This is a genomic window from Microbispora sp. H10830, assembly GCF_014161375.1.
Taxonomy (GTDB): Bacteria; Actinomycetota; Actinomycetes; order Streptosporangiales; family Streptosporangiaceae; genus Microbispora; species Microbispora catharanthi.
Genome location: NZ_JABBWX010000033.1, coordinates 1 through 44,647 on the forward strand (window position 1 = coordinate 1; position 44,647 = coordinate 44,647).

Below are 44,647 nucleotides of genomic sequence, written 5' to 3' on the forward strand. Positions count from 1 at the left end.
GACGTGAACGGCGGCAGCACGGCCGACGGCGCCAGCGTGATCATCTGGGACTGCAACGGGCAGAACAACCAGAAGTGGCGGCTCAACTCCGACGGGAGCATCACCGCCGTCGGCGCGAACAAGTGCCTCGACGTGTACAACAACGGCACCGCCAACGGCAGCAAGGTCATCATCTGGACCTGCAACGGCCAGAACAACCAGAAGTGGACCCGAGCCTGACACCATCCGGGCACGCGCCTTCGCCGGGGTGATCCATCGCGCCGGCGAAGGCCGCATGTGACGCTTCCGCCTCACCGGCCGTCGCGCCCGGCGCCGGCGCCCCTCGGACTCCACCGAGGGGCCGGCCTCGCCCCCCGCCACGAATCCCCACCCGGAGGAGCAGGCAGTGCACTCACAGGAAATCCGGTGGACGGCTCCACGCCGAGCCCTCCACGCGTACCTCATGAGACCGCGACGCCCGCGGACCGGATTCCTCACCGGAGTCGTGGCCGTCCTCCTGGTGATCGCCGGACTGGCGGCAGGACCGTCCGCCGCGTCCGCCGCGGACAACCCCTACGAGCGTGGGCCCGCCCCCACCGCGGCGAGCATCGCCGCGGACCGCGGTCCCTTCGCCACCGCCCAGGTGACGGTGCCCAGGGGCAACGGATTCGGCGGCGGGGTCATCTACTACCCGACCGACACCAGCCAGGGCACTTTCGGCGCCATCGCGATCGCCCCCGGCTTCGGCACCGCCTGGAGCTACTACGCCTGGCAGGGCCCGAGACTCGCCTCGTTCGGCTTCGTCGTCATCGGGATCGAGACCAACACCCTCAACGACTACGCCGACGCCCGGGCCACCCAGCTGCTCGCCGCCCTGGACTACCTGGTCAACAGCAGTCCGGTGCGTGACAGGGTCGACCGCAACCGGCTGGCGGTGGGCGGCCACTCCATGGGCGGCGGCGGGGCCATCCTCGCGGCCAACCAGCGGCCCTCGCTGCTGACCGCGGTCGGGCAGGCGCCTTACGTGCCCGACGGCAGCCTGGCGACCATCAAGAGCCCCACGATCATCTTCGCCGGCCAGGCCGACGGAACGGTGACCCCGCAGTACGCCCAGAACGCGTACAACACGATCCCCAGTAGCGTCGAGCGCGCGTACGTGGAGATCGCGAACGAGGGCCACGGCTTCCCCGCCGGTGGTGGCGGTGGCAACTCGGGCGCCTTCGCCCGCACCATGATGATCTGGATGAAGCTGTTCATCGACAAGGACACCCGTTACGCGCCGTTCCTGTGCCCGTCGCTGTCCAACGCGAACGGCATCTCCAAGTACATGGCCAGCTGCCCGCTCGACCCGCCGGGAGGCGGGCCGACGGCCAGCCCGACCGCCTCGCCGACCGTCTCACCGACCGTCTCACCGAGCGGCACTCCGCCGGCGACGAGTGCGATCCGGGGTGTGGGCTCGGGGCGGTGCCTGGACGTCAACGGCGCCTCGCAGGCCAACGGCGCGCAGGCGCAGATCTGGGACTGCAACGGCCAGAACAACCAGAAGTGGACCACCACCAGCGCCGGTGAGCTGCGCGTCTACGGCAACAAGTGCCTCGACGTCAACGGCGGCGGCACGGCCGACGGCACCAGCGTGATCATCTGGGACTGCAACGGCCAGAACAACCAGAAGTGGCGCCTCAACACCGACGGCACCATCACCGCCGTCGGGGCCAACAAGTGCCTGGACGTGTCCGGCGCAGGCACCGCCAACGGCACCAAGGTGCAGATCTGGACCTGCAACGGCCAGAACAACCAGAAGTGGACCCGCACCTGACCGCTCCCCTCGCCCCGCCGTGCCGGCGAGGACGGGAGACGTGCCTTCCCTGATGGGAAGCGCTTCGTCACCCTCCTCGTACGACGGCGATCGGCGACCAACGCCTCCCTCATCCGGCCGCCGGGATCGGCGGCCGGATGAGGGAACCAGAGGCGGCACCCCTCTGGGCACGAAGCAGAACTCCGGCAACAGCGCGGCGGCGCGTGCTTTGCCCTGGCCGATCTTGACCTGTCAGGAAGGAAACCGATGTCCCGACGTCCGTGGCTCACAACGCTGACCACGATGGCGCTGATCACTTCCGGAGCCTTGGCGCTCACCTCCGCTCCGGCGAACGCGCTGACCATCCCGGCGTCCGACTACCAGCAGGTGTCGCTCGCGTCGGGCGGCTCGGAGCTGGGTGAGGCGATGTCGCTGGCCGTGATGCCCAACCGGTCGGTCCTCCACACGGCCCGTGACGGCACGCTGCGCGTGACCGATGCCAACGGCACCACGAAGGTGGCCGGCAAACTCAGCGTCTACACCCACGACGAGGAGGGCCTTCAAGGTGTGGCGGTCGACCCGAACTTCGCGTCGAACCGCTACGTCTGGCTCTACTACTCGCCACGGCTCAGCACGCCGACCGGTGACGCGCCCAGCAACGGCACCCAGTCGCAGTTCGACCAGTGGAAGGGGCACCTGAACCTGTCCCGCTTCACGCTGAAGTCCGACGACACGCTCGACATGAGCAGTGAGAAGGTCGTGCTGGAGGTGCCGAACGACCGGGGGATGTGCTGCCATGTGGGCGGCGACATCGACTTCGACGCCGCCGGCAACCTGTATCTGACCACCGGCGACGACAGCAACCCGTTCGAGTCGGCCGGGTATTCGCCGCTGGACGAGCGCACCGACCGCAACCCCCAGTACGACGTGCAGCGCACGGCGGCCAACACCAACGACCTGCGCGGCAAGCTCCTGCGCATCCACCCCGAGTCCGACGGGACCTACACGATCCCCAGCGGCAACCTGTTCCCGCCGGGGACGGCGAAGACGCGGCCGGAGATCTACGCGATGGGCCTGCGTAACCCGTTCCGGATGAGCGTGGACAAGGCCACCGGCGTCGTCTACCTGGGCGACTACGGGCCGGACGCGGGGTCGACCAACTCCAACCGCGGGCCGCAAGGGCAGGTGGAGTTCAACCGGATCACCGCGGCGGGCAACTACGGCTGGCCGTACTGCACCGGGACGAACACCACCAGTGAGACCTACAACGAGTGGAACTTCGCCACCAACAGCACCGGCCCGAAGTACAACTGCTCGGGAGGGCCGACCAACAACTCCTTCCGCAACACCGGGCTGACCACGCTGCCGGCGGCCAAGCCTGCGTGGATCAGGTACGGAGGGGACGCCGGTTCGCCGCCGGAGTTCGGCTCCGGGTCGGAGTCGCCGATGGGCGGCCCGGTCTACCGCTACGACCCGAACCTGAACTCCGCCGTCAAGTTCCCCCAGGCGCTCGACGGGCGGTTCTTCGCGGGCGAGTACGGCCGCCGCTGGATCAAGGCCATCGAGGTCAAGAGCGACGGGAACTACGGGGAGATCTCCGCGTTCCCCTGGAGCGGCACCCAGGTCATGGACATGGCGTTCGGCCCCGACGGCGCCCTCTACGTGCTCGACTACGGCACCGGAAGCAACAACCAGGCGTTGTATCGGATCGAGTACATCGGCAAGGCCAACCGCAACCCGATCGCCAAGGCCTCCGCCGACAAGACCTCGGGACCGGCTCCGCTGACCGTGAGCTTCTCCTCCGCGGGCAGTTCCGACCCCGAGGGCGGTGCGCTGACGTACGCGTGGAACTTCGGCGACGGCACCACCTCCACGGCGGCCAACCCGAGCAAGACCTACACCACGAACGGCACCTACACCGCCACCCTCACCGTCCGTGACCCGCAGGGGCTGACCGGCACGGCGAGTGTGACCGTGAACGTGGGCAACACCGCGCCGTCGGTCACGCTCACCTCGCCGGTGGAGGGGCAGTTGTTCTCCTTCGGCGACACGGTGCCCTTCCAGGTCGCGGTGTCCGACCCCGAGGACGGGACGATCGACTGCTCGACGGTAACCGTCACCTACTTCCTCGGGCACGACAGCCACGCCCATCAGATCACCTCCAAGTCCGGGTGTTCCGGGTCGATCGCGGTGCCGGTCGACGGTGAGCACGACTCGGCGGCCAACATCTACGGGGTGCTGCAGGCGTCCTACACCGACAACGGCGGCCTCACCACCACCGTCGTCCGGACGCTGCAGCCGCGGCACCGCCAGGCCGAGCACTTCGGCGCCCAGCAGGGCGTGCAGACGGCCGATCACACCACCGCCGAGGGCGGCAAAACGGTCGGCTTCACCGACGACGGCGACTGGATCTCCTTCCAGCCCTACAACCTGAGCAACGCGACGAAGATCACCGCGCGGGTGTCGTCCGGTGGCGCGGGCGGCCGGCTGGAGGTGCGGGCGGGCTCCGCGACCGGCACGCTGCTGGGTACGGTGAACGTGGCGGCCACCGGCGGCTGGGAGACCTTCACCGACGTGTCGGCGACCCTCAGCGGCGCGCCGTCCGGCACGACGACGCTCTACCTGGTCTTCCGCGGAGCGACAGGACAGGGCTACCTGTTCGATCTGGACGCCTTCACCTTCGACACCGGCACGTCGTCCTCCCCGTCGCCCTCTCCCTCAGCCTCCCCGTCCCCTTCTCCGTCGCCCTCGGCGAGCACGAGTGCGCTGAAGGGTGTGGCGTCGGGGCGGTGCCTGGACGTCAACGGCGCCTCGCAGGCCAACGGCGCGCAGGTGCAGCTCTGGGACTGCAACGGCCAGGCCAACCAGCAGTGGACCTCCACCAGCGCCGGTGAGCTGCGCGTCTACGGCAACAAGTGCCTCGACGTGAACGGCGGCGCCACGGCCGACGGCACTTCCGTGATCATCTGGGACTGCAACGGCCAGAACAACCAGAAGTGGCGGCTCAACTCCGACGGCACCATCACCGCCGTCGGGGCCAACAAGTGCCTGGACGTGTCCGGCGCAGGCACCGCCAACGGCACCAAGGCGCTGATCTGGACCTGCAACGGCCAGAACAACCAGAAGTGGACCCGCGTCTGAGGCCACCCGACCCACCACCCGGCCTCAGGCCGATCACCCATTGATGTGACGCCCGGCGCGGCCCAGCTTTCATCGTCGAAAGGGGCCGCGCCGGGCGGCGACGGAAGGACACCCATGCTGCGACATCTGACCCCCGCCGCGCTCGGGCGCATCGCGGGGAGCGACCGGAAGACATCCGTGCTGCGACGCCTGTCGGTGACCGCGGTGGCGCTCACCGCCGCCGCCGCGACGGTGATCCCCACCATCCCCGCCCAGGCCGCCGCCTTCAAGGTGCTGGTGTTCTCCAAGACGGCCGCGTTCCGGCACGACTCCATTCCCGCCGGTATCCAGGCCATCCGCGAACTGGGCGCCGCCAACGACTTCGCGGTGGACACCACGGAGGACGCGAACGCGTTCACCTCGGGCAACCTCGCCCAGTACAAGGCCGTGGTGTTCCTCAGCACCACCGGCGACGTGCTGAACGCCTCCCAGCAGACCGCCTTCCAGTCGTACATCGACGGCGGAGGCGGCTACGTGGGGGTGCATTCGGCCGCCGACACCGAGTACGACTGGCCCTACTACGGGCAGCTGATGGGGGCCTGGTTCAACAACCACCCGGCCATCCAGCAGGCGACCGTACGGAACGAGGACCGGGCGCACGCGGCCACGGCCCATCTCGGCCAGACCTGGACGCGCACCGACGAGTGGTACAACTACCGCACCAACCCGCGCGCCAACGTGCACGTGCTGCAGAGCCTGAACGAGAGCAGCTACAGCGGCGGGAACATGGGCGACCACCCGATCACCTGGTGCCACCCGCAGGCGTCCGGCCGGTCGTTCTACACCGGTCTCGGGCACACCCAGGAGTCGTACGCCGATTCCAACTTCCGTACCCTGCTGCTCGGCGGCATCCGCTACGCGGCCAAGGCCACCAACGCCGACTGCCGTCCCGAGACCGGCTACACGACTCTGTACAACGGGTCGACCACCGGCTGGACGCAGGCCGGGCCCGGCTCGTTCGCCAACAGCGACGCCACGCTGACCTCCCAGGGCGGCATGGGCATGCTGTGGTACAACGCCAAGCAGTTCGGCTCCTACTCCCTCAAGCTCGACTGGAGGATGACCGGCGACTCCAACTCCGGCGTGGTCGTCGGGTTCCCGGCCACCAGCGACCCCCAGACGGCCCTCGACACCGGGTACGAGGTCCAGATCGACGCCACCGACACCGCGGACAAGACGACCGGGGCGATCTACGGGTTCAAGGGCGCGGACGTCGCCGCCCGTGATGCCGCGCTGAATCCGCCGGGTCAGTGGAACACCTATGAGCTGCTGGTGGAGGGTGAGCGACTGCAGGTGTTCCTGAACGGGACCAAGATCAACGATTTCACCAACACCGATCCGGTCCGCTCGCTCCAGCAGGGCTACATCGGCATCCAGAACCACGGGTCGGGCGATGTGGTGTCGTTCCGGAACATCCGGGTCAAGGAACTGAGCGGCCCATCGACCTCCCCGTCCCCCTCGCCGTCGCCGTCCCCCTCGCCGTCGCCGTCCCCCTCGCCGTCGCCGTCCCCCTCCGCGGGTGGCACGACCGCGCTGCGGGGTGTGGCGTCGGGCCGGTGCCTGGACGTCAACGGCGCGTCCCAGAACAACGGTGCGACGGTGCAGATCTGGGACTGCAACGGGCGGGCCAACCAGCAGTGGACGTCGACGAGCGCCGGTGAGCTGCGGGTCTACGGCGGCAAGTGCCTGGACGTCAACGGTGGCGGCACGGCGGACGGCTCCAGTGTGATCATCTGGGACTGCAACGGCCAGAACAACCAGAAGTGGCGCCTCAACACCGACGGCACCATCACCGCCGTCGGGGCCAACAAGTGCCTGGACGTGTCCGGCGCCGGCACCGCCAACGGCACCAGGGTGCAGATCTGGACCTGCAACGGCCAGAACAACCAGAAGTGGACCCGAGTCTGACGCCATCCGGGCACGCGCCTTCGCCGGGGTGATCCATCACCCCGGCGGAGGCCGTCACCGCCCCACCGGCCGGGCGGCGGGGCGTGAGGTTCACCGGCGGACCTCCCGCCCGGTGCCCCGGGCGATCTCCAGCACCTCCTCGGCGCTGAAGCGGCACTGGTCTCCCTGCACGCTCATGGCCAGGGAGGCCATCGCCGTCCCCCGGCGGAGCGCGTCCTCGGGGGAATCGTCGAGTGCGCCCCACAGCACGCCGGCCGCGAAGGCGTCCCCGGCGCCGATCCGATCGACTCCGACGGTGGGCAGTGCGGGGGCCGCGAAGGACTCGCCGTCCCACCGTGCGACAGCGCCGCCGGCCCCGGCCGTCACCACGACGCGATCGACTGCCAGCCTCCTCGCCAGATCGTCCGCCAGCGTCGCGGGATCGCCGGCCAGGCCGAAGAGATCGCGCGCGTCCTCGGCCCGGCAGATCAGCAGGTCGACGTCGGGTGCCAGTTCGGCGGCGAATAAGGCGGCCGTCTCCGGCGAGGACAGCGCCGATCGATAGTTGACGTCGTAGACCACCAGAGCGCCACGCTCGCGCCCCTCCCGCGCCGTTCGCAGCACGAGCGCGTCCGACCCCGGCGCCAGGGCGGCGGTGATGCCGGTCAGATGGATGATCCGCGCCTCGCACACGGCAGCCCAGTCGAGATCGTCGGCGCGGAGCGAGCCGAACGCGGTGCCGGCCCGGTCGTAGAGGACGCTCGTCGGGCGCGGCGGGGAGCCGATCTCGGCGAAGTAGAGTCCGAGGCGCTCGTCGGCCATCCACCGCACGGTGTCGAGGACGACGCCGGCGCTCGACAGTGAGTCCGCTACCCGGCGCCCGAGGACCGTGTCCGGCAGCGCCGATGTCCAGCGAGCGGACACGCCGACCGATGCCAGGGCGACGGCGACGTTCGCCTCGGCGCCGCCGACGTGCACACGCAACCGGCCGCAGTCGCGCAGCCGCTCGCCCGACGGGGGCGACAGCCGCAGCATGGCCTCACCCAGCGTCGACACCTCGACGCGCCGGCTGCTCACGGGGCCTTCGCTCCGTTGCTCACTCATGCCCGGCAATCACCCCTCTTGACGGACGCTCTTTCGACGGCTTTCATCATACCTATTATGTGTTACGTCACACGCACTCAGGGAGCCAGAGACAAGTGAAACAAGGCCATTTGGCATCCCTCGTGGGAAGCATCTCCCTCGCGGCCGCCGGCGTCGTCGTCGGCGCCACGCCGGCGCTCGCCGTGCCGCCGCATCCCGGCCGGACCACGATCGTCGTCTCCCCGAACGGCGACGATCACAATCAGGGCACGCCGGGCAAGCCGCTGCGCACCCTGCCCGCGGCACAGGCGATGGCGCGCGCGTCGGCGCGCGCGGGAAGCGCTGTGACGGTCGTGCTGAGGGACGGGACCTATCGGCTCGACAAGCCGCTGCGTTTCACCGCGGAGGACTCGGGAACCAGCGCCAAGCCGGTGACCTGGACCGCCGCGGAGGGGGCGCACCCGGTCATCTCCGGCGGCCGGGCCGTCACCGGCTGGACGTCGTACGACGCCGGCAAGAACATCTTCGTCGCCTCGGTGCCCAAGGGGCAGGACAGCCGTCAGCTCTACAAGAACGACATGGCGGTGCCGCGCGCGGCGATCAAGATCGCTCGCAGCGATGTGACGATCACCGAATCCGGGATGGAGATCAAGAATCCCGCGCTGAACTACCTCGCGACGCTGCCGGACCAGAGCCGCATCGAGGTCGAGAGCCAGGGCTCCTTCACCGATCGGTACGCCCCGGTGAAGAGCGTCAGCGGGACGACGATCACCATGCAGCAGCCCGCGTGGCAGAACAACAACTGGGGGTACGACACCCTGGCACGCCCGTTCGCGGGCGGGCAACTGCTGCTCGAGAACTCCTACGCGTTCCTGCAGGAGGGACAGTGGTACCTCGACCCGGCCGCCGGCAAGCTGTACTACCGTGCCGCCGCCGGTGAGGACCCGAACGGCGCGTCGTTCGTGCTTCCCTACCTCGAGTCGCTCGTGCAGATCGCGGGGAGCTACGCGAAGCCGGTGCACGACCTGACCTTCTCGGGCATCCGGTTCTCGCACTCGACCTGGCTGTCCCCCGGCTCGTCGATCGGCTACGCCGACCAGCAGAACGGCGCGTTCATCCCGAAGACCGTCCCGCAGCCGGCCGACTACCTGAGCAGCTGTCAGTCGGGCTGCCGGTTGTTCGAGGGCGCGCGCAACGGCTGGAACCAGATGCCGGCGGCGGTCCAGGTGGCCGCGGCCACCCGCGTGAAGTTCACGGAGAACACCTTCGCCCACCTCGGGCAGGTCGGCCTCGGCATCGGCCTGGACGCCAACGCGAACGGGGCCGGGATCGGACTCGGCGTCACCGAGACGACCGTCCACCACAACCTGTTCACCGACCTCGGTGGCGCGGGGGTCGTCGCGGGCGGCGTGCAGCCGGACGCCCACCACCCGAGCGACCCGGCGATGACCCTGCGCGACATCACGATCGACAACAATTTCGTGACCGACGTCGCGAAGGACTACAAGGAGATGTCGGGCATCCTGACCACGTACGTGGACCACGCCGTGATCGCGCACAACGAGGTCTCGAACCTCGCCTACGACGGGATCGACACCGGCTGGGGCTGGGGCGCGAACGACGCGGGCGGCAGCCAGGACTACAAGAAACGGGGCCTCTACGAGTTCCAGCCGATCTACACCACGCCGACGACGCTCAGGAACACCGAGGTGACCGGCAACCTGATCCACGGAGTGAAGAAGGTCTTCCACGACGGCGGGAGCCTGTACAACCTGTCCGCGAACCCCGGCGCCGTGTTCAGCGGCAACTACATCTACGACACCAAGCGCACGGTGGGTCTCTACCTCGATGAGGGATCCCGCTACGTGACGATGAAGAACAACGTGGTCCAGGACTGCGGAGTGTGGGTGTTCACGAACTCCTACGGGACGATCAACAACACCAGCGACAACGTGCTCCAGCACAACTGGTACAACTCGGGCGTCACGCAGACGCCGAACACCACCGAGCACAACAACCAGCTGATCGACAACGTCCAGGTGTCGGGCACCGCCTGGCCCGAGGACGCCCAGCAGGTGATCGAGCAGGCCGGCATCGAGCCGGGCCTGCGGACCTTCCCCGGGGTCTCGCAGTAGTCGCCGGAGCGCGGTAGCCGCCGGACGACGATGAGGCGGGGAAGCCGAACGGCTTCCCCGCCTCTCCTATGGGGCGAGCACGCTACCTCGCCAGCCACCCGCCGTCCACCGGGATGATCGCGCCGGAGACGTAGTCGGAGGCCGCCGAGCTGAGGAAGACCGCCGCACCCGCGATGTCGTCGCCGCGGCCCCAGCGTCCGGCCGGAATCCGCTCCAGGATCGACCGCGACCGTTCGGGGTCGTCGCGGAGCGCCGCCGTGTTGTCCGTCGCGATGTAGCCCGGCGCGATGGCGTTGACGTTCACGCCCCGCCCGGCCCACTCGTTGGCGAGAGCACGGGTGAGGCCGGCGATCCCCGACTTCGCGGCGGTGTAGCCGGGCACGTTGATCCCGCCCTGGAAACTCAGCATGCTCGCCGTGAACACGATCTTGCCACGGCCGCGCTCCAGCATCGGACGCGCGACCAGCTGCGTGAGGGCGAACTGGCTCGACAGGTCGATCTCGATCACCCGGTCCCACCAGGAGAGCGGGTGCTCCGCCGCGGGGGCCCGTTCGATCGTGCCCGCGTTGTTGACGAGGATGTCGGGAGCCCGTTCCGCGAGTTCGGCGCCCAGCGCCAGGACGGCGTCGCGATCCGCGAAGTCGACCGCCCGGCTCTCGAAGGACCGGCCGAGTCCGCGGATCGACTCGGCGACCTCGTCGTCGGCCCGCGCCTGAGTGCTCACACCGATGATGTCCGCGCCGGCGGCGGCGAGGGCCTCCGCCATGGCGCGGCCGATGCCCCGGCGGGCGCCGGTGACGACGGCGAGACGGCCGTGGAGGTCGAACAGCTCGCTCATGCCCGGGCCTCCCCCGCCACGTCCACGAGGATCTTCATGGCCCGGCCCGCGGAGAGGTCGTCGATCGCGGACGCGACCTCCTCGATCGGGACGACGCCGGAGATGACGGCCTCCGCGGGGATCCGGCCCCTGCCGAGCAGGTCGACGGCCCGCTCGAAGTCGGACCGCTGGTACACCCGGGCGCCCAGCAGCCGCAGCTCGCGCCAGAACACGCGCTGAAGGTCCAGCTCACGGGGGGCGGAGTGGATGGCCACCACGACGATCGTCCCGCGCACCTTCGCCAGCGCGGTGGCGGAGCGGACCGCGGCGGCCGCCCCCGACACCTCGAACACCACGTCGGCGCCGACGTCGTTCGTCCAGCGCCCGACCTCGGCGGCCATGTCGGCCGAGGCGGGGTCGATCACCTCGAACCCGAGCGCGGCGACGCGGCTGCGGCGCGAGGCGTCGACCTCGGCCACCATGACGTGGGCACCGGCGTCGCGCGCGACGGCGGCGATGAGCACGCCGATGGGGCCGCCGCCGAGCACGACCGCGTGGTCCCCGACCTGGAGGCCCGAGCGCCGCACGTCGTGCACCGCGACGGCGACGGGCTCGACGAGCGCCGCCGTACGCAGGTCGAGACCGGGGGGAAGCGGCACCGCGATCGACGCCGGCACATTCCACCGCTGTTGCAGCCCTCCGGGGGAGTCGATGCCGACGAACACGAGGTTCTGGCAGATGTGCTGGTGACCGGCGAGGCAGGCCGGGCAGGTGCCGTCCCAGACCAGCGGCATGACGGTCAGGGGGTCGCCGACCTTCCAGCCCTCCACGCCCGCGCCGACCGCCGCCACGGTGCCCGACGTCTCGTGGCCGAACACGAGGGGTGTGCGCACCCGGGCGTCCATGGCGCCGTGCACGATGTGGAGGTCGGTACCGCACAATCCGCAGTACGCGACGGCGATCTGGAGTTCCCCGGGACCCGGCGGCCCGACGTCAACGGAGACGGTCTCCAGACGGCCTCCGCCCACATACGCAGCACCCTTCATCGGCCTTTTCACTCTCCTTCGCACCGCACCGCACCCGCGGCGGCAACTCTTGCGCTCATCATACGTATGCCGTTACTTTTATCACCACCTCTCACCCCCCGATGTGGGAGACAGGACAAAAAGGACTCGAACATGTTCCGTTTCACACGAGCCGGACGCACGGGCCCATGGACGCGCGCGATCAGCGTCGCCGGAGCATCGGCCATCGCCCTCACCCTGGCCGGTTGCAGCGGCGATGGCGGCACCTCAGCCGGTTCCTACGGCTTTCCGCAGGTTACTCAGGACGACAAGGCCCCCATCACAGTATGGGTGGACTCCGATAGAGCGAGCGCGGCCGACGCCTTCAAGAAGGCCAACCCGGACGTCAAGATCAACGTCGTCACCTACGACGGCTCGGCGAACGGCTCCAACTCGTTCCGGACGAAGGTGCAGCTCTTCGACCGGGCCGGCAGCGGCTGGCCCGACGTCGTGTTCTCGACGCAGAACAACGACGCGGCGTGGGCGAGCCAGAAGAGCAACGGCAAGCAGGCGTTCGCGGCCGTGCTCAACGGCGGGCTCGTCCCGAAGACCACTCTCGACTCCTTCACCCAGGGTTCGCTGGACCCGTGCACCGTCGAGGGCAAGGTCTACTGCCTGCGCAACGACCTCGCCCAGGTCGCGCTCTGGTACAACAAGAGCCTGCTCGACAAGTTCGGCTATGCCCTCCCCACGACGTGGGAGGAGTATCAGGCGCTCGGCGAGAAGGTGGCCAAGGAGCACCCCGGCTACATCGTCGGCGCCGTCGGAGACTCGTTCGCCCCGGAGATCTACTTCTGGAGCGGCAAGTGCCAGGCGAACGGCATCACCGGTCCGAAGTCGGTGACGGTCAGCACCGGCACCACGGAGTGCAAGCGCGTCGCGTCGATGCTCGACGTTCTGATCAAGAACGGCACCACGCCCAACCTGAGCGTGTTCACGCCCGAGTTCGTGAAGAAGTACACCGGTAAGGTGCTCCTGATGCCCGGCCCGGCCTGGTACGCGGGAGCCATCTTCAACAACCCGCAGTCGCTCAACGTCCCCGCGGGTCAGCTCGGCGTCGCGGCGCCGTTGACGTGGCAGGGCGACAGCGCCGCGACCGGCAACGTCGGCGGCGGCACCTGGTTCGTCAGCAGCCATTCGAAGAACCTCAAGGCGGCCGAGAAGTTCGTCGAGTTCGTCACGACGGCCGACGACTACCAGGTGAACGTCGCTCCCGGTTACCCGGCCTACGCGCCTGCCGCGGAGAAGTGGCTCAAGAAGCAGGAGTCGAGCGGCTACTACGCGACCGACCTGCAGGCACTGCTCAAGGCCGGGTCGCAGATCTGGAGCGGGTGGGGCTCCGGCGTCTTCAGCCAGGAGGCGATCTGGGCGAAGACGATCACTCCCGCGATCGCCGGCGGCAAGAACCTGGTCGATCTGCTTCCCGAATGGGAGACAGCGATCAAGAACCAGGCCCAGGTCAACGGCTATACGGTCAAATGACATGACAGCCATGAATGAGACCGGCCCGTCGGCCACGACGGCACCGCGTGGAGGGCCGGGCGAAAGGAGCGACGCCGGCGAGCGGAGCGCGATGAGCTACGGCTTCATCGCCCCCTACGCAGCGCTGGTGATCGCGTTCGGGGTCCTGCCCGCCGTCTACGCGGTCTTCCTCGCGTTCACCGACAGCGAGGGCGGCTTCGCGGGGATCGCCAACTTCACCAAGGTCGTGAGCGACTTCCGCTTCCTGCCCGCCGTCGCGCACGTCGCGCTCTACCTGGTGATCTGGCTGGTGGCCCTGGTGGTGCTGGTCTCGTTCCTGGCCGTCGTCGTGCACGCGGTCCGGGTGCGGTGGCTGAGCCGGACGCTCCGGTTCGTCTTCTACCTGCCGGGCGCCCTGGCGGGCGCGTCGAGCGTGCTGCTGTGGCTGTTCGTGCTCGACCCGACCGCCAGCCCGGTCAGCGGCCTGCTGCATCTGCTCGGATTCTCCAGCTTCGTGCAGGTCATCGTGCCGGCGAACCTCCCTCCGGTCTTCGCCATCATCGCGTTCTGGACCGGCGCGGGCGGCTGGATCGTCATCATGTACGGTGCGCTCAACAACATCAGCCCCGACGTGATCGAGGCCGCCCGCATCGACGGCGCCGGCGCCGTGCAGATCGCCCGGCGCATCCAGCTGCCGATGCTGCGCAAGTGGATCTCGTACATGGGCATCATGTCGCTCGCCGCCGGCACGCAGTTGTTCGTCGAGCCACAGCTGCTCTCGCAGGCGAGCAACGCGATCGTGCCCAACGACTACTCGCTCAACCAGCTCGCCTACCAGTACGCGTTCCAGCAGAACGACTTCAACGGAGCGGCGGCCATCTCCCTGCTGCTGCTCGTCATCGCCCTCGCGCTGTCGTTTGTCTTCGTGACGCGCGGCGGCCTGTTCGAGAAGGACTGAGGTCATGACGACAGTCGACGTCGGTCGCCCCGCGGGGCGGCGCAGCAGCGTCAGTGGCTGGAGCGGACGGACGATCGTCGCGGTCGTGGTCGCGATCTTCGTGCTGTTCTTCGTCATACCGATCGTCTGGCTGCTGCTGGCGACGACGAAGTCGGCGCACGGGCTCATCGTCGAGAACCCGTTCCAGCCCGGCGGCATCGGCGACCTGGCCGCCAACTGGAAGCAGCTGTTCGGCTTCCAGGACGGCGCGGTCACCACGTGGGTGGGCAACTCGGCGCTGTACGCCCTGGGTGCGCTCGTCATCACGCTGATCGCGAGCATCCCGGCGGGCTACGCGATGGCTTTGACGGAGTTCCGGTTCCGGCGGCTGCTCCTGGTGCTGACGCTGATCGTCATGCTGATCCCGAACACCGCGCTGGTGCTGCCGATCTTCCTCGAACTGAACGTGGTGGGGCTGATCGGCAGCCCGCTGTCGGTGATCCTGCCGATGTCGTTCTTCCCCTTCGGCGTTTACCTCACCTACATCTACTTCTCCACCAGCGTTCCGCGCGACCTGCTCGCGGCGGCGCGCCTGGACGGATGCACCGAGTTTCAGGTGTTCACGAGGGTCGCGCTGCCACTGGCCGCGCCGATCGTCGCCCTGGTGGCGTTCTTCAGCTTCGTCCAGAACTGGAACAACTTCTTCCTGCCCTTCGTGATGCTGCCGTCGAGCGAGGGGTACCCGATCCAGGTCGGCCTGACCTCCCTGCTCGCCTCTACCCCGGCGTTCAACCCGAGCTCGGCCGGCGCCCAGTCCGTGCAGCTGCCCACACTCGCGCTCGCGACCGTCATCTCGGTGCTGCCGGTGCTGATCGTCTTCCTTTTCGCACAACGCTTCCTGGTCGCGGGCATGACGGCCGGGGGCACCAAGGAGTGAGTCGCATTTCCGTCACAAAGGAGCAACCGTGAAGGTCACCGGCTATCGCAGCCTGACGACTGCGCACGACTGGGGCCGGCTGATCGGCGACGCCAACGGCGTCATGCCCGAGCCACGCACCGATGTGCACGTGCTGATCCTCGAGACCGACAGCGGCGTCGAGGGTGTCGGACTCGGGGCGCACGGGGACATCGACCGCGTCTTCGGCGCCGTCGAGGGCGAGGACCCGCGGGCCGTCTCCTCGCTCTACGACCGGATGCTCGACCGGGTCTTCAAGACCGGCCACTCCGGTGCGACGTTCGGCGCGATCGGTGCGATCGACATGGCGCTCTGGGACCTCAAGGCGAAGGCGGCCGGCGAGCCGCTCTGGCGCACTCTCGGCGGACGTGACCGGTTCGTTCCGGGCTACGCCTCCGGACTGGACATCGCACTCGACGACGACGCCCTCGTACGTCTCTACGAGCGCTTCGCGGAGCGGGGCTTCAGCGGCGCCAAGCTCAAGGGCGGCCGGAACCTCGAGCACGACCTGCGCCGTCTCAAGGCGCTGCGGGACGTCTTCGCGCGCAACTCGGCCGACCCCGCCCTCATGCTCGACGCCAACGAGTCGTGGAACCGCTCGCAGGCCGTGCGCCACATCGCGGCGCTGGAGCGGGAGGTGGACCTCACCTGGGTGGAGGAGCCGGTGCGCAGATGGGACGCCGCCGGGCTCGCCTCGGTCCGGCGGGGCATCCGCGCCGGCGTGGCGACCGGCGAGAACCTCACCGGTCTCGAGCAGTACCGGCCGCTCCTGGACGCCGACGCCGTCGACATCGTCCAGGTGGGCAACGTGTGGGGCATCACGCACTTCCTGCGGGTGGCCGCGGTGGCGCACAGCCGTGACCTGCCCGTGAGCCCGGTGGCCTACCACGCCAACCCGGTCGCGCACGCCGCCGTGGCCGTGCCGAACCACCTGGCCTTCGAGGTCCAGGACCTCTCGGCCCCCATCGGACTCCACGTCGACCAGGAATTCGAGGACGGCGGGATCGTCCTCGGCGACGAGCCGGGCATCGGCATCCGGGTGGACGAGGAGCACATCAACGCCGTGCGGGCCGCCGATCCCCCTGCCGCGATCGACGGGCCCCATGTCCGCCCCAAGCGGGCGGGCCTGCGCCTCGTCCCGGACTCTCTTCAGGACGACCACAACGGCGTGCGCGCCGGAGAGCGGGTGGGATCGTGAGCGCCCAGCCCCGCGTCGAACGTCACGCCCTCGTCGTCGGCGTCCGGCCGGAGCGCCGGGAGGAGTACCTCGAGCTGCATCGCGACGTCTGGCCGCAGGTCGAGCAGACCCTGCGCGACGCGAACGTCACGAACTACTCGATCTTCATCGTCGGCGACACGCTGTTCGCCTACTACGAGTACGTCGGCGACGACCACGCCGCCGACATGGCCCGCATCGCCGAGGATCCGGTGACGCGCGAGTGGTGGACGCACACCGACCCCTGCCAGGTGCGGATCGTCGAGGAACGCGATCCCGGCGCCCTGTGGCAGCCGCTCGACGAAGTCTGGCACCTGTCGTGATCCGTTCCGTCGACGCGCACGTGCATCTCTGGAACCGGGCCACCGATCCGCAGCCGTGGATCGACCCGGTGACGATGGCGGCGATCGACAGAGACTTCGCGCACGGCGACCTCGAGCGGATGCTCGATTCGACCGGCGTGGACGTCGCCGTCGTCGTGCAGTCGATCAACAGCGCCGCCGAGACGAGGCGGCTGCTGACCCAGCCGGGCCCGCGTGTCGCGGGCGTGGTGGGCTGGGCCGACCTCACGGGCGACGTCGCGGCGCAGCTCGACGAGCTCGACGCCGCGGCGCGCCGGAGGCTGGTCGGGATCCGTCACCTGGTCCATGTCGACCCCGATCCCGATTGGCTCGGACGACCCGACGTGGGAGCGGCGCTCGACCGGCTGGCCGCCGCCGGCCTCGGCTTCGACCTGGTGGTGCGGTCGTGGCAGCTGCCGCTGGCCGCGACCGTCGCGGCCGCGCATCCCGGCGTGCGCTTCGTCGTCGACCACCTCGGCGGGCTCGCCGAAGCGGACGACGACGACGGCTGGGAGGCCGGCCTGCGCGAGCTCGCCGCCCGGCCGAACACCTGCGCGAAGATCTCCGGGCTGGCCGGGCTGGTGAGCGGCGGCGACGGAACCCGCCTGCGCCGGGCGGTCGACGTGGCGCTGGAGGCGTTCGGCCCGGAGCGGCTCATGTACGGTTCCGACTGGCCGCTCGCCGAGCTGGGTGCCGGGCCGGTCGCGTGGCGGGGAGCGGTGGACGAGCTGGTCGGCGAGCTGAGCACGGCGGAGCGCCAGGCGGTCATGTCCGGCACCGCGTCGGCCTTCTATCGGCTCGGCGCATGACGGCGCAGGTCGCGGATCTGCTGAAACGGGTCCGATCGAGGCACGGGGTCATCGGCCTCGGCGGATCGCCGCTCGGCAACTTCGCCCGTCCCATGATCGACGACGAGGCCGCCCTGACGATGCGCCGGGCGTGGGATCGCGGCATCCGCTACTTCGACACCGCGCCGCACTACGGCCTCGGGCTCTCCGAACGCCGCATCGGCGCCGAGTTGCGCCGCCGCCCTCGCGACGAGTTCGTCCTGTCCACCAAGGTCGGTCGTCTGATCGTGCCCAACCCCCGGCCCCGGGAATGGGACGACGACGGGTTCGCCGTTCCCGGTGACCTCACACGGCAGTGGGACTTCTCGGCGGCGGGTGTCGAACGCTCGCTCCGGGAGAGCCTGACGCGCCTCGGGCTCGAGTCGGTCGACATCCTGTACCTGCACGATCCCGACCAGGCGTGGAAGAGCGCGGCCAGGGAGGGGCTCGCGGCATTGGCGCGGCTGAAGACCGCCGGCGTCGTGAAGGCCATCGGCATCGGGACCACCTCCACAACCGGGCTCGCCGGGATCATCGAGGAGGGGCTCGTCGATGTGATCATGCTGGCCAACCGCTACTCGCTGCTCGACCACACCGCACTCGACTCGGTGCTCGCGCCGGCCCATCGCTTCGGTGTCGCCGTGGTGGCCGTCGGTGTCTTCGCCACCGGCCTGCTCTCCACCGTCCGGCCCGCACCCGGCTCGACGTACGAGTACCGCGCCCCCGGCGCCGACGTGATCGGGCGCGCCGAGCGCATCGCGTCGGTCTGCGAGGATCACGGCGTCGAACTCCCCGCCGCCGCGCTGGCCTTCCCCCTGCTGCACCCCGCGGTCTCCGCGATCGCCGTCGGAATGCGCTCACCGCGAGAGGTGGACGAGAACCTCCGGCGGTTCGAGACCGACATCCCCGGCGGGCTCTGGCACGACCTGATCGCCGAAGGCCTGATCCCGGCCGGGTCCGTGGGGACGCACGAACCCTGATGCCCGGCCGCTGAGAGGCCGCGGGTGGCGGGTGGAGCATGAGCCCTCGCCCGCCACCGTGACGCCGGCCGCGGCCGGCGTCACGGTGGCCGCCCTCTCAGGAGCCGGCTTCCTGGCCCATCGCTCCGCGTACGCCGGGACGGCGCCTGCCCCACGAGCCCACTATGTGGACGCGCATCGCGGCCGCGGCGCCCTGGGCGTCGCCCTGGAGGATCATCGACTCGATCTGCCGGTGCTCGGCGAGCGACTGGAGGAGTTCCTCCCTGTTCGGGTCGCCGTTGTACCGGCTCGACAGCCGTGCCTTGGCATGGATGCCGTGGATGATCGCGTGACCGAGGCGGTTGCCGGAGGCCAGCATGATCATCTCGTGGAAGGCGACGTCCTCCCTGCCGTAGCGATCGGGGTCGTGCAGGGTCTCCGCGAGGACGTTCGCCTGCCTTTTCAGCGCCTCGGCCTGAGCCGGTGTGATCACGCGCGCGCACTGGGCCGCCATGTCGCACTCGAGCGCCGCCCGGACGTTGACGAGGTCGTCGAGGATGGACAGGTCGCTGTCGTACCGGATCTGCGCCTCGAGGACGAGGGGGTCCAGCAGGTTCCAGCCGATGGGCTCGAGGACCCGGGTCCCCCGCCCCGGCGTCGCCTTGACCAGGCCCTTCGCCTCCAGAAGCTTGATCGACTCGCGCACCACGGTGCGGGAGACGCCGAACTCCTGGCACAGCTCGGGCTCGGTCGGGAGTACGGTCTCGACGGGATAGGCCCCCGACACGATGCGGTCGACCAAATGCGTGACAACGGTATCGCCCAGGCGCCTGGGGCGTCGGTAGCTGGGCGGCTCCAGCGAGGCGTGGGAGGTGCTCCCGGTTAGACCGGGTTGAGAGGACGCGGCAGTCACTGGGCCTCCTGGAGGATCATCACCAGCCCAGTATACTCGCCTGCGCATATGTAATTCATATGATGTAATCAATGACACTTTGCGCCACATGGGCGAAGGCCGTCGTGCGGTCATGACGACTGCCGCAACGACATCACCGCCCACGGCGCGAGTTCGACGTCGAGGTCGAGCACACCGGTGCCGGGCACGGTCAGCGTGAACCTGAGGAGCGAGTCGGCGACTTTGCTCAGGTGCTCGCTCTCGGCCCGGGACGGGTTGAGCGGCGATCCGAGCCGATACCAGGCCTCGGCGGCGTTCCCGTGCTCCCAGTCCACGATCTCGACGAGGAACGCGCTGCCCGGCTCCAGTCCGCCGATCGAGTGCCGGATCCTCCGGCTCGGCCCCATCTCGGCCAGCGCGCGTGTCGCCGCGTACGAGTCCTGCGACCGGACGCCCCTCATGCCCATGTCCTCGGGGTAGTTGAAGAACACCGCCGACACGGCCGACGTCCGGCTGTCACGGGTCACGACCCCGTCGGACGTCGCCAGGAGCAGCCGGTCACCGAGTCGTTCCAGCATCCTGAAGGCGTGGAACGTGGGCTTGTGAACACCCCCCTCGTTCACAAGGCCGAACCCGCCGTGGAACGGCCCGATGCCGGCGCCCCCCTCCTCGAAGACGTCCGTGAAGGTCCAGTAGGAGATCGAGTCGGCGAGGGTGGCGCACTGCAGATACGACCGCGTGATGGAGGTCGCCGCGAACAGCGTGTCGTGGATGAAGTCACGGGATGACGGCGACGTCGACCACTCCGTGATGTGGATCTCCGCATCGGGGTACGCGCTGTCGCTCACGAGCTTGCGCAGCAGGGTCAGGTCGTCGAACGTGGCGTCGGCGTACCGGGTGATGTGCACCGCCTCGCCGTCGGCGGCGAACGCGAAGTCGGTGGGGTACGTGTGCGTCGAGACGAAGTCGATCGGAAGTCCGCGCTCCGCGCACCAGGCGATGAAGTCCTCGATCCACACCGGGCGCCAGTCGAGCGCGTCCACGTCGGAGGCGGCGGCCGTCTCGTGCGTCGCGGCGCGGTCCTCGACTTCGCCCTTGTAGCGGTCGTCGGGCACGAAGACGCTCGTCGCGGGCCCGCCCACCTTCAACGCGGGATCGATGTTCTTGATCGCCGTCACGGTCTGCTCGTAGAGCTCGAAGTACTCGGTCTTCGTCCCGGTCCAGAAGTGGGGAACCAGGTTCGGCTCGTTCCACACCTCGAATCGCCACTCCCGCACCTCGTCGAGGCCGTAGCGGTCGATCCAGTGCTCGACCGACCTCGTGACCAGTTCGACCCAGCGCGCCATGTCCTTGGGCGGGCTGCAGTGAGCACCCCACCAGAACACCGTCTCCGTCTCCGTCGCCAGCTCGCGCGGCATGAAGCCCAGCTCGACAAATGGACGGACCCCGCAGTCCAGGATGAAGTCGAACACCTTGTCCACGTAGCTGAACGTGTACACGGGCTCGGCAAGGGGGGCGTTCGGCCCGAAACCGCCGCCATAACTCTCCCGGTACACGAACATGTCGTCGTGGAAGACGCCGTGGAAGCGGATGTACTGGATGCCGCATGCGTCGACGACCTCGGCGAACTGCCGTTGCCAGTCCGCGCGCAGTGCCTCGTTCGCCCGTCCGGCGCCGATACACCTGCTCCAGACGTGCGGGAACGCACTGTCGTCACATAGCTTGCCGTCGATCCTCAACCGGGATTCGAACACACCGTCGCTCGTCATGCCTCACTTCTCTTCACAACTGGTTTACGGGTGGGAGATGGCCGGCGGTAGGCCGCGCCTAGCCCTTGATGGCGCCCAGCGCCAGACCTGACTGCCAGTATCGCTGCAGGCTGAGAAACGCGATGATCAACGGCACGATCGTCAGCAGCGCGGACGTGATCACGAGATTCTGGACGAGGGCGCCGTTCCCTGCCGACGAGCCCAGCTTGTTCCACTGGTTGATTCCGACGGTCAGCGGATACCAGGCGGGGTCCTTGAGCATGATCAACGGCAGGAAGTAGTTGTTCCAGATCGATACGAACGAGAAGAGCAGGACCGTCACGCTCGCCGGCGCCAGCATCGGGAGCGCGATCCGGAGAAAGGTCCTGAACTCCCCCGCGCCGTCGATCTTCGCGGCCTCGAGCAGGCCGGTCGGCACGGCTTCGGCCGTGAACACCCACATCAGGTACAACCCGAACGGGTTGATGAAGGACGGGATGAGAACCGCCCACGGGGTGTTGGTCAGGCCGAGCTGCGCGAACAGCAGGAACTGCGGGATCGCCAGGGCGATGCCGGGGACCGAGATCGATCCCAGCACGACGAAGAGGAACACCCGCTTGCCCCGGAAGTCGAGCTTCGCCAGGGCGTACCCGCCGAGGGCCGCCAGGAAGGTCGACACGGTCGCACCCACGACCACATAGAGGAGGGTGTTGAGAAGCCACCGGGAGAAGATCCCGTCCTGGTAGGAGAACACCTCCACGATGTTGTCCCAGAGGGCGAACTCGCGACCGGGTGCGAGCCCGAACGACGAGACGAAATCGGCCTGCGACTTGGTCGCGTTGATGACGAGCCACACGAGCGGCAGCAGGCAGTAGAGGGTGAACAGGACCGTCATCACGGTGAGAGTCGTGCTCTTCTTGGGATTGTCCACCGTGTAGAGCCGGCGTCCGCGACCGGAACGACGGTTCGGCGCGCCGGAGGCGTTCCCGGCCCCGGCTCGCGGGCTACTGATCGGACGCATTCCTCAACCCTCTGATCTGGACGGCGTAGGCGACGGCGATCGTGATCGCCGCCATGACGAGCGCGAGTGCTGCCGCATAGCCCTGCTGAGACCCGGTGAACGCCAGGTTGTACGCGTACAGGTTGGGCGTGTAGAAGGTCGTGACGCCGCTGTTGGCCACCATGGTGGGCAGGATCTGCGGTTCGTTGAACATCTGGAACGTGCCGATGATCGAGAAGATGATCGTGACGACCAGGGATCCGCGCAGCGCCGGCAACTTGATCGCGCGGACGACCTGGAACTCGTTCGCCCCGTCGATCGCGGCCGCCTCGTACAGTTCGCGCGGGACGGCCTTGAGCGCGGCGTAGAAGATGAGCATGTTGAAGCCGGTGAAGGCCCACGTCACCATCAGCCCGATGGAGATGAGCGTGGTTCCGGGGGCGAAGGGGTCGATGTCCGTGCCCAGGGCGTCGTTGAGGCTGCCGAACAGGCCGTACTTGACGCCGAGCAGGAATCCCCACATGAGAGTCGACACGATCGCCGGCACCGCGTAGGGCAGGAAGATCGTCGCCCTCATGAACTTGGTGCCGTGCACGCGCATGGAGTCCAGCGCCAGCGCCAGCGCCATGGAGAAGAACAGCATGATGGGCACCTGGACGAGGGTGAACCTGAGGACGCGTCCCACCCCGTCCCAGAACTGCGGATCCTGGAACAGCTTGCCGTAGTTGGCGAACCCGACGAACGTGGTGCCCCCGATGAGCCTCTCCTGGAAGAGGCTCAGGTAGGCGGCGTACAGGATCGGCACGATGAACACGAGCGCGAACAGCGCGCCGAAGGGCGCGATGAACGCCAGTCCGATCTGCGACTTCCGGCGCTTCCCGGCCGGCGCCGGATGCCGTTCCTCATCCGGCGACGCCATGGCCGAAGGGGTGACGTCGAACCGACGTGCCAGGTCCATGTCCGTGTTCCTTCCGATCCAACGCATTGCCCGGCTCGCTTCTGCGCCGGCTGTCGTGCGGCGACGGCTGTGCCGCACGCGGCCCCCGCCGCGACGAGGAACCACTAGTCCACTTGGAAGCCCTGCTCGTTGCCGTACTGGATGCAGCGCTGCTTCCACTGTTCGAGGATCTCGGCGAGCTTGACCTTGCCCGACGTGTAGAACGGTGACGCGATGTCGCCGTAGATCGAGCGCGCCCACTCGAAGAACGGCGGATACTGCCAGCCGCTCCCGACGGTCTCCGATGCCTCGGCCAGCACGGCGCCGACCTTCTGGTCGCCGAAGTACTTGTTGGCCTTGCCCTGGAACGCGTCGCTCTCCAGCACCGAGGTGTTCGGTACGAAGGCTCCCGCGTCGACGCGGGACGACAGACCGCCGCCGTGCGTGAAGTACTCGAGGAACTTGAACGCCGCGTCCTTGTGCCCGGCCGCGGCCGGGATGCCGAAGGAGCTTCCGCCGTTCTCCGCCCCGACCTTGTCTCCCTGCTTCCACTGCGGCATCAGGGCGACCCTGAAGTCACCGGCGGCCTTTGGCGCGCGCTCGGGCAGCGTCGAGGTCAGCCAGCCGCCCATGGTCTGGGTGGCGAGGCTTCCGTCGTTGAGCGTCCGGTTCCAGTCGTCGGACCACCCCGTGATCTTGGTGTTGATCAGGCCCTCGTCGAGCATCTTCTGCCAGAAGGCCACGGCCCTGGTCGTGCCCTCGTCCGTGAAGTCGATGTGCACCTTGTTGCCGTTCACCGTGAACGGGCGACCGCCGGCCTGCCAGATGAGCGACAGCAGGAAGAAGATGTCCCCCGTGTCCTGGGCGATGTAGTGGTCGCCGCCGAGCGCGCGGATCTTCTTGGCGGCCTCGTAGTACTCGTCCCACGTGGCCGGGGCCTTGTCCATGCCGGCCTTCTTGAGCGTGGCGGAGTTGTAGAACATGGCCGACGGCCCGTAGTCGGACGGCAGCGCGTAGACCTTGCCGTTGACCGTCACATCGCCCCACGCGGCCGGGACGTAGTCGTTCTTGAACTTCTCGACGCCGAACTCTCCGAGGTCGGCGAGCTTGCCGGGAATGGCGAAGTAGGGCACCGCGAAGTACTCGAACATCACGAGGTCGGGCACACCGGAACCGGCCTGGATGGCGTTGTCGAGCGCCTTGTACTCGTCCTGGGACGAGCCTCCGTTGACGACCTCGACCTTGATGTTCGGGTTCGCCGCCTGGAAGCCGGGGACGGCCTTCTCGACGGTGCCGTCCCAGCTCCAGACCGTCAGCTTCACCTGCTCGTCGCCGCCGCCGCTGCCGGCCGCCTTGCCGCCGCCCGAGCCGCCCGAGCATGCGGCCAGCGCGACCATCGGCACGATTACTGCGGAAAGGAGCCTTGCCTTCTGGGAGAGCCGCATGGGCCTCTCCTCTCACCCAGAGGATGGTTACGAAAATATTTCGCAACTTGTTCGTTGCTGCCAGGACAGTAGGTGGTGTGTCTGTCCGGTGTCAACGGGTGGACAAGGGAGAATGCCTGGCAGCAATTGACGGATAGGGCGCGTGGTAGATTTCGAAATAGTTTCGTAGCCCCGAAAGGAGCCCTGATGCCACGGCGAGGTCGTTCCGAGCGAGCCACCTTGGCGGATGTCGCCCGGCTGGCCGGTGTCTCGCCCACGACCGCGTCGAAGGTCCTCAACGGGCGCAGCGATGTGGGGCCGAAGACACGCGAGCTCGTCCTCGGAGTCATGGCCGAGATCGGCTACAAGCCGACGGCGGCGCGTCACGAGCAGACACGGGACCGGGCCCTCGTCACCATGCTCGACTTCGTGGAGTCCCGTTATGCCGGGACGGTGCTCCAGGGGATACTCGTGGCCGCGACCTCCGCGCAGGCCGAACTCCTCCTCCGCCTGCCGCCCCGTGAGCCGATCAGCACGAACCGTACGGCGGCCCGTGCCTGGGTGGAGGAGCAGAAGGCGTCCGGCGTCGTCGGTGTCATCGCGCTCGCCGTCGCCGTGCCCGACGCGGTGCTCCTGTCTGCGGAGGATCTCGAGGTGCCCGTCGTGACGATCGACCCGATCGACACGACCGAATCACGTGTCGTCAGCATCGGCGCCACCAACTGGGCGGGCGGTCGCTCGGCGACCGAGCACGTCATCAGGCTCGGCCATCGCAGGATCGCCTGGGTCGGCGGCCCGCTGGGCTCCGCCCCCTCGGTGGAACGCTTCCACGGCTACCAGGCCGCGCTCGACTCGGCCGGCATCACGCCGGACCGCACGCTGATCCGCCATGAGGCGTTCTCCGTGGAGGCGGGCCTGCGGCACGGCCGTGACGTCCTCTCGCTCGACGAGCGGCCGACCGCCGTCGTCGCGGGCAACGACGAGATCGCCGTCGGCGTCCTCGCCGCGGCCAAGGAGCTGCACATCGCCGTCCCCGGCGAGCTGTCGGTCATCGGGTTCGACGACACACCGCAGACCGAGTGGACCACGCCCCGGCTCACGTCGGTCCGGCAGCCTCTCGTCGGCATGGGCCGGATGGCCGTCGAGACCGTCCTCGGCATGGCGGACGGCGTCCAGCCCGCCTCCCGGCACCTCCAGCTCGCGACGACCCTCAGCGTCCGCGGCTCGACGGGCCCCGTCCCGCCGCCCTGATCCGCCCGCCCAGGTTCGGCGTCCCCACGCCGTCTCAGCTCATCGTGAGGGACGCGCCGAAGTGGAAGGCGGCGAGCCGGAAGTCTCCGTGCAGGCTCAGCCGCAGGTCGTGCACGCCTTCCGGTGCCGTCCCCAGGTCGCTCGCCACGGTCGTCCACGCGTAGCGGTCCCCGGTCACGGGCACGGCGATCTCCGCCAGCAGCCGGTCACCGGCGTGGAACTCCAGCCGGGCCGCGCCGGGGCCTGCGCCCTCGCGGGCGACCTCGGCCTCGACCCGGATGGCGTCCGACAGGTCGGCGGAGCGGAACTCCAGCGTCGCCGGTTGCGCCGGATCGGCCGCGGTGACCGCGTCACCGGCGGTGCGGGTGGCGTCGACGATGGCGATGCCCGTGTGGTCGTCGAAGTCGACGGCCGGGGTGCGCCGGCCGACGACCGCGCGGGGTGCGGGGGCGGGGCCGCGCACGGTGAGCGGTGCCGTGCCGACGATGTCACCGGCGGAGCGGCCCACCATGACCTCGTAGGCGCCGGGGTCCGCGGTGAAGGCGCCGGTGGCGACGTCCCAGTGGGCGAGCTGCTCCGCGCGCAGGCGGAAGGTCAGTTCCCTGCTCTCACCCGGAGACAGACGAACCTTGCGGAAGTCGGCGAGCCGCAGGCGGGGAGCCTCGTAGCGGGCGTCCAGCGCCCGGACGTAGAGCTGCACCACCTCGGATCCGGGCCGCCCGCCGATGTCGGTCAGCGTCAGCGAGACCTCCACCACACCGTCCTGGGCAATCGTTCCGGAGGAGAGCCGCAGGTCGCCGTAGGCGAACTCGGTGTAGGAGAGCCCGTGGCCGAAGGGGTACAACGGGGCGGCCCGATGGTACTGGTAGGTCCAGCCGCCCTTGATGATGTCGTAGTCCAGCGGGTGCGGCAGCTCGTCGTCGCCGCGGTACCAGGTCTGCGGCAGCCGTCCGCCGGGCTCGGCCTCGCCGAGCAGAACGGCGGCCAGCGCCCGGCCCGTCTCCTGCCCGCCGTGGGAGGTCCACACCACGGCGGGCAGGTGCTCGTGCGCCCAGTCCACGGCGTACGGATAGCTGCTCATCACCACGAGCGCGGTCTGCGGGCGGACGGCGGCGACCGAGCGGAGCAGCGTCTCCTGCCCCTCGGGCAGCACGATGTCCCGGCGGTCCTCCGTCTCACGGCCGTTGATCAGCGGGTGGTTGCCGAGCACCACGACGGCGACGTCGGCGGCCTCGGCTGCGGCGCGGGCGTCCGCCGTACCGTCGCGCAACAGCTCCAGCTCCCAGCGCTCGGCGTCGGCGGAGGCTTCCGCGGTGACGCCGACCCGCAGGTCGTCGGGGTCGACGACCGCGTACAGCCCGGTGCGGACGTTACGCAGCACCACGCCATCGGGAACCGGCTCGAGCCGGAAGGTCTCGTTGACGAACCAGGTCTTGAGCACCTCCCGGTCGGCGACCAGCGAGCCGTCGTCCTGGCGGCCGAGGTAGCGGCCGGTCTCGGCGTCGCGCAGCGTGAGCACGCCGCCGCCCCAGTCCACGACGTCGAACGCGGTCCTGCCCAGCGGCTCCCCGGTGGTGCGCGAACGCAGGACGATCCGGTCCGCGCCTTCGACGCGGACGACCGCGCCGAGCGCCGCTTCGAGCCCTGCGGCGACGGTGATCCGGTAGGGCATGGTGCCGCTGTACCAGTCTTCGAACAGCGTGTCCGAGAGCGGCCCGATGACGGCCACTCGCGGTGCGCGCTCCAGAGGCAGCACGGGCAGCAGCCCGTCGTTCTTGAGCAGCACCACCGACTCCGTCGCGGCGCGCAGGGCGAGAGCCCGGTGCTCGGCACAGTCGATGACCTCGGGACCGATGCCGGCATAGGGGTCGAGGTCCGGGTCGAACTCCCCGAGCCGGAAGCGAAGCGAAAGTTGCCGTCGCACCGCACGATCGATGTCGTCCTCGTCGATCAGTCCCCTTTCCAGCGCCTCCCGCAGCCTGCCGACCGGGACCGCGCTGTCCTCGCCGTGGTCGGTGAAGCTGTCGATGCCGGCCTTGAGCGCGGCGGCATGCGATTCGGCGTGGTCGTCGAAGTAGTGCTCGGGATCTACCAGGTTGGACGGCGCCTCGGCGTCGCTCACCACGAACAGCTCGTGCCCGGTCGGCTCGGCCCAGCGCCGCAGCTCCGTCTCGATGAGCGGGCCGACATGGCAGGGACGGCCGTTGACCAGGTTGTACGCGGCCATCGCGCCGGTGGCCGCGCCCGAGGCGACGATCGGCCGGAATGCCGCCAGGTCGTATTCCCGCAGCACCCGCGGGCGGACACCGGACGAGGTGACGCACCGGTCGTCCTCGTTGTTGTACGCGAGGAAGTGCTTGAGCACCGGAGCCGCACGCAGGTAGGCCGGATGGTCGCCGGTCATGCCCGTGCAGTAGGCCACGCCGAGCCGCGCGGTGTGCACCGGGTCCTCGGAGTAGCCCTCCTCGTTGCGACCCCAGCGCGGGTCGCGCAACAGGTTCACCACGGGAGCCCATGCGTGCAGGCTGTTGGGGCCGGGGCCGGTCAGGGGCGGGCGGTGGCGGTGGAAGGCGCGCAGCTCGGCCGAGACCGCCTCCGCGACCCGGCGGACCAACTCCTCGTCCCAGGTCGCTCCCAGTCCCACCGCCTGCGGGAACACCGTCGCCACCCCCTGCCATGCGACGCCGTGCAGGGTTTCGCTTCCGGTCCGGAACGAGGCGATGCCCAGGCGCGCCACGGCCGGCGCGTACTGGTGCAGCATCGTGATTCTTTCATCGAGGGTGAGTCGTCCGAGCAGGTCGTCGACGCGCCTGTGGATCGGCAGTGCGGGGTCCCGGAAGGGAAAGGCGCCGGCCGCGTGCAGAGCGGGGGAACTCACGTGCAGACCTCTAAGCAGGCTCGATGGGAGGGGTGGCGAAGCGCTTCGACGCTGCCACGAGCCCAGCGAAGGTGTCAATGACGGACGCAGAGAAAGTTTCGTTTATGAACTGCCCTTGTTTTGCCGGAAACACGTCATTAGTCTCGCCGCAACATAGAAGCGCTTCGACGACTTCGAAGGGTACGGCCCCCCACCCATGAGACCCGAGTTGAACCGCAGGAGCTTCATCGCCATCGCCGCGACGGCTCCCCTCCTCGCCGCCTGCGGCGGCGCGGCGCAGCAGAAGACCGGCGCGAACACCAAGACCGGACTTCAGGCGGCGCTGCCGTCCTACGTGCCCAGCACCTCCGTCACGCCGGACATCCCGTCGGTGGCGGGCGGAGCCGGAGCCGCGACCGATCCCGCCTTCCTGACCTACCCCTCCAGCCCGGTCGCCACCGTCCGGGGCGTTCCGGGCAGGGGCGGCGCCTACACCGCCGTCACCCCGCTGTGGGGCACGGTCCCGCCGGCGGAGAACTCCTTCTACGAGGCCATGAACAAGGCCCTGGGCGTCACCCTCACCATGAAGCCGGCGGACGGCAACAACTACAACACCATCATCCCGACGATGACGGCCGCCAAGCGCCTGCCCGACTGGATCCAGCTGCCGACCTGGTGGAACGCCAACTTCAACGTCGGCGGGCTGGCGGGGACGCAGCTCGCCGACCTGACGCCCTACCTGGCGGGCGACAAGATCAAGAAGTACCCGAACCTCGCCGCCATCCCCACCGGTGCCTGGCAGACCGGCGTGTGGGGCGACAAGCTGTACGGCATCCCCTCCTTCTCCAGCAGCTTCGTCGTCGCCGGCGCGATCTTCTACCGCCGCGACATCCTGGAGGCGAAGGGAATCACCGCCGGCCAGGTGCGGTCCGCCGACGACATGATGAACCTGGGCAAGGAACTGACCGACGCCAAGCGCGGCGTGTGGGCCTTCGACGACATCTGGACCTACTTCTTCCCCGCCTGGAACGTCCCCCTCGTTTGGGACGTCCAGGACGGCAAGCTGGTCCACAAGTACGAGATGCCGCAGTTCTTCGAGGCGCTCGACTGGCACTACCGCCTGGCGCGGGCCGGCTACGTGCACCCGGACGCCGTCGCCGGGCAGAACGCGAACGGCAACACCCGCTTCTACTCGGGGAAGACGCTGATCAGCGGTGGCGGCACCGGTGCCTGGAACCTCCCCGACCACCAGTCCGGCACCGCCGCCGACAAGGACTACCGCCGCGGCGCGTTCGACTTCTTCGCCGCCGACGGCACGAGCGCGCCCCGCGTCGCCATGGGCCCCTCCACGAATGTCGTCAGCTATCTCAACAGCAGGCTGAAGCCGGAGCAGATCGAGGAGTTGCTGGCGGTCGCCGACTATCTGGCCGCTCCCTTCGGCTCGGCCGAGTACACGATGGTCAACTTCGGGGTCGAGGGCGTCCACTTCACGATGAAGGACGGCGTGCCGACCGCGACCGAGGACGGCAAGAAGTTCGTCCAGTCGATGACCTTCCCGTTCCTGGCCTCGCCGCCCAACGTGATCAGCAACCCCGGCGCCGACGTCGTCACCAGGGACTACGCCGCCTGGCAGGCCGCCAACGTCAAGGCGCTCTACAAGCCGGTCTTCTGGAACATGAACATCAGCACACCCCAGTCGCTGTCTGCGGCCCTCGCGGCGCAGCCCGTCGAGGACGCCATCAAGGACTGCTACCACGGCAAGAAGAAGGTCTCCGAGGTCCAGGCCGCCGTCGCCACCTGGAAGACCAGCGGCGGGGACCGGCTCAAGCAGTGGATGACCGACAACGTGCTGAACAAGTACGGCACGGGCCAGTGAGCACGACCCACCCGCGGGAAGGACGTCTGGGCCGGCGGATCAGGCTGCGGCGCGACCGGTCACTGCTGATCATGGTGGTCCCCGCGATCGTCCTGCTGGTGGTCTTCAACTACGCCCCGATGTTCGGGCTGCTCACCGCGTTCCAGTACTACGATCCGCTGGTCGGGGTCTGGAACAGCGAGTGGGCGGGCTTCGACCAGTTCCACCGGCTCTTCGCCGACCCGCTGTTCTGGGGCGCGCTGAACAACACGCTCTACCTGAGCCTGGTCCAGCTGATCCTGTTCTTCCCGATCCCGATCGCGCTGGCGCTCCTGCTCAACTCGGTGCTCAGCGAGCGGGTGCGCAACTTCGTCCAGTCCGTCGTCTACCTGCCGCACTTCTTCTCGTGGGTGCTGGTCATCACGATCTTCCAGCAGATGCTGGGCGGCGCGGGCGCGCTCAACCAGTTCCTGCGCTCGCACGACCTCCAGCCCTGGGACATCATGACCAATCCGGACACATTCGCGCTGCTGGTCACCTCTCAGGCGGTGTGGAAGGAGGCCGGCTGGGGGATCATCGTCTTCCTGGCCGCTCTGTCCGCCATCAACCCCGGCCTCTACGAGGCGGCGGCCGTGGACGGCGCCGCGCCCTTCCGGCGGATGTGGCACATCACCCTCCCCAGCCTGCGCGGAGTGATCGTACTGATGCTCGTGCTCCGGCTCGGGGGCGCGCTCTCGGTCGGCTTCGAGCAGTTCCTCATCCAGCGCGACGCCGTCGGTCACGAGACGGCGGAGGTGCTCGACACCTATGCCTTCTACTACGGCATCACCACGGCCGACTACAGCCTGGGCGCGGCGGCCGGGCTCTTCAAGAGCGTGATCTCACTCCTGCTCATCTGGGGCGCCAACAAGCTGGCGCATTCGTTCGGCGAGGACGGGTTGTACCGGAGATGACCAAGGTGTTCACCCTCGGGGGTGGCAAGAGAGCGGTGGCGGCACCCCGGGCGCGGGCGGCACGCCCGCCCTGGCAGGAGCGGCCGACCGTCGCCGGCCAGTCCGCCAAGGGCATCACCCTCGGCGGCGTGCTGGCGGTGATGCTGGTCCCGCTGTGGATCGTCGTGGTGACCAGCCTGTCCACTCCCGGTGCCGTCAACCGGGCCGGCGGCCTCGTCGTATGGCCGGACGGCCTCACCTTCCAGGCCTACCGGGAGATGCTGACCGACCCGACCGTACGCACCGCGCTGGTGGTCAGTCTCGGCATCACCGTCGCCGGCACGGCGCTGTCGATGGTCGTCTCGATCCTGTGCGCCTACGGGCTGTCGCGGCCGCGCTCGCTCGGGCACCGCCTCATCCTGGTGCTGCTGATCGTCACGATGTTCGTCAGCGGCGGCCTGATCCCCACTTTCCTGGTGGTGACCGGATTGGGCGGCTACGGCCAGTGGTGGGCGTTGATCCTCCCGAGCGCGGTCTCGGTCTTCAACATCCTGGTGCTCCGTTCCTTCTACGCGGAGACCTCCGCCGAGTTGATCGACGCGGCACGGATGGACGGCGCGGGCGACTGGCGGATCCTCTGGTCCGTCGTCCTGCCGACCTCGCGCGCGGTGACCGCGGTGATCACCCTCTTCTACGCCGTCGGCTATTGGAACTCCTTCTTCAACGTCATGCTCTACATGCCGACCGACAGCGAGAAATGGCCGCTGCAGTACGTGCTGCTCACCTATGTCAACCGCGGTGTCGGCATGCCGGGCTCGGTCAACTCCGGCTTCGGCATGGCGCACGCGCAGACCGCTCCCCTGTCTCTGCAGATGGCGGTGGTGGTGCTGACCCTGGTGCCGCTCCTGATCGTCTACCCGTTCGTCCAGAAGCACTTCCGCACGGGTGTTCTCACGGGCGCCGTCAAGGGGTGAACCGGCCCGGCCGCCGGGGAGCGGAGCGGTTCCACGCTCCGCCTCAGGCCGCTCACCGGAACCGACAGAAAGGGGCAGGAACCTCACGATGGCGACCATCGCCGATGTGGCCAGAGCGGCAGGCGTCTCCCCGAGCACGGTCAGCTATGTGCTCAGCGGCAAACGCCCCGTCTCCGCCGGCACCCGGCGCCGCGTCGAGCGTGCCGTGGCCGAGCTCGGTTACCACCCCAACGCGGGGGCCCGGGCACTGGCCGGCAAGCGCTCGCACATCATCGCCCTGGCCGTGCCGCTGCGCGGCGACGTGTACGTGCCGATCATGCTGGAGATAGCGACCTCCGTCACCATGACGGCCCGCAGGCACGGCTACGACGTACTGCTGATCACCAACGACGAGGGCCCCGGCGGAATCCGCAGGCTCGCCGCGAGCGGTCTCGCCGACGCCGTGATCCTCATGGACGTCGAGCTCGACGACAAGCGCATCGCGACGTTGGGCGACCTGCGCACCCAGGCGGCGCTCATCGGCCTGCCCGAGGACGCGCGCGGGCTGTCGTGCGTCGACCACGACTTCTCCGCCGCGGGCGCGTTGTGCGCGGACCACCTGGCCGACCTGGGCCACCGGGACAGCGCCTTCATCGGTTACGGCTCGGGCATCTATCAGCGCCACGCGGGGTATGCCGAGCGCACGCTCGCGGGGTTTCGCAGGCGTGCCGAGGAGCGCGGGCTGCGCTTCCTCCATCGTCCCTGTGAGGGGACCTACGAGAGCACCGCCCGGGCGCTCGGCCGCATCCTCGCCGACCGGCCCGAGACGACCGGTTTCGTGGTGCAGAACGAGGGAGCCATCGGGCCGCTGCTCAGCCTGCTGCGCGACAGCGGGCGGACGGTCCCGGAGGACGCGTCGGTGATCGCCCTGTGCCCCGAGCACCTGGCCGAACAGCACGCGCCCGCCCTGACGGCGGTGACCGGCCCGGCCACGGAGCTCGGCCGTATCGCCGTCGAACAGGTCATGGCGCGGATCACCGCCGCGGTGCGCGGCGAGCGGCCGGACGACCAGCTCGTACTGCTCCCTCCCACCCTGACCGTCCGTGAGAGCACCGGCCCGGCTCCGCGGCACATCCTCCGTCACTGATCCCGTCCCCGGCGGCGGCGCGGACCGCGGAGACCAGAAGGCCGTGCCGCTGCCACACACGACGACGCGAAGCCCACCCGGTCGCACATCGCGAGCGGTGACGTCGACCGAACCACCGATGAAAGGACCAGACGGGGTGTCAGACCAGTCTCAGACGGCCCCCACCGTCGCCAATCCCGTGATCCCCGGGTTCCACCCCGATCCCAGCATCTGCCGCGTGGGCGACGACTACTACCTCGTCTGCTCCAGCTTCGAGTACTTCCCCGGCGTGCCCGTCTTCCACAGCCGCGACCTCGTGCACTGGACGCAGATCGGCAACGCCCTTGAGCGGGCGAGCCAGTTGCGGCTGCCCGCCGACACGCCGTCCTCGGCCGGGATCTACGCCCCCACGCTGCGTCATCACGACAGCCGATTCTGGCTGGTCGTCACGAATGTGAGCACCGGTGGCGGCAACATGCTGTTCACCGCCACCGACCCGGCCGGACCCTGGTCCGACCCGATCCGGTTGCCCGGCGTCCGCGGCATCGATCCCGACCTGGCCTGGGACGAGGACGGCACCTGCTGGTGCACGTTCGCAGGGATCGAGCAGGTGCGCATCGATCCGCAGACGGGGGAGACATTCGGGCCGCAGCGCAAGCTCTGGTCCGGAACCCCAGGCGCCGCCTCCCCGGAGGCGCCGCACCTCTACCGGATCGGCGCGTACTGGTACCTCCTCATCGCCGAAGGCGGCACCGAGCGGGGCCACGGTGTGTCGATCGCGCGTGGGCCCGCGCCGACCGGGCCGTTCGAGCCGTGCCCGGCGAACCCGATTCTGACGCACCGCGGTTCCGACCGCCCGATCCAGAACACCGGTCACGCGGATCTCGTACAGGCCCCCGACGGAACCTGGTGGATGGTGCTGCTCGGTGTGCGGCCTCGCGGAGGCACTCCCGGCTGGCACATCCTGGGGCGCGAAACCTTCCTGGCCCCGGTGAGCTGGGTCGACGACTGGCCTGTCGTCGGCGAGCTCACCCCCGACATGGCCGCTCCCGCGTGGCCGCTGTCGATCGCCCCCGAGGAGGTCGGCAGGGACGACTTCGACCTCCCCGAGCTGCGGCCGTACTGGATCTCTCCGCGAAGCCGTCCCGACGGGCACTGCACCACGAAGGAGCGGGCCGGCTGGCTGACCCTTCGCGCTCGCGGAGCGTCTCTGGACGACACCGACGCGACCTTTCTGGGCAGGCGTCAGCGGCATCTGGCGTGGCGCGCCCGCGTACGGATCGACCCCTCCTGGGGACGCGGCGGCCTGGCGGTCCGGCTCGACGAGCGGCACCACTACGAGATCGAGGCGTCGGACGGCCAGGTGCAGGTGGTCGCGCGCATCGGCCCCCTGCGCACCGTGGTCGCCGCGCGGCCGGTGCCCGCCGGGCCGCTGGTGCTCGGCGTACGGACGGCCGAAGCGCAGCCGCCTGACGACGCGCGCACCGGGCCCGACGCGCTCTCGTTCGGCGTCGATACGCTGGACGGCGCGTTCACCGAGCTCTGCACCCTCGACGGACGCTACCTGTCCACCGAGGTGGCCGGCGGCTTCACCGGCCGGGTGGTCGGCATGTACGCCGCGGCCGGCAGCGTCCACTTCGACTGGTTCGACTACGACCCGCTTCATGTCACCTGACCGAATCGTCCAAGCAGCGCGTGCGTCACGGATCGCCGGCACCGGGGAGCTGTAAGCTGGACCGTCTGAGAAAGTTTCGTCGACAATTTCGGATAGCTCGTGCAGGAAGCCGGCGCGCAGGCGGGTGTGTCCGCATCGGTCTGAGCGGCGCCGACGGCCCCCCGGCCGTCGGCGCGGGTGCCAGAATGGCCCCAGACCGTGTAAGGAAGGCCGGGTGCCCCCGGCGACGACGACGTGGCGGACTCGCCGTTGACGAGGAAGGGTGACCGTGACGGACAACCGATCGGACGGACTTGCGGCCGACGAGCAGAGCTCGCAAGGTGGCGGGCCGGGATCGGTGACCATCGCCTATATCGCCGAGTCCGCGGGGGTCTCGATCCCCACCGTGTCAAAGGTGATCAATGGGCGCTCGGGGGTGTCGGCTCAGACTCGCGCCCGCATCGAAGAACTGATCAACCAGTACGGATACCGCAAGCCCACGGGCAACCGGACCAACATCGTGGAACTGGTGTTCCGCGAGCTCGAGAGCATGTGGGCCGTGGAGATCATCCGTGGGGTCGAGCGGGTGGCCCGCAAAAGCCGTGTCGGGGTCATGGTCTCGGAGTTCGGCCTTCACGACTCGGCGGCCATGTCCATCGACGACACGGTCGGCCGCCGCCCTCAATGCGTCCTTTCGGTGGCGCAGCTTTCCCCGGCGGAGCGCGACCAGTTGACGTCGAAAGGCATCCCGTTCGTCGTCTTCGACCCGATCGATGAGCTTCCGGACGACGTTCCCTTCGTGGGCGCCACCAACTGGAGAGGCGGTCAGGCGGCGACTCGGCACCTGATCAAACTGGGGCACCGCCGCATCGCCATGATCAGTGGCCCGGATCACCCGTTCTGCCGGGCTCGACTGGCCGGCTACCTCTCCGCACTGGCCGAGGCCGATCTGCCCGCGCATCCCGACCTCGTGGTCCGCACCCTGCTCACGCGTGAGGACGGCTACGCCGCAGCGCGCGACCTGCTCTCCCGGCCTGACCGGCCCAGCGCCATCTTCACCGCGAACGACCTGCAGGCGCTCGGCGTCTACCAGGCCGCCCGAGAGCTGGGGCTGTCCATCCCCCAGGATCTGAGCGTGGTGGGATTCGACGATCTGCCGGTCGTGGCCTGGGTCGACCCGCCGCTGACCACAGTCCACCAGCCGTTGAGCGAGATGGCGGTCGCCGCGACCGAGCTGGCGCTGGCCCTCGGGCGCGGCGAGGAGATAACACAGGTGGGGTTGGAGATCGCGACCACCCTCACCGTCCGGGGCAGCACGGCGCCCCCCAAGGGCTGAGCGATTGAACGGGGGACGTGGCCGGCGTCGGCAGCACGGATCGAACCGATTCGTCCGGTCGGCACGCCGGCTGGACGTGTCGTGCACGTCCGGCCGGCGTGGGTGAGCGGCGTGGGTGACCTTGGAGGCCTCGCTCGTCGAAGCGTCAGCTTCGGGTCCACTTCTGGTTGTTTCCGCCGTTACAGGTCCACAAGACGATCTTGGTGCCGTTGGCGGTGCCCGCCCCGTACGCGTCGAGGCACTTGCCGGACTGCACACCGGTGACGGTGCCGTCGGGGTTGACGTTCCACTGCTGGTTGATCCCGCCGTTGCAGTCCCAGATGACGACCTGAGTTCCGTCGCCGGTGCCCTGGCCGTAGGCGTCCAGGCACTTGCCGCCGTAAACCCGCAGTTCCTTGTAGGGGGTCCGCGTCCACTGCTGGTTCGCCTGGCCGTTGCAGTCCCACAGCTGCGCCTGCGCGCCGTTCGCCTGGGAGGCGCCGCTGACGTCCAGGCACCGGCCGCCGTTGAGGCTGCGCAGCGGGCCGCTCGTGTCGGCAGGCGTCTTTATCGGCCCGTTGAAGGTCAGCTTCACCACGTACGCGAGCGCCGAGTACGGCCGGCCAGGCAGGGTGATGCGCAGGCCGGAGGAGTCCTGGGTGCGGGTGGGCAGATCGATGTAGGTGCCGGCGGTGTCGCCGATCATCTCGACCTTGCTCAGGTTGGACAGATCCATCCTCCCGGCTGCCAACGAGGCGAGGTTCAGCGTCGAACCCGGCCAGCCGAGCACGGCCGCGTACAGGACGGTGTTGTCCTTGCTACGGGTGTAGCGGATGTCCTGCGCCGTGCCGGCCCGCGGTTCGACGAAACTGCCGCCGCCCATCTTGGTGGGGCCCTCGCCGTAGACGGTCCAGGCACGGGTGGAGTAGATCGACTCACCGTTGCGCTTGAGGTAGGCGCCGATGGCGTTCAACAGGTCCTTCTGGGCCTGCGGGATCGACCCGTCGGCCCTCGGCGAGATGTTGAGCAGCATGTTGCCGTTCTTGCTCACCCGGTCGATCAGCGCGTGGACCAGCGCAGCCGAGCTGTAGTACGTCATCCCGCCGGTGTAGGACCAGGATGGATTGCTGACGGCGTCGTCGGTCAGCCAGTAGGGAGACTGGATATCGGCGGGGCCGCCACGCTCGAAGTCGTACACCTCGCCTTTGGTGTCGAAGCCGTCCTTATAGGTGGCCACGACCTCCTTGCCCCACTGGTTGGCCTGGTTGTAGTAGTACGACAGGAAGGCGAGCCGCTTGGCCTCGTCCACCAGGTAGAGGCCGCCGTCCTGCCAGATCATGTCCGGCTGGTACTTGTCGACGATCTCCTTCAGCTTGTCGTACCACAGCTGCTGTTCCTCGGCGGAGCTGAGCTGCCCGTACAGCTTCTTCAGGGAGGTGGTCTGCTGGGGAGGCACGTGGTCGTAGTAGCCGGTGAAGTTGTACAGGTGGTGCAGCGAGACCATGAACTTCAGGTTCTTGGCGCGGATCGCGTTGGCGAACAGGCCGACCAGGTCGAGCTTGGGTCCGCGGGCGACCGAGTTCCACTCGTTCACCTGGCTGTTCCACATGGAGAAGCCGTCGTGATGCTCGGCCACGGGACCGGCGAACCTCGCGCCGGAGTCGGCGACCAGTTGCGCGAACTCGTTCGGGTCGAAGTTACCCCCTTGGGACTTGAGCTTGGGCGCGAACTGCACCCAGTTGCCCGCCTTGTCCCGCGCACCGTCGATGAAGTAGTGGTACGGCCACACCGAGGGATCGCCGTAGACGCTCTTGTGGTGGTTGTTCTCGCTGGAGCCGTCGATGTACATCGTGCGGGGGTACCACTCGGTGCCGTACTCCGGCGTGGCGAAGGCGCCCCAGTGCCAGTAGACGCCGAACTTCGCGTCCTGGAACCACTCCGGGGCGGCCGGGTGCTGGTCCACCGAGGCCCAGGTCGGCTCGTACGTGGAGGGGGCGGCCGTGGCCGTACCGCTCAGAGACGAAGCGGTGAGCAGGGCTCCGGCGAGCAGAGCGGTGCCGGCGAGAGCGGTGCGCCGGCGTAGCCCGGACAGCTTCACGGGGGGCATGCTGTCTCCTGTCGTGTGAGAGTCGTATCGATTCGATGACGCGGAGCGCCGGTCGCGGGCCGGATGGAAAGGGCACGTTTCTCGTACGACCAGGCGGTGCGGGCCGTCCGGCCCGCACCGCAGGCGTGTCAGTACGAGTAGGTCGTGGTGCAGACGGTCCCGTTCAGGGTGAACGAGGCGGGGGGCGGGTTGGCGCCGGTCTGGTTGCCGACGAACCCGAGGCTGACCGTGTTGCCGCCGTTCGGCGCGAGGTAGGCGTTCGAACTGGTCGGCGTGACGACCACGTGCCGGCCGTCCGTCGAGAAGGTGCCGTTCCAGGTGCTGTCGGAGACGGATTCGGTCGCGGCCGGGAAAGTGAACGCCAGCGTCCATCCCGTGACGGGATTGGGGCCGGTGTTGGTGACGCCGATGTTCGCCACGAAACCGCTGCCCCAGCCCGTGGCGAGGTTGTAGGTCACGGCGCAGGTGCTGTCGCGCGGCGTTCCCGTGATGAAGCTGACCGGCTTCGAGGGCATCGAGAGATAGCCCTTCTGGTCGGAGGCGAGCACGTTCAGCGTGTAGGAGGTGCCGGGGACCAGGTTGCGCGCGGTGAACGAGGTCGAGGTCGACTCGCCGAGCAGCACGCTGTTGGTGCCGAACTGCTGGTAGACGGCGTAGCGGGTGACGGCGCCGCCGCTCGACGGCCGCCAGGAGATGGTCGCGGTGGTGGCGGTGACGTCGCTCGCCGCCGGGCTGCCGGGCGCGGTCAGCGTGGTGTCGACCGGATTGGTGGCCGACGGCGTGAGCTTGAGCGTCACGATCGAGTACGGCGGGATGACCTGCGTGCTCGCGGTGCCCTGCGTGGATGTGACGATCGAGGTGTACCCGGAGCCGAGGGTGTGGACGGTCGGCGTGGCGCTACTTGGGGTCCAGCCGTCGTAGCCGAGGTGCACGGTGTAGGAGTTGCCGGGGTCCTGGTTGACGAGTTCGACGCTGAGGCCGCCGTCGGCGTTGCGGGCGGCGTGCACGGTGACGAGCCGGTTGTCGGAGGCGGCCTTGACCAGCGTGTCGCCAGGCAGCGCCACCTTGCCGAGCATCTGCAGCGCGTAGTAGGGCGCGAACGGCGTGTTCAGCGGTGGTTCGCAGACGTTGTCGCCGTTGCAGTTGCCGCTCGACAGCAGGCCGCCGTCGCCGTACGACGTCGACCCGTCGGGGGCGGTGGTGACGTCGCCCATGCCGTTGCGGGTGTCCCAGTAGTCCACGGTGAAGACGCCGTTCTCCAGCGCGGCGAAGTAGACGTCCGCGGTGAACAGGCCGCCGACCTGGGTGTCCGATTGGTAGTTGGACGAGGTCTCGGTCAGTGCGATGCCGATGTCGGGGCCGTTGCGGCCGGCGTACTGGTTGATCTGCTGCCGCAGCTGCTCCAGCTCGCCGGGAAGCAGCCGCACCTGCTGGAGGACGTCCGCGGCGGTGGTGTGGTTCGGGTAGTAGTGCATGATCACGAAGTCGATGTACGGTCCCGCGATCGACAGCACCGTCTGGTTCCAAGCCGCGCTGTCCCCGTCCCCGACGACGCCGTCGGGCCAGTTGCCCGGATCGGTGACCACCGCCCCGATCTTGATCGTGGGATCGACCGCCTTCATCGCCCGGGCGTACTCCACCACGTTGTTCGCGTACGTGGCCGGCCCTTTGCTGTCGTGGTAGTCGAGCTCCCAGTCGGCGCCGTAGTGACCGTTGCCGAAGATCTCGTTGCCGATCTCCCAGTACTTGACGCCGTACCCCTTGGTGACGTTCGCGTACTTCACCCAGTCGGCGGCCTCCTGGGCCGTGCCGGAGCCGTAGTTCGCGATGAGGATCGCCTGCGCGTCGATGGCCTTGACCGTGCCCATGAAGGAGTCGAAGTCCGTCCCCGGCGCCACCCACCCGCCGCCGGAGACGGTGCTGGTCTTCCAGTGGAAGCCGTCGCCGTACGAGCCGCCGGGATAGCGCATCATCTGCACACCGGCCTTGCCGAGGAGGTCCACCGATGCCGGGGTGTTCATGTTTCCGTCCCACACCGCCTGGTTGAGGCCGTACGCGGTGTCGGGCACGGTGCCCAGTCCTTCGCGGGCGTTGACGGTGACGTTGACGGTCTGGGTCTGCGCCTGAGCCGCCGTAGGCGGCGTCGTGAGGACGGCGCCGACGAGGGCTACGGCCACGCCCACGGCGAGCCGGCGCCGCCGTCCGCGACCGCGGAGAAACGACAGGTCCACTGGTTCTCGCTTTCTGGAGTTCGCCCGTGCTGGAGAAGCCGGGAGGGCGTTTTGTTAGCGCTAACACGCGTTGTCCGAGTAATTTCCACCGCTGGCCGGCGTCGGACTCGGCGAGGTGCCCATCGCTCCGCGACGGGGGCCGTGGCCGGTGTTGCCGCGGCCCCCGTCGCCGGGTTCGTCAGCTGGTGCCGCCGGTCACGGTGGTGCCGGACTTGGTGATGTAGTACGTGGTCTGCGCCCCGCTCCAGAAGTGGAAGGTGAGGGTCACGCGGCCGTCGTTCACCTCAGCGAAGAAATCCGGTTTGAGGATGACGGTGTTCGCGCTGTAGTCGGGCTGGAAGTGGTCCCAGAACCCCTTGTACGGGGTCCAGTTGGCCGGTCCGGCGGGGCTGCCGTCGGCGTACTTGGCCTCCATGGTGGCGAGCTGGTCGCCGCGGAACTGGGTGGGGATGGCGAACGAGCTGGTCGTGCCGGTGGCGGCGGCCTGGGTCGGCGGGTCGGAGGTGATGATGCTGATCTGCCACGGCGCGCCCTGGGAGAAGCGGGCCTCGATGGTGGCGTTCACTCCGTAGGCACGGTTCCCGGCCAGCCGGGTGAGGGCCGCCGCGGTCAGAGTCAGCGTGTTGCCGGACACGGTGTAGTCGGCACCGTTGGCGAGGTTGACACCGTTCTGCCGCAGGCCCTGGAACGAGGTGCCGTTGGGATTGAGGGTGAGCGTCTTGCTCGTGATCGCCCCACTGTGCGGGACGTACACCTGATCGGACGAGGCCGTGCCGGATCGCGTGGTCCAGCCGGCCTTCATCATCTCGTACACGCCCTGGTCCCGCCATCGCAGCTCGTTGCGGTCCAGGAACGAACCCGCGTCCCAGAGCATGGTGGTGAGCTTCCGGGTGCGGGCGTGGTAGCCGACGGCCTCGATGTACTTCAGGAACTCGCCGCGTTCGATGATGCCGGGCCGGGTGTAGTCGTAGGCGAGCAGCGCCCATTCCCCGACGATCACGGGGATGCCGCGGGACACGAACGTGTTGTACACCCGGTCGAAGCTGCCGACCAGGTCCTGCTCGACGTTGCTGTCGTACCGGGTGCCGCCGGCGATGTTGACGCTGAACGGCCACCATCCGTAGAAGTGCACCGTCGCGGCGAGGTTGGGGTCGTGCAGTTGGTTGAAGGTGGTCGTCAGCGCGTCCAGCCGGGCCTGTTCGGCGTTGGTGTTCAGGGTGGGCAGCACGAGCAGCCGGGTGGCGTTGCCGCCGCCGGACTCGCGCACGAGGTGGACGAACTTGGTGTTGAGCTCGTTCAGCACCTGATCGCTCTCGGCGTCTCCCGAGGTGCCGGTGAACTGCGGCTCGTTGATGCTCTCGAACACCAGCTTCGGGGAGTAGTCGCGGAACGCGCCGGCGATCTGCGTCCACAGCGCGGTGTACCGGTTCATCACGGTCGTACGGTCGCCGGGGTATCCGTTGATCCACTGCCAGGAGTCGTGATGCAGGTTGATCATCACGTAGAAGCCCTCGGCCAGGGACCAGTCGACGACCTGGCGGACGCGGCTCAGCCAGGCGGCGTCGATGGTGTAGTCGGGCGCCGCACCGTGGTGGTTGCTCCACGTCACCGGAATCCGGATGCTGTTATACCCCTGGGACCGCACGTAGTGCAGCATCTCCCGGGTCGTCAGCGGGTTGCCCCACGCGGTCTCGTCGGGAATGGCGTCGAAGGTGTTGCCGAGGTTCCAGCCGGGCTGCATGGCGGCCACCGTGGCCATCGCGTCACCCGGCTGTGGCGACGGCGACGGCGACGGCGACGGCGAGGGCGAGGGCGACGGTGACGGGCTGGGCGACGCCGACGGCGAGGGAGACGGCGAAGGGGATCGCGACGGGCTGGCCGACGGCGAGGGGCTGGGGGATCGCGACGGGCTCGGGGACGGCGACGGCCCGCCGGTGTTCCCGGTGCAGGTGACGCCGTTGAGCGTGAAGGTGTCCGGAGCGGTGTTGGCCCCGGACCACGATCCGTTGAAGCCGAAGGAGACCGTCGCGTTGGTCGCGATGGCCGCGTTCCAGCTCGCGTTGACGGCGGTGACCTGCGCGCCCGACGCGGTGGTCGTCGCATTCCACGCCTGGGTGACCTGCTGCCCCGAGGGGAACGTCCAGGCGAGCTTCCAGCCGCTGATCGGGTCACCGAGGTTGGTGACGCTCACGTTGGCGGTGAATCCGCCCGGCCATTGGCTCGAGACCGCGTACGCCACCCGGCAGCCGGCCGCCGCCTGGGCGCCTACGGCAGTCAGCATCCCTGCCATCAGCAGCGCGACCACGGCGCCGGCGACCGCGCCGGCCCGCAGGCGGACTCTTCGTAACCTGTGCAGATTCAAGAGGGGACCTCCGTTGTCTTTTACGGGCCTTGTCGTGCCGGACGGCGGCCTGCGCACCGTGCAGCGGCTCCTCGCGTCGCAGTCGCATCAGGACTCGTCAGCCTTCGACCGCGTCCTCCCTGCCGTTGACCAGGGTGCGGTTGCGGTAGCGAAATCCCGGAAAGTCACTCTCGCGCCGTCGGCGTCGCCGAGCGCGCCCGCCACCGGGTCTCACAAGTACCGGGTGGGCACGCGGGACCCACGATTGAGAGAACAAGCCTGCGGATCTCGTCCACGCCATGCGCTCTCCTGTTGATGAACGGCGATACATCGGCCCGAGATCGCCGGCCCGCTCATAATGGAGCGAGACGCCGAAACGTGAGCACTTTCAGCTACGCAACAGAAACTAAAACTGCCGCGAAACATAGCATCACGGTCTGCGGTCAGCCACTGCCCCTCGCACAGTCGGCGGGCCGATGCGCGGGTGGCCTCACCGACGCGACTCTCCCAGCACGCGCTACACCTGTCGCCCCAGGTCAGCGGCGTTATCACCACCGTCCTCCGTGATTCGTCACAGGTGCGGGGACGGAGAGCCCCAAAGGGCTCTAGAACTAAATTCTGAAACTTTCACCGCAGAGCGAGGGGCGGGCGCCAGCCCCGGAGACCCTGTCGTCCCAGCGGAACGCAGCCACCGCCGGCGCGTCGGCCACCAGGGACTCCGGAAGGGGCGGCACCTGGGACTGCGAAGAATCGAGGCGGGGCGGGCGAAGACAGATCTGACGATTCGCTCCCCTTATCTCGTCGGCCATGAAAGCAGATAGCTCCGAAACTTGGCCGAGAAGCATCTCAATAATCGGATGTTTTTTCCCTCATCTCGGCACTCAGGACCAACCGATCCCGCCCGGAGCGCGCCCCGTTCTCAAATAGGTCCTGGCAGCACCCGATCAGCATCCCCGGGCACGACCGGAGCGGCATGGCTACAGATCGGATGTCTCCCCGGTGCGCGATCGCCCGCCGAAGTGAAACTTTCATGCGACACAGAAAGCGGCCTGAGGGAAACATCCCAGGTCTCAGGGCCGATACTCGCCGACGGTCATGGCGTTCGGGATGGGTCTCGTTGACCCCTGGGTCAAGGCCGTGTTTCGCTCCGGCCCACCACGCGGGTGAACCAGCCCAGTGCGTGTCACCTGAGGCACTCCAGCGGACCCACCCCTGTCAGGGCGGGCGCCGTCCGCATGGTCTCGCCTGCTTCCGCATCGCAGAAAGACATCCCAGGAGCTTGAGTGTCAAGCAGCGAGAGATCCGGAGTGTTGCGACCAAGCGGTCGCCTCGTCGTAGAGGGTGCCGGTCTTGAGGCAGCCGTGCAGGATGCCGACGAGGCGGTTGGC

31 protein-coding genes and 2 pseudogenes are annotated in these 44,647 nt (G+C 68.8%); 20 read left to right on the top strand and 13 right to left on the bottom strand.

Annotated features, from left to right (window positions below; all coding sequences use genetic code 11):
• The 4 genes from HHX35_RS41545 to HHX35_RS41560 form a co-directional block, all read left to right on the top strand.
• Positions 1 to 219: RICIN domain-containing protein (locus HHX35_RS41545; protein ID WP_182904094.1), on the top strand; the 219-nt coding region annotated here is incomplete at its 5' end.
• A 223-nt stretch (positions 220 to 442) separates the two neighbouring features.
• Positions 443 to 1,795: a lectin gene (locus HHX35_RS44380; RefSeq protein WP_182904095.1), complete on the top strand. Its 1,353-nt coding sequence runs from the start codon at positions 443 to 445 to the stop codon at positions 1,793 to 1,795.
• Positions 1,796 to 2,041: 246 nt separating this feature from the next.
• Positions 2,042 to 4,915, top strand: a complete 2,874-nt coding sequence (locus tag HHX35_RS41555; RefSeq protein WP_182904096.1) for a lectin — start codon at positions 2,042 to 2,044, stop codon at positions 4,913 to 4,915.
• A 114-nt stretch (positions 4,916 to 5,029) separates the two neighbouring features.
• Positions 5,030 to 6,862 carry a lectin gene (locus HHX35_RS41560; RefSeq protein ID WP_182904097.1) on the top strand — a complete coding sequence of 611 codons (1,833 nt, stop codon included), beginning with the start codon at positions 5,030 to 5,032 and terminating at the stop codon, positions 6,860 to 6,862.
• A 90-nt stretch (positions 6,863 to 6,952) separates the two neighbouring features.
• On the opposite strand, the gene HHX35_RS41565 is transcribed toward HHX35_RS41560, so the two are convergent.
• On the bottom strand, positions 6,953 to 7,918 hold the full coding sequence (locus HHX35_RS41565; protein ID WP_182904098.1) for a sugar kinase: 966 nt from the start codon (positions 7,916 to 7,918) through the stop codon (positions 6,953 to 6,955).
• 149 nt (positions 7,919 to 8,067) lie between these two features.
• Here HHX35_RS41565 and HHX35_RS41570 point away from each other — a divergent pair, with 149 nt between their 5' ends.
• Entirely contained in the window at positions 8,068 to 10,059 is a 1,992-nt protein-coding gene (locus HHX35_RS41570) for a right-handed parallel beta-helix repeat-containing protein (protein WP_182904099.1), read from the top strand.
• Positions 10,060 to 10,141: 82 nt separating this feature from the next.
• Here HHX35_RS41570 and HHX35_RS41575 read toward each other — a convergent pair whose 3' ends face one another.
• On the bottom strand, positions 10,142 to 10,897 hold the full coding sequence (locus tag HHX35_RS41575; protein WP_182904100.1) for an SDR family oxidoreductase: 756 nt from the start codon (positions 10,895 to 10,897) through the stop codon (positions 10,142 to 10,144).
• On the bottom strand, positions 10,894 to 11,922 hold the full coding sequence (locus tag HHX35_RS41580; RefSeq protein WP_182904101.1) for a zinc-binding dehydrogenase: 1,029 nt from the start codon (positions 11,920 to 11,922) through the stop codon (positions 10,894 to 10,896). Before HHX35_RS41580 ends, HHX35_RS41575 begins: the two co-directional genes overlap by 4 nt.
• Positions 11,923 to 12,231: 309 nt before the next feature.
• Here HHX35_RS41580 and HHX35_RS41585 point away from each other — a divergent pair, with 309 nt between their 5' ends.
• Genes HHX35_RS41585 through HHX35_RS41615 form a run of 7 tightly spaced genes read left to right on the top strand, consistent with a single transcriptional unit; the run spans position 12,232 to position 18,657 of the window.
• Positions 12,232 to 13,422, top strand: coding sequence for an ABC transporter substrate-binding protein (locus HHX35_RS41585; RefSeq protein WP_220506513.1), 1,191 nt, complete (start codon positions 12,232 to 12,234; stop codon positions 13,420 to 13,422).
• Between the two features lies 1 nt (position 13,423).
• Positions 13,424 to 14,359 (top strand): carbohydrate ABC transporter permease, encoded by a 936-nt coding sequence (locus tag HHX35_RS41590; protein ID WP_182904103.1) that lies wholly within the window; start codon positions 13,424 to 13,426, stop codon positions 14,357 to 14,359.
• Between the two features lie 4 nt (positions 14,360 to 14,363).
• The gene (locus tag HHX35_RS41595; protein WP_182904104.1) at positions 14,364 to 15,275 is read left to right on the top strand and encodes a carbohydrate ABC transporter permease; all 912 of its coding nucleotides are present in this window, start codon (positions 14,364 to 14,366) and stop codon (positions 15,273 to 15,275) included.
• Between the two features lie 28 nt (positions 15,276 to 15,303).
• The gene (locus tag HHX35_RS41600; protein ID WP_182904105.1) at positions 15,304 to 16,491 is read left to right on the top strand and encodes a mandelate racemase/muconate lactonizing enzyme family protein; all 1,188 of its coding nucleotides are present in this window, start codon (positions 15,304 to 15,306) and stop codon (positions 16,489 to 16,491) included.
• Positions 16,488 to 16,832: an L-rhamnose mutarotase gene (locus HHX35_RS41605; protein ID WP_182904106.1), complete on the top strand. Its 345-nt coding sequence runs from the start codon at positions 16,488 to 16,490 to the stop codon at positions 16,830 to 16,832. Before HHX35_RS41600 ends, HHX35_RS41605 begins: the two co-directional genes overlap by 4 nt.
• Positions 16,829 to 17,659: an amidohydrolase gene (locus HHX35_RS41610; RefSeq protein WP_220506514.1), complete on the top strand. Its 831-nt coding sequence runs from the start codon at positions 16,829 to 16,831 to the stop codon at positions 17,657 to 17,659. Before HHX35_RS41605 ends, HHX35_RS41610 begins: the two co-directional genes overlap by 4 nt.
• A complete protein-coding gene (locus HHX35_RS41615) occupies positions 17,656 to 18,657 on the top strand; it encodes an aldo/keto reductase (protein ID WP_182904107.1) in 1,002 nt (333 codons plus the stop codon). The genes HHX35_RS41610 and HHX35_RS41615 overlap by 4 nt, the downstream gene beginning before the upstream one ends.
• A 97-nt stretch (positions 18,658 to 18,754) precedes the next feature.
• Here HHX35_RS41615 and HHX35_RS41620 read toward each other — a convergent pair whose 3' ends face one another.
• From HHX35_RS41620 to HHX35_RS41640, 5 genes are all read right to left on the bottom strand, one after another.
• Positions 18,755 to 19,663 carry a FadR/GntR family transcriptional regulator gene (locus HHX35_RS41620; protein WP_310739668.1) on the bottom strand — a complete coding sequence of 303 codons (909 nt, stop codon included), beginning with the start codon at positions 19,661 to 19,663 and terminating at the stop codon, positions 18,755 to 18,757.
• Positions 19,660 to 21,297 (bottom strand): GH39 family glycosyl hydrolase, encoded by a 1,638-nt coding sequence (locus HHX35_RS41625; protein ID WP_182904109.1) that lies wholly within the window; start codon positions 21,295 to 21,297, stop codon positions 19,660 to 19,662. Before HHX35_RS41625 ends, HHX35_RS41620 begins: the two co-directional genes overlap by 4 nt.
• Before the next feature lie 58 nt (positions 21,298 to 21,355).
• On the bottom strand, positions 21,356 to 22,297 hold the full coding sequence (locus HHX35_RS41630) for a carbohydrate ABC transporter permease (RefSeq protein WP_182904110.1): 942 nt from the start codon (positions 22,295 to 22,297) through the stop codon (positions 21,356 to 21,358).
• Positions 22,281 to 23,234: a carbohydrate ABC transporter permease gene (locus HHX35_RS41635; protein WP_182904111.1), complete on the bottom strand. Its 954-nt coding sequence runs from the start codon at positions 23,232 to 23,234 to the stop codon at positions 22,281 to 22,283. Before HHX35_RS41635 ends, HHX35_RS41630 begins: the two co-directional genes overlap by 17 nt.
• Positions 23,235 to 23,338: 104 nt before the next feature.
• Positions 23,339 to 24,658 carry an ABC transporter substrate-binding protein gene (locus HHX35_RS41640; RefSeq protein WP_182904112.1) on the bottom strand — a complete coding sequence of 440 codons (1,320 nt, stop codon included), beginning with the start codon at positions 24,656 to 24,658 and terminating at the stop codon, positions 23,339 to 23,341.
• A 186-nt stretch (positions 24,659 to 24,844) separates the two neighbouring features.
• Between HHX35_RS41640 and HHX35_RS41645 the strand changes: the two genes are divergently transcribed.
• Entirely contained in the window at positions 24,845 to 25,888 is a 1,044-nt protein-coding gene (locus HHX35_RS41645) for a LacI family DNA-binding transcriptional regulator (RefSeq protein ID WP_182904113.1), read from the top strand.
• Between the two features lie 34 nt (positions 25,889 to 25,922).
• Here HHX35_RS41645 and HHX35_RS41650 read toward each other — a convergent pair whose 3' ends face one another.
• Positions 25,923 to 28,766, bottom strand: a complete 2,844-nt coding sequence (locus HHX35_RS41650) for a glycoside hydrolase family 3 C-terminal domain-containing protein (RefSeq protein ID WP_310739670.1) — start codon at positions 28,764 to 28,766, stop codon at positions 25,923 to 25,925.
• Positions 28,767 to 28,962: 196 nt separating this feature from the next.
• Here HHX35_RS41650 and HHX35_RS41655 point away from each other — a divergent pair, with 196 nt between their 5' ends.
• From HHX35_RS41655 to HHX35_RS41680, 6 genes are all read left to right on the top strand, one after another.
• On the top strand, positions 28,963 to 30,621 hold the full coding sequence (locus tag HHX35_RS41655; RefSeq protein ID WP_182904114.1) for a Tat pathway signal sequence domain protein: 1,659 nt from the start codon (positions 28,963 to 28,965) through the stop codon (positions 30,619 to 30,621).
• Positions 30,618 to 31,553, top strand: coding sequence for an ABC transporter permease subunit (locus HHX35_RS41660; RefSeq protein ID WP_310739671.1), 936 nt, complete (start codon positions 30,618 to 30,620; stop codon positions 31,551 to 31,553). Before HHX35_RS41655 ends, HHX35_RS41660 begins: the two co-directional genes overlap by 4 nt.
• Positions 31,550 to 32,506 carry a carbohydrate ABC transporter permease gene (locus tag HHX35_RS41665; protein ID WP_182904115.1) on the top strand — a complete coding sequence of 319 codons (957 nt, stop codon included), beginning with the start codon at positions 31,550 to 31,552 and terminating at the stop codon, positions 32,504 to 32,506. Before HHX35_RS41660 ends, HHX35_RS41665 begins: the two co-directional genes overlap by 4 nt.
• 88 nt (positions 32,507 to 32,594) lie before the next feature.
• Positions 32,595 to 33,632 carry a LacI family DNA-binding transcriptional regulator gene (locus HHX35_RS41670; protein ID WP_182904116.1) on the top strand — a complete coding sequence of 346 codons (1,038 nt, stop codon included), beginning with the start codon at positions 32,595 to 32,597 and terminating at the stop codon, positions 33,630 to 33,632.
• A gap of 136 nt (positions 33,633 to 33,768) precedes the next feature.
• Complete coding sequence (locus HHX35_RS41675) at positions 33,769 to 35,286, top strand: glycoside hydrolase family 43 protein (protein ID WP_310739673.1); 1,518 nt, start codon at positions 33,769 to 33,771, stop codon at positions 35,284 to 35,286.
• Between the two features lie 337 nt (positions 35,287 to 35,623).
• Entirely contained in the window at positions 35,624 to 36,601 is a 978-nt protein-coding gene (locus HHX35_RS41680; protein ID WP_182904118.1) for a LacI family DNA-binding transcriptional regulator, read from the top strand.
• Between the two features lie 145 nt (positions 36,602 to 36,746).
• Here HHX35_RS41680 and HHX35_RS41685 read toward each other — a convergent pair whose 3' ends face one another.
• The 3 genes from HHX35_RS41685 to HHX35_RS41695 form a co-directional block, all read right to left on the bottom strand.
• Positions 36,747 to 38,687: an alpha-L-fucosidase gene (locus tag HHX35_RS41685; protein ID WP_182904119.1), complete on the bottom strand. Its 1,941-nt coding sequence runs from the start codon at positions 38,685 to 38,687 to the stop codon at positions 36,747 to 36,749.
• Positions 38,688 to 38,815: 128 nt separating this feature from the next.
• On the bottom strand, positions 38,816 to 40,918 hold the full coding sequence (locus tag HHX35_RS41690) for a cellulose binding domain-containing protein (RefSeq protein WP_220506516.1): 2,103 nt from the start codon (positions 40,916 to 40,918) through the stop codon (positions 38,816 to 38,818).
• Positions 40,919 to 41,096: 178 nt separating this feature from the next.
• Positions 41,097 to 42,677, bottom strand: a complete 1,581-nt coding sequence (locus HHX35_RS41695; RefSeq protein WP_396781934.1) for a cellulase family glycosylhydrolase — start codon at positions 42,675 to 42,677, stop codon at positions 41,097 to 41,099.
• Between HHX35_RS41695 and HHX35_RS45290 the strand changes: the two are divergent.
• Positions 42,658 to 42,789, top strand: a pseudogene (locus tag HHX35_RS45290) (hypothetical protein); the annotation flags it as partial. The gene HHX35_RS41695 and the pseudogene HHX35_RS45290 sit on opposite strands and share 20 nt — an antisense overlap.
• Before the next feature lie 86 nt (positions 42,790 to 42,875).
• Here the strand turns inward: HHX35_RS45290 and HHX35_RS45295 are convergent.
• A pseudogene (locus tag HHX35_RS45295) lies at positions 42,876 to 43,208 on the bottom strand (cellulose binding domain-containing protein); the annotation flags it as partial.
• Positions 43,209 to 44,647: the final 1,439 nt, after the last annotated feature.

Coding starts and splice junctions, on each gene's coding strand:
- HHX35_RS44380 (WP_182904095.1), top strand. CDS start 443: ATGAGACCGCGACGCCCGCGGACCGGATTCCTCACCGGAGTCGTGGCC.
- HHX35_RS41555 (WP_182904096.1), top strand. CDS start 2,042: ATGTCCCGACGTCCGTGGCTCACAACGCTGACCACGATGGCGCTGATC.
- HHX35_RS41560 (WP_182904097.1), top strand. CDS start 5,030: ATGCTGCGACATCTGACCCCCGCCGCGCTCGGGCGCATCGCGGGGAGC.
- HHX35_RS41575 (WP_182904100.1), bottom strand. CDS start 10,897: ATGAGCGAGCTGTTCGACCTCCACGGCCGTCTCGCCGTCGTCACCGGC.
- HHX35_RS41580 (WP_182904101.1), bottom strand. CDS start 11,922: ATGAAGGGTGCTGCGTATGTGGGCGGAGGCCGTCTGGAGACCGTCTCC.
- HHX35_RS41590 (WP_182904103.1), top strand. CDS start 13,424: ATGACAGCCATGAATGAGACCGGCCCGTCGGCCACGACGGCACCGCGT.
- HHX35_RS41595 (WP_182904104.1), top strand. CDS start 14,364: ATGACGACAGTCGACGTCGGTCGCCCCGCGGGGCGGCGCAGCAGCGTC.
- HHX35_RS41615 (WP_182904107.1), top strand. CDS start 17,656: ATGACGGCGCAGGTCGCGGATCTGCTGAAACGGGTCCGATCGAGGCAC.
- HHX35_RS41620 (WP_310739668.1), bottom strand. CDS start 19,663: ATGACCGCACGACGGCCTTCGCCCATGTGGCGCAAAGTGTCATTGATT.
- HHX35_RS41625 (WP_182904109.1), bottom strand. CDS start 21,297: ATGACGAGCGACGGTGTGTTCGAATCCCGGTTGAGGATCGACGGCAAG.
- HHX35_RS41630 (WP_182904110.1), bottom strand. CDS start 22,297: ATGCGTCCGATCAGTAGCCCGCGAGCCGGGGCCGGGAACGCCTCCGGC.
- HHX35_RS41635 (WP_182904111.1), bottom strand. CDS start 23,234: ATGGACCTGGCACGTCGGTTCGACGTCACCCCTTCGGCCATGGCGTCG.
- HHX35_RS41640 (WP_182904112.1), bottom strand. CDS start 24,658: ATGCGGCTCTCCCAGAAGGCAAGGCTCCTTTCCGCAGTAATCGTGCCG.
- HHX35_RS41645 (WP_182904113.1), top strand. CDS start 24,845: ATGCCACGGCGAGGTCGTTCCGAGCGAGCCACCTTGGCGGATGTCGCC.
- HHX35_RS41655 (WP_182904114.1), top strand. CDS start 28,963: ATGAGACCCGAGTTGAACCGCAGGAGCTTCATCGCCATCGCCGCGACG.
- HHX35_RS41665 (WP_182904115.1), top strand. CDS start 31,550: ATGACCAAGGTGTTCACCCTCGGGGGTGGCAAGAGAGCGGTGGCGGCA.
- HHX35_RS41670 (WP_182904116.1), top strand. CDS start 32,595: ATGGCGACCATCGCCGATGTGGCCAGAGCGGCAGGCGTCTCCCCGAGC.
- HHX35_RS41685 (WP_182904119.1), bottom strand. CDS start 38,687: ATGCCCCCCGTGAAGCTGTCCGGGCTACGCCGGCGCACCGCTCTCGCC.
- HHX35_RS41695 (WP_396781934.1), bottom strand. CDS start 42,677: ATGGCCACGGTGGCCGCCATGCAGCCCGGCTGGAACCTCGGCAACACC.